At 59.5% G+C, this 56,268-nt stretch carries 53 protein-coding genes (1 of these 53 only partly in view); 22 read left to right on the top strand and 31 right to left on the bottom strand.

Annotated features, from left to right (window positions below; all coding sequences use genetic code 11):
• Both modA and KW840_RS25345 read right to left on the bottom strand, forming a co-directional pair.
• Positions 1–398 carry the 5' portion of a molybdate ABC transporter substrate-binding protein gene (gene modA, locus KW840_RS25350; RefSeq protein WP_150814103.1) on the bottom strand. It extends 370 nt beyond the left edge of the window, so the window shows 398 of its 768 coding nt (coding positions 1–398); it begins with the start codon at positions 396–398; its stop codon lies beyond the left edge, outside the window.
• Positions 399–520: 122 nt separating this feature from the next.
• On the bottom strand, positions 521–1,588 hold the full coding sequence (locus KW840_RS25345; protein WP_218498166.1) for a nitronate monooxygenase family protein: 1,068 nt from the start codon (positions 1,586–1,588) through the stop codon (positions 521–523).
• 154 nt (positions 1,589–1,742) lie between these two features.
• Here KW840_RS25345 and KW840_RS25340 point away from each other — a divergent pair, with 154 nt between their 5' ends.
• The gene (locus tag KW840_RS25340; protein ID WP_218498165.1) at positions 1,743–2,726 is read left to right on the top strand and encodes an MDR family oxidoreductase; all 984 of its coding nucleotides are present in this window, start codon (positions 1,743–1,745) and stop codon (positions 2,724–2,726) included.
• Here KW840_RS25340 and ada read toward each other — a convergent pair whose 3' ends face one another.
• The 5 genes from ada to KW840_RS25315 form a co-directional block, all read right to left on the bottom strand.
• Positions 2,727–3,791 carry a bifunctional DNA-binding transcriptional regulator/O6-methylguanine-DNA methyltransferase Ada gene (gene ada / locus KW840_RS25335; protein ID WP_218498164.1) on the bottom strand — a complete coding sequence of 355 codons (1,065 nt, stop codon included), beginning with the start codon at positions 3,789–3,791 and terminating at the stop codon, positions 2,727–2,729.
• Positions 3,792–3,878: 87 nt separating this feature from the next.
• Complete coding sequence (alkB, locus tag KW840_RS25330; RefSeq protein WP_218498163.1) at positions 3,879–4,559, bottom strand: DNA oxidative demethylase AlkB; 681 nt, start codon at positions 4,557–4,559, stop codon at positions 3,879–3,881.
• Complete coding sequence (locus KW840_RS25325) at positions 4,549–5,253, bottom strand: 2OG-Fe(II) oxygenase (protein ID WP_218498162.1); 705 nt, start codon at positions 5,251–5,253, stop codon at positions 4,549–4,551. Before KW840_RS25325 ends, alkB begins: the two co-directional genes overlap by 11 nt.
• A 117-nt stretch (positions 5,254–5,370) precedes the next feature.
• A complete protein-coding gene (locus KW840_RS25320; RefSeq protein ID WP_090455470.1) occupies positions 5,371–5,538 on the bottom strand; it encodes a hypothetical protein in 168 nt (55 codons plus the stop codon).
• A gap of 37 nt (positions 5,539–5,575) precedes the next feature.
• Positions 5,576–5,878, bottom strand: a complete 303-nt coding sequence (locus tag KW840_RS25315) for a DUF1883 domain-containing protein (protein ID WP_007912251.1) — start codon at positions 5,876–5,878, stop codon at positions 5,576–5,578.
• Positions 5,879–6,079: 201 nt separating this feature from the next.
• Here KW840_RS25315 and KW840_RS25310 point away from each other — a divergent pair, with 201 nt between their 5' ends.
• Both KW840_RS25310 and KW840_RS25305 read left to right on the top strand, forming a co-directional pair.
• Entirely contained in the window at positions 6,080–6,436 is a 357-nt protein-coding gene (locus KW840_RS25310) for a hypothetical protein (protein WP_057714660.1), read from the top strand.
• Between the two features lie 72 nt (positions 6,437–6,508).
• Positions 6,509–6,739 (top strand): hypothetical protein, encoded by a 231-nt coding sequence (locus KW840_RS25305; RefSeq protein WP_008053025.1) that lies wholly within the window; start codon positions 6,509–6,511, stop codon positions 6,737–6,739.
• A gap of 11 nt (positions 6,740–6,750) precedes the next feature.
• On the opposite strand, the gene KW840_RS25300 is transcribed toward KW840_RS25305, so the two are convergent.
• Together KW840_RS25300 and KW840_RS25295 are read right to left on the bottom strand one after the other, a co-directional pair.
• A complete protein-coding gene (locus KW840_RS25300; protein WP_057714661.1) occupies positions 6,751–7,032 on the bottom strand; it encodes a hypothetical protein in 282 nt (93 codons plus the stop codon).
• A gap of 136 nt (positions 7,033–7,168) precedes the next feature.
• Positions 7,169–7,357: a hypothetical protein gene (locus KW840_RS25295; protein WP_007985505.1), complete on the bottom strand. Its 189-nt coding sequence runs from the start codon at positions 7,355–7,357 to the stop codon at positions 7,169–7,171.
• Between the two features lie 288 nt (positions 7,358–7,645).
• On the opposite strand from KW840_RS25295, the gene galU reads away from it, so the two are divergent.
• The 3 genes from galU to gorA all read left to right on the top strand — a co-directional run bounded on the left by galU (position 7,646) and on the right by gorA (position 11,780).
• Positions 7,646–8,485 carry a UTP--glucose-1-phosphate uridylyltransferase GalU gene (gene galU / locus KW840_RS25290; protein WP_056724500.1) on the top strand — a complete coding sequence of 280 codons (840 nt, stop codon included), beginning with the start codon at positions 7,646–7,648 and terminating at the stop codon, positions 8,483–8,485.
• Positions 8,486–8,821: 336 nt separating this feature from the next.
• On the top strand, positions 8,822–10,336 hold the full coding sequence (locus KW840_RS25285) for an MFS transporter (RefSeq protein ID WP_218498161.1): 1,515 nt from the start codon (positions 8,822–8,824) through the stop codon (positions 10,334–10,336).
• 85 nt (positions 10,337–10,421) lie between these two features.
• Positions 10,422–11,780 carry a glutathione-disulfide reductase gene (gorA, locus tag KW840_RS25280; RefSeq protein ID WP_218498160.1) on the top strand — a complete coding sequence of 453 codons (1,359 nt, stop codon included), beginning with the start codon at positions 10,422–10,424 and terminating at the stop codon, positions 11,778–11,780.
• Here gorA and KW840_RS25275 read toward each other — a convergent pair.
• Positions 11,777–12,787: a DNA-binding protein gene (locus tag KW840_RS25275; protein WP_218498159.1), complete on the bottom strand. Its 1,011-nt coding sequence runs from the start codon at positions 12,785–12,787 to the stop codon at positions 11,777–11,779. The two genes, gorA and KW840_RS25275, sit on opposite strands and share 4 nt — an antisense overlap.
• A gap of 704 nt (positions 12,788–13,491) precedes the next feature.
• Between KW840_RS25275 and KW840_RS25270 the strand changes: the two genes are divergently transcribed.
• From KW840_RS25270 to ahpF, 3 genes are all read left to right on the top strand, one after another.
• Positions 13,492–14,430, top strand: coding sequence for a site-specific integrase (locus KW840_RS25270; protein WP_218498158.1), 939 nt, complete (start codon positions 13,492–13,494; stop codon positions 14,428–14,430).
• Positions 14,431–14,569: 139 nt separating this feature from the next.
• The gene (gene ahpC, locus KW840_RS25265) at positions 14,570–15,133 is read left to right on the top strand and encodes an alkyl hydroperoxide reductase subunit C (RefSeq protein WP_007975937.1); all 564 of its coding nucleotides are present in this window, start codon (positions 14,570–14,572) and stop codon (positions 15,131–15,133) included.
• Positions 15,134–15,272: 139 nt separating this feature from the next.
• Positions 15,273–16,835, top strand: a complete 1,563-nt coding sequence (gene ahpF, locus KW840_RS25260) for an alkyl hydroperoxide reductase subunit F (RefSeq protein WP_218498157.1) — start codon at positions 15,273–15,275, stop codon at positions 16,833–16,835.
• Between the two features lie 222 nt (positions 16,836–17,057).
• Here the strand turns inward: ahpF and gloA are convergent, their stop codons facing one another.
• Entirely contained in the window at positions 17,058–17,579 is a 522-nt protein-coding gene (gloA, locus tag KW840_RS25255; protein ID WP_057714666.1) for a lactoylglutathione lyase, read from the bottom strand.
• 144 nt (positions 17,580–17,723) lie between these two features.
• On the opposite strand from gloA, the gene KW840_RS25250 reads away from it, so the two are divergent.
• A complete protein-coding gene (locus tag KW840_RS25250) occupies positions 17,724–18,242 on the top strand; it encodes a DUF4946 domain-containing protein (protein ID WP_218498156.1) in 519 nt (172 codons plus the stop codon).
• A gap of 162 nt (positions 18,243–18,404) precedes the next feature.
• Here KW840_RS25250 and KW840_RS25245 read toward each other — a convergent pair whose 3' ends face one another.
• The 3 genes from KW840_RS25245 to KW840_RS25235 form a co-directional block, all read right to left on the bottom strand.
• On the bottom strand, positions 18,405–18,770 hold the full coding sequence (locus KW840_RS25245; RefSeq protein WP_008051761.1) for a histone-like nucleoid-structuring protein, MvaT/MvaU family: 366 nt from the start codon (positions 18,768–18,770) through the stop codon (positions 18,405–18,407).
• Positions 18,771–19,004: 234 nt separating this feature from the next.
• Complete coding sequence (locus KW840_RS25240) at positions 19,005–20,537, bottom strand: EAL domain-containing protein (RefSeq protein WP_218498155.1); 1,533 nt, start codon at positions 20,535–20,537, stop codon at positions 19,005–19,007.
• A gap of 112 nt (positions 20,538–20,649) precedes the next feature.
• A complete protein-coding gene (locus KW840_RS25235) occupies positions 20,650–21,522 on the bottom strand; it encodes a LysR family transcriptional regulator (protein WP_218498154.1) in 873 nt (290 codons plus the stop codon).
• A gap of 77 nt (positions 21,523–21,599) precedes the next feature.
• On the opposite strand from KW840_RS25235, the gene KW840_RS25230 reads away from it, so the two are divergent.
• A complete protein-coding gene (locus tag KW840_RS25230; RefSeq protein ID WP_218498153.1) occupies positions 21,600–22,544 on the top strand; it encodes a DMT family transporter in 945 nt (314 codons plus the stop codon).
• Between the two features lie 251 nt (positions 22,545–22,795).
• The gene (hppD, locus tag KW840_RS25225; protein ID WP_218498152.1) at positions 22,796–23,872 is read left to right on the top strand and encodes a 4-hydroxyphenylpyruvate dioxygenase; all 1,077 of its coding nucleotides are present in this window, start codon (positions 22,796–22,798) and stop codon (positions 23,870–23,872) included.
• Positions 23,873–23,999: 127 nt separating this feature from the next.
• On the opposite strand, the gene rarD is transcribed toward hppD, so the two are convergent.
• From rarD to KW840_RS25210, 3 genes are all read right to left on the bottom strand, one after another.
• Complete coding sequence (rarD, locus tag KW840_RS25220) at positions 24,000–24,881, bottom strand: EamA family transporter RarD (RefSeq protein ID WP_150814059.1); 882 nt, start codon at positions 24,879–24,881, stop codon at positions 24,000–24,002.
• A gap of 200 nt (positions 24,882–25,081) precedes the next feature.
• A complete protein-coding gene (locus tag KW840_RS25215; RefSeq protein ID WP_218498151.1) occupies positions 25,082–26,089 on the bottom strand; it encodes an aldo/keto reductase in 1,008 nt (335 codons plus the stop codon).
• A 189-nt stretch (positions 26,090–26,278) separates the two neighbouring features.
• Positions 26,279–27,589 carry an MFS transporter gene (locus tag KW840_RS25210; RefSeq protein ID WP_218498150.1) on the bottom strand — a complete coding sequence of 437 codons (1,311 nt, stop codon included), beginning with the start codon at positions 27,587–27,589 and terminating at the stop codon, positions 26,279–26,281.
• 170 nt (positions 27,590–27,759) lie between these two features.
• On the opposite strand from KW840_RS25210, the gene KW840_RS25205 reads away from it, so the two are divergent.
• Together KW840_RS25205 and KW840_RS25200 are read left to right on the top strand one after the other, a co-directional pair.
• Positions 27,760–28,881: a sugar diacid recognition domain-containing protein gene (locus KW840_RS25205; RefSeq protein ID WP_218498149.1), complete on the top strand. Its 1,122-nt coding sequence runs from the start codon at positions 27,760–27,762 to the stop codon at positions 28,879–28,881.
• Positions 28,882–29,138: 257 nt separating this feature from the next.
• Positions 29,139–30,275 (top strand): glycerate kinase, encoded by a 1,137-nt coding sequence (locus tag KW840_RS25200; RefSeq protein ID WP_218498148.1) that lies wholly within the window; start codon positions 29,139–29,141, stop codon positions 30,273–30,275.
• A 131-nt stretch (positions 30,276–30,406) separates the two neighbouring features.
• Here the strand turns inward: KW840_RS25200 and KW840_RS25195 are convergent, their stop codons facing one another.
• Positions 30,407–30,766, bottom strand: a complete 360-nt coding sequence (locus tag KW840_RS25195) for a DUF6124 family protein (RefSeq protein ID WP_218498147.1) — start codon at positions 30,764–30,766, stop codon at positions 30,407–30,409.
• 414 nt (positions 30,767–31,180) lie between these two features.
• On the opposite strand from KW840_RS25195, the gene KW840_RS25190 reads away from it, so the two are divergent.
• From KW840_RS25190 to KW840_RS25180, 5 genes are all read left to right on the top strand, one after another.
• Positions 31,181–32,368 (top strand): pyridoxal phosphate-dependent aminotransferase, encoded by a 1,188-nt coding sequence (locus KW840_RS25190; protein ID WP_218498146.1) that lies wholly within the window; start codon positions 31,181–31,183, stop codon positions 32,366–32,368.
• Positions 32,369–32,572: 204 nt separating this feature from the next.
• On the top strand, positions 32,573–33,346 hold the full coding sequence (locus KW840_RS28730) for a hypothetical protein (protein ID WP_256353631.1): 774 nt from the start codon (positions 32,573–32,575) through the stop codon (positions 33,344–33,346).
• A 6-nt stretch (positions 33,347–33,352) separates the two neighbouring features.
• The gene (locus KW840_RS28725) at positions 33,353–33,880 is read left to right on the top strand and encodes a hypothetical protein (RefSeq protein WP_256353630.1); all 528 of its coding nucleotides are present in this window, start codon (positions 33,353–33,355) and stop codon (positions 33,878–33,880) included.
• Entirely contained in the window at positions 33,853–34,536 is a 684-nt protein-coding gene (locus KW840_RS28720; RefSeq protein WP_256353629.1) for a hypothetical protein, read from the top strand. The genes KW840_RS28725 and KW840_RS28720 overlap by 28 nt, the downstream gene beginning before the upstream one ends.
• Before the next feature lie 162 nt (positions 34,537–34,698).
• Complete coding sequence (locus KW840_RS25180; RefSeq protein WP_218498145.1) at positions 34,699–36,903, top strand: autotransporter outer membrane beta-barrel domain-containing protein; 2,205 nt, start codon at positions 34,699–34,701, stop codon at positions 36,901–36,903.
• A 626-nt stretch (positions 36,904–37,529) separates the two neighbouring features.
• On the opposite strand, the gene KW840_RS25175 is transcribed toward KW840_RS25180, so the two are convergent.
• The 7 genes from KW840_RS25175 to KW840_RS25145 all read right to left on the bottom strand — a co-directional run bounded on the left by KW840_RS25175 (position 37,530) and on the right by KW840_RS25145 (position 44,528).
• Positions 37,530–38,507 (bottom strand): D-glycerate dehydrogenase, encoded by a 978-nt coding sequence (locus tag KW840_RS25175; RefSeq protein ID WP_218498144.1) that lies wholly within the window; start codon positions 38,505–38,507, stop codon positions 37,530–37,532.
• A gap of 21 nt (positions 38,508–38,528) precedes the next feature.
• Positions 38,529–39,821: an MFS transporter gene (locus tag KW840_RS25170; protein ID WP_218498143.1), complete on the bottom strand. Its 1,293-nt coding sequence runs from the start codon at positions 39,819–39,821 to the stop codon at positions 38,529–38,531.
• A gap of 103 nt (positions 39,822–39,924) precedes the next feature.
• Entirely contained in the window at positions 39,925–40,911 is a 987-nt protein-coding gene (locus KW840_RS25165) for a sugar kinase (protein WP_218498142.1), read from the bottom strand.
• Positions 40,904–41,686 carry a sugar phosphate isomerase/epimerase gene (locus KW840_RS25160; protein WP_154909135.1) on the bottom strand — a complete coding sequence of 261 codons (783 nt, stop codon included), beginning with the start codon at positions 41,684–41,686 and terminating at the stop codon, positions 40,904–40,906. The genes KW840_RS25165 and KW840_RS25160 overlap by 8 nt, the downstream gene beginning before the upstream one ends.
• Before the next feature lie 182 nt (positions 41,687–41,868).
• Positions 41,869–42,894, bottom strand: a complete 1,026-nt coding sequence (locus tag KW840_RS25155; protein WP_371318491.1) for a LacI family DNA-binding transcriptional regulator — start codon at positions 42,892–42,894, stop codon at positions 41,869–41,871.
• A gap of 132 nt (positions 42,895–43,026) precedes the next feature.
• A complete protein-coding gene (locus tag KW840_RS25150) occupies positions 43,027–43,635 on the bottom strand; it encodes a LysE family translocator (protein ID WP_218498141.1) in 609 nt (202 codons plus the stop codon).
• Positions 43,636–43,688: 53 nt separating this feature from the next.
• On the bottom strand, positions 43,689–44,528 hold the full coding sequence (locus KW840_RS25145) for an AraC family transcriptional regulator (RefSeq protein WP_218498140.1): 840 nt from the start codon (positions 44,526–44,528) through the stop codon (positions 43,689–43,691).
• Between the two features lie 214 nt (positions 44,529–44,742).
• On the opposite strand from KW840_RS25145, the gene KW840_RS25140 reads away from it, so the two are divergent.
• Positions 44,743–46,410 carry a fibronectin type III domain-containing protein gene (locus KW840_RS25140; RefSeq protein ID WP_218498139.1) on the top strand — a complete coding sequence of 556 codons (1,668 nt, stop codon included), beginning with the start codon at positions 44,743–44,745 and terminating at the stop codon, positions 46,408–46,410.
• A 34-nt stretch (positions 46,411–46,444) separates the two neighbouring features.
• On the opposite strand, the gene KW840_RS25135 is transcribed toward KW840_RS25140, so the two are convergent.
• From KW840_RS25135 to KW840_RS25125, 3 genes are all read right to left on the bottom strand, one after another.
• Positions 46,445–47,086: a DUF1345 domain-containing protein gene (locus tag KW840_RS25135; RefSeq protein ID WP_218498138.1), complete on the bottom strand. Its 642-nt coding sequence runs from the start codon at positions 47,084–47,086 to the stop codon at positions 46,445–46,447.
• 182 nt (positions 47,087–47,268) lie between these two features.
• Positions 47,269–50,367 carry an efflux RND transporter permease subunit gene (locus KW840_RS25130; RefSeq protein WP_218498137.1) on the bottom strand — a complete coding sequence of 1,033 codons (3,099 nt, stop codon included), beginning with the start codon at positions 50,365–50,367 and terminating at the stop codon, positions 47,269–47,271.
• Positions 50,368–50,382: 15 nt separating this feature from the next.
• Positions 50,383–51,540: an efflux RND transporter periplasmic adaptor subunit gene (locus KW840_RS25125; protein WP_057714692.1), complete on the bottom strand. Its 1,158-nt coding sequence runs from the start codon at positions 51,538–51,540 to the stop codon at positions 50,383–50,385.
• Between the two features lie 293 nt (positions 51,541–51,833).
• Here KW840_RS25125 and KW840_RS25120 point away from each other — a divergent pair, with 293 nt between their 5' ends.
• Together KW840_RS25120 and KW840_RS25115 are read left to right on the top strand one after the other, a co-directional pair.
• Positions 51,834–52,535, top strand: coding sequence for a response regulator transcription factor (locus tag KW840_RS25120; protein WP_007985461.1), 702 nt, complete (start codon positions 51,834–51,836; stop codon positions 52,533–52,535).
• Between the two features lie 4 nt (positions 52,536–52,539).
• On the top strand, positions 52,540–53,841 hold the full coding sequence (locus tag KW840_RS25115; RefSeq protein ID WP_218498136.1) for an ATP-binding protein: 1,302 nt from the start codon (positions 52,540–52,542) through the stop codon (positions 53,839–53,841).
• A gap of 47 nt (positions 53,842–53,888) precedes the next feature.
• Here the strand turns inward: KW840_RS25115 and KW840_RS25110 are convergent, their stop codons facing one another.
• From KW840_RS25110 to KW840_RS25100, 3 genes are all read right to left on the bottom strand, one after another.
• Positions 53,889–54,650, bottom strand: coding sequence for an anti-sigma factor (locus KW840_RS25110; RefSeq protein ID WP_218498135.1), 762 nt, complete (start codon positions 54,648–54,650; stop codon positions 53,889–53,891).
• On the bottom strand, positions 54,650–55,132 hold the full coding sequence (locus tag KW840_RS25105; protein WP_371318492.1) for an RNA polymerase sigma factor: 483 nt from the start codon (positions 55,130–55,132) through the stop codon (positions 54,650–54,652). The genes KW840_RS25110 and KW840_RS25105 overlap by 1 nt, the downstream gene beginning before the upstream one ends.
• 66 nt (positions 55,133–55,198) lie before the next feature.
• The gene (locus KW840_RS25100) at positions 55,199–55,741 is read right to left on the bottom strand and encodes a tetratricopeptide repeat protein (RefSeq protein ID WP_057714697.1); all 543 of its coding nucleotides are present in this window, start codon (positions 55,739–55,741) and stop codon (positions 55,199–55,201) included.
• Between the last annotated feature and the right edge of the window lie 527 nt (positions 55,742–56,268).

Raw genomic sequence — 56,268 nt, 5'->3', positions numbered from 1 at the left:
TGGTACTCGTTCTTTTTCAGCACATCGCCCTTGGCATCGACGTAGCCTTCCTTGGCCGACCACAGCGCCAGCGTACCGACGGCGTAGGTGAAGCGCGAACCCTTGACGGAGTCGCCTTCGGCTTCAAGCTTTTTCGGGGTGCTGTCATCTGCCGAGAGGAACACTTCGAACGGCGCGCCGTTTTTGATCTGGGTGTAGAACTGGCCGGTGGCGCCAAAGGAGGCGACCAGTTTATGCCCGGTGTCTTTTTCGAAATCAGCGGCGATGGCCTGGATGGGGGCGGTGAAGTTGGCGGCGACGGCCACCTGGACTTCGTCCGCCTGGGCTGAGCCGAAGGCGAATACGGCGAGAAGGCTCGCCAGGCAGGTCGGGGCAAAACGTGAGGCACGAATGGTCATGAAACGGCTCCGTTAAAGGCAATGGCGGAAGGTTAATCGTTATGTACAAAAATATATAGCGAATTGCCTTTAAACGGAATGTGTTGCCGCAAAATTGTATACAATTTTAATGAGAGTGATGCTCAGGGACGACCTAGCAGTCTCGCTAATCCTTCTTCAGCCAGCTTTCTAGTCAGTGCTTCGGTGGTCAATTCGACCCCGAGGGTAAATGCCTGGCCGGCCCACAGGTTGCTGAAGTCCGCTTCACCTTTGGCCCGCAACGGCATCAGCGCGCCACCGGCAAGGGGGAAGGCCGGGGCCTTGGCGCTCATGGGCCCCAGCTCACGCATCACCCGATTGAGGATGCCCCGGGCCGGGCGGCCGGTGAACACGTTGGTGACGGCCGTCTCGCTTTCCCGGGCGGTTCGCAAGGCTTTGTGATGGGAAGGGCTGACCTTGGCCTCTGGCGTGAACAGGTACGCCGTACCCACCTGCACCGCCGAAGCACCGAGCATGAAGGCCGCGGCGACGCCTCGTGCGTCAGCGATGCCGCCGGCGGCAATCACCGGCACCTTCACCGCATCGACGACTTGGGGCACCAGGGCGAAAGTCCCCACCTGACTGCTCAGGTCATCGCTGAGAAACATTCCGCGATGGCCCCCGGCTTCGTAGCCCATGGCAATGATTGCATCACAACCATGCTGTTCCAGCCACACGGCTTCTGCGACGGTGGTGGCCGAGGACAGCACCTTCGCGCCGGTGGCCTTGACCCGGTCGAGCAGGGATTTTTCCGGCAGGCCAAAGTGGAAACTCACCACTTCAGGGCGAAACGCTTCGACCACTTCGCAGGCCGCATTATCGAACGGCGCCCGGTTGGACACCGGCGTCGGCGCATCGAAGTCGGCGCCGAGTTCCTGGTAGTAAGGTTGCAAGAGGTTTTTCCAGTCCTGCGCGCGTTGCTCATCCGGAGCCGGTGGCCGATGACAGAAGAAGTTGACGTTGATCGGGCGCCGGGTGTGTTGGCGGATGGTTTTGAGCTCTTCGCGCAGTTGATCCGTGCTGAGCATCGCCGCTGGCATCGAGCCCAGGCCGCCGGCATTGCAGGTTGCAATCACCATGGAAGAGTTTGTGGCACCGGCCATCGGCCCCTGAATGATCGGCAGTTCGATCCCGAGCAGGTCAAGAATGCGGGTATCTGGCCATTGGTTCATGTGCTGTGTTCTCCGACGTTGAATCCGGGTAGGGGCGGTAGAGCAGGATTTGTAACGCAACGACTGGCGCAAGGCCAGTCGTCATTTCGGCGGGTGAGGCTTATGTGTTATTTCAATTGCACCACCCACAGACTGATTCCATTGAGAGGCCGTAATGTTCAAAGGCATTTTGATCGACAAAGACGACAGCGGTTACCGGGCCACACTGCAAGAGATCCAGGACGATCAGTTACCCGAGGGCGATGTCACGGTGCGTGTGGCCTACAGCACGCTGAACTTCAAGGATGGCCTGGCGATTACCGGCAGCAGTCCGGTGGTGCGCAAATTCCCGATGGTGCCGGGGATCGACCTGGCCGGTGTCGTCGAAGTCAGCGCGCATCCGGACTACAAGGTCGGTGACCAGGTCCTGCTCAATGGCTGGGGCGTGGGTGAAGGGCATTGGGGTGGATTGGCGCAGAAGGCTCGCCTGAACGGTGACTGGCTGATAGCGCTGCCCAAGGCGTTTACCGCGGCCCAGGCGATGGCCATCGGTACGGCGGGCTACACGGCCATGCTGTGCATCCTGGCACTGGAGCACAACGGCGTGAAGCCCGGGCAGGGCGACATTCTGGTGACTGGCGCCAACGGTGGCGTCGGCAGTTTTGCCATCGCCTTGCTGAGCAGGCTCGGCTACCGGGTGGTCGCGTCCACCGGACGGACCTCGGAGCACGACTACCTGAAGCAACTGGGCGCCAGCGAAATCATCGATCGCGCCACCTTGTCCGCGCCGGGCAAGCCGTTGGCCAAGGAGCGCTGGGCGGCCGTCATCGACTCGGTCGGCAGCCACACCCTGGCCAATGCGTGTGCCAGCACCCAGGCCAACGGCACCGTCGCGGCCTGCGGTCTGGCCCAGGGCATGGACTTTCCCGCATCCGTTGCGCCGTTCATCTTGCGCGGCGTGACCCTGGCTGGCATCAACAGCGTGACCCAGCCCAAAGCCAAGCGCGTGGAAGCCTGGAATCGCCTGGCCCGGGATCTGGACTTCAATCTGTTGCCACTGATCAGTCACGAAATCGGCTTGAGCGAAGCCATCGAGGCCGCGTCACGCTTGCTTGCCGGGCAGTTGCGCGGGCGCGTGGTGGTGGATGTGAACCGCTGATCACTGCGATTCGCGCTGCAGCAATTGACGTTTGCGCTCGACACCCCAGCGATAGCCCGACAGATTGCCATCGCTGCGCACCACGCGATGGCAAGGGATCGCCACGGCCAGGCTGTTCGCGCCGCAGGCCTGGGCCACGGCGCGAACGGCTTTTGGTTGACCGATGCGTTGGGCGACATCGGCATAGCTGGCGGTGCTGCCCACGGGAATCTCCCGCAGCGCTTGCCAGACACGCTCCTGAAACGCCGTGCCGCGTACGTCCAGCGGCAAATCAAGGCCAATGGCCGGCGCCTCGATAAAGCCGACGACCCGGGCAATCAATTGCTCGAACTCATGATCGGCACCGATCAGGTTGGCGCGGCGGAATTTGTCTTGCAGATCACAGACCAGTTGGTGCGGATCATCGCCCAGCAGGATCGCACAGACCCCACGCTCACTCTGTGCCACCAGAATCGCGCCCAGCGAACACTGGCCGACGGCAAAACGAATGTCGTTGTTTTGACCGGCCGCGCGGTAGTCTCCGGGTTTCATTCCCAGCAGTTGGTCTGCCGCTTCATAAAACCGGCTGTTGGAGTTGAAGCCGGCGTCATACAGGGCATCGGTCACCGAGCCGCCGTCCGCCAGTCGCTCGCGTACCTTGCGTGAACGATGGGCATCGGCGTAGCCCTTGGGCGTCAGGCCGGTGACGGCTTTGAACACGCGATGGAAATGGAAGCTGCTCAGGCCCGCCGCCTCGGCCAATTCGCCCAGGGCGGGTAGCGTTTGCGCGCTTTCGATCTGGCGGCACGCGGCGGCCACGGTGGCGGCATGTTGCGCGGCGAGTTCGCTCTGATCCTTCGTCGCGCGTTTGCTCGGACGATAACCCGCGGCCCGGGCCTGTTCGGCGCTATCGAAGAATTCGACATTGTGTGGTTTGGGCAAGCGCGCGAGGCTGCTGGGGTTGCAGTAGATGCCTGTGGTCTTCACGGCATAGACAAACTGCCCGTCAGCCTTGGAGTCGCGCGCAACCACGGCTGCCCAGCGCGGATCGTTTTCAGTGGCGATTTTGGTCGATCGGGTTGTCATGGCGTCACGTCCATTGAGGGGTTGCCTGCACATTAACCGTGGGGCAGTTGCCACACACTCCGGCGCTTGCGGTCAAATTCGAAGGCTTTATCCGGCGGTACGGAAGGTGAAGTTGATGCGTTGCTCGCCCAGTTTCGGATGATGGCCGTCCTTGATCGGCAACACGCCGTGATAACGCAGGCGATCCACGCCACCCCAGACCACGATGTCGCCATGGAACAGGGGAACGCGCTGACTTTTGTCGCTGCGTGCAAAACCGCCGAACAGGAACATCGCCGGCAAACCCAGGGATACCGAAACGATGGGGGCGGCGTAGGAATGTTCGTCCTTATCCTGATGCAATGACATTTTTGCCCCGGGGATATAACGGTTGATCAGGCAGGAATCCGGCGCAAAACCGGTGAACCCTGCTGCCTGCGCCGCCGCTTGCGCCAGTTGGAAAAACACCTCGGGCATCATTGGCCAGGGCTTTGCGGTGTCTGGATCGAGGCGAGTGTACCGATAACCGCTGCGGTCAGTGGTCCAGCCGAATTGGCCACAACTGCTCAGGGCGACCGACATGGTAAAACCGCCGGGTGTGACCATCTGCCGAAACGGCGCGGCCGCCAGCACTTCTTCCAGGGCAGGCAGCAAACGCGCCAGCCAGGGCAGGGCGAAGCCTCTGAGCACGTAGGACTGTTCGCCGATCTGCTCGCGCCTGGGCTGTTGCTCGGGTTCTGCATCGGCAAACAGATCGAAAGTCTGCGGATTCATGGGTTCATGACGCATCGTGAAAGATGATTCCAAGGGTATGCCGTTTACCGCTGTGCAGGCGACTCACGCCGTGACGCAGGGTAACGCGGTAGTAACCGCGAGTGCCTTTGACCGGACGCTGGTTGACCGCAAAGATAAGCCCGTCACCTTTCTTCAGGCCGATGACCATCGGGCGTGACTGCATTCGCGGGCGCTGTTCAGTCAGGACAAATTCGCCGCCGGTGAAGTCTTGATCCGGGTCTGACAGCAGGATCGCCACTTGCAGCGGGAAAACGTGCTCACCGTACAGATCCTGATGCAAACAGTTGTAGTCCTGCGGACCATATTGCAGCAACAAGGGTGTCGGACGGTTCTGACCAGCGGCATGGCAGCGATCAAGGAAGGCTGGAAGGGTTTCAGGAAAACGCTCCGGCAAGCCCATCTGTTCATGCCAGCGATTGGCGATGGGCACCAGTCGTGGGTAGAGCGCGCTACGCAAGCGGGCCACAAGTTCCGGCAAGGGGTAGTTGAAATACTTGTACTCGCCTCGGCCGAACCCGTGGCGAGCCATCACCACGTGGGAGCGAAACAGTTCGGTGCGAGGGTACCAGGCGCTGACCTGCCCGCAAGCCTTGTGACTCAGCAGTGACGGGATGACGGCGCAGCCGTCCTGATCAAGTTGCTGCTCCAGCCGGGGCCAGTCCAGTCTGTCCAGATATTGCTCGCTCATTGCCGGGCCTCTTGTGATGGAGGTGGTCAGTCTGCAAGGCAAAAATAAAACTGGCACTCCGCTGCTTGCGGTCGAACTGCGAGCGGGAGCCGACGTCCATTGTCGCTCCGGATCGTGTTACAACGCTTTGCTGACGCTGATGTCGCTGATGACGTCGTCTTGTCCATGAATGGCGTCCAGCGCCGCCTTGGCTTCTTCCTGGGTGCCGTTTTCAAGCTGGGCAAACTCGAAGCGGCGCTCACCGTTGAGTTTATATTTGATGACGTACTTGGTCGTTTGGGCCACGGTTGTCTCTGCCTGTCTTGTGTTTCGGGTTCGCTGATCAGCTCAGTTTCGTGCTGGAGCGGCGAATGATTTTGATCGAGTGCGTCAGGGTGGGTTTGCGCGTCACGCTGATAGCGCGGCGGTTGACGGTGTCGATCGTGATGTTCCAGAAACCGGTGCTCGGGGCTGTGATGCGGGCTGGAAACGTGTCGAATGCACCGCCGTGATAGGTGTGACGACCGCCATTCTTGAAGCTGCGGAAGTTGGCGTCGTTCATCAAGCGGATGTTGCACATTTGGGAGCATTGAATGACGACGATGTCGTCTTCATTGAGGTGCTCGCGCTGATGGATAAATTTCATGAGGCGCCTCCAGAAGGGCTTTTTCTACAAAATCAAAACGATAGCATGGGCGATAGGCGCAGTTTATCAGCCCGAACGCCTTATTATCCGACCGCTTCGACAATAAAAAACGCTTATTTCACATTTGATGAGCGATAAAGCAGTTTGTCTCGGAGAAAAATCGCAGTTGCGCTGTCCGAGGGTCTTTAATGGAGGTTTGGTATGAAGTGGGGTTTGTGGTTGTTGCCGATGGCATTGACGATCAGTGGTTGCGCGAACGTCTCGGACATCAACGAGTCCTTGCCGACGATGAACGTGATTTCTGGCAAGAAGCCCCATGAATACGCGCAATGCCTGAGCGAAAAACTGGCCGATAGCCGAGGCGCCTTGCAGATCCAGTCGCACAAGGATGGCTTGCGCGTGATCGTGCCGCTCAAGTTTTCCGTGGGGCCATCTGCCGTGTTTGACATCGAAGAACGCTCCGGCGGCAGCAGCATCAAGCTGCACGAGAGCATGTCCAATGTCCCGGTGCGGCCAAAGGATGTGCAGAAGGCTGCCAACGAGTGCATTTCCGGCTGATAGACTATCGACCATCAGCACCGATGCCGCCAAAGCCCTGCTTTGGCGGCATCGTTATTTCTGGAGTCGAACATGAAGCGAGAGCAGGTCCGGGAGCGGCATGCAGAGGGTTTAATCTCTGCCACCCATGTGATTCAGAATCCGGCGGAGCTGGGGGAATGGATCGTGTTTTTCAAGAAAAGCGCCGGGCGCAGCTATTTCCTGGTGGATGACAATGATGAAGTCGAGTCCTTCAGCCGCCTTGATGATCTGATCGATACCGTGCGCGGGCTTGGAATCAAATTCGCCGAAATCCATATGTAGGGCGCGGCGCGTTACCTGCAGATCACCACGACGTTACGGCTCTTGTAGTTACCGACGTCGGCGCCGAGGGTCTTTTCGCTCTCCTTGAGCGAGGGGGTGCCATCGGTTCCGACAATCTTGTAGCCGGTGCCCGCGCAGGACGCATCGGCCTTTTCGTAGCACGCCGCCCAAGAGTTGGCTTCCCCGGAGCAGTCAATCGATAGGCCTTGCTCTCCGTTAGCCAGGTAGGTTTGTTCCGACGTTGCGCAGCCGCTCAGGGCCAATACCGTCAGCAAAGGCAAAACTTTATTCATGGCTTGATCATCGTCAGGGGGGGGGCTAAGGCTGAGACAGCGCCGGATTCAAAAGGTTATAGCCAAAGGCCACTTCTTTTTCGGTATTCATAAAAAAGCCCTGCGCCATGGCAGGGCTTTTTGCATCGGGCGTCGATCAGCTCTTGTCTTTGCCGCGTCGCTTGGGTTCCGGGTGCTCAAGTTCCAGCACCGAGGCCACTTCGATTGCCAGGGCTTCGGAAGGGAACGGCCCGGCGATATTTTCACCGGCGACACTGGCCACCCACCATTGGCCGTCTTTCTCCTGATTGATCAGGAATCCGTTGACGCTTTTTACTGCCGACATCTACTTGCCTCGTTGTCTGGTTCAATCGCGCCATGATACCGCCAAACACACTCAAGGGGTGCCGATGGGCGTATGGTGATGGGTTCCGGGCGGTAGAAACCGTGCATTTGCGCAAGTCTCTGCTATGCATAAGAGGCTGCGCAGCGACCTGCGCACTCCCGCAGGGAACTATCGGCAAGAATATTTCTCTATGTTGGCATCGGTTAGCCAGCGCGGGGCATTGTAAGGTGCACGCCGCCTGATTAGACTGCGCCGAAACTCGTACACACAGCCCTTTCAAGGACTTATATGATCAAGAAATGCTTGTTCCCAGCAGCCGGTTACGGTACTCGCTTCCTGCCAGCGACTAAAGCCATGCCCAAAGAAATGCTGCCGGTGGTGAACAAGCCACTGATCCAGTACGGCGTCGAAGAAGCACTGGATGCCGGCTTGACCGAAATCTCCATCGTCACCGGTCGCGGCAAGCGCGCCCTGGAAGACCACTTCGACATCAGCTACGAGCTGGAAAACCAGATCAAGGGCACCGACAAGGAGAAATACCTGGTCGGCATCCGCAAGCTGCTCGACGAGTGCTCGTTCTCCTACACCCGCCAGACCGAAATGAAAGGCCTGGGCCACGCGATCCTCACCGGCCGTCCACTGATCGGTGATGAGCCGTTCGCCGTGGTACTGGCGGACGACCTGTGCGTCAACCTCGAAGGCGACGGCGTTCTGACCCAGATGGTCAAGCTGTACAAGCAGTTCCGCTGCTCGATCGTGGCCATCCAGGAAGTCGATCCGTCCGAGACCAACAAGTACGGCGTAATCGCCGGCGAGATGATCCGCGACGACATCTACCGCGTACACAGCATGGTTGAAAAACCAAAGCCGGAAGACGCACCGTCGAACCTGGCCATCATCGGCCGCTACATCCTGACCCCGGACATCTTCGACCTGATCGAACAGACCGAGCCAGGCAAGGGCGGCGAAATCCAGATCACCGACGCCCTGATGAAACAGGCCCAGAACGGCTGCGTGATGGCCTACAAGTTCAAGGGCAAGCGTTTCGACTGCGGCGGCGCCGAAGGCTACATCGACGCGACCAACTTCTGCTTCGAGAACTTCTACAAGACGGGCAAGGCGTACTGATAGCCTGAGTTGCTCGTGTTGGAAATCGAACTCCGCTCTGTGTAAAAAACACAGGTGAGGGATAAAGCAAACGCCCCGACTTCGTTCGGGGCGTTTGCTTTTGTGTAGGAAAATGTACGCAGGGGGGCGCAAAGGTAGGTATCGCCTGACATCCATCGGTAGGCGTTGCGAAGGAAAATCCTGATTTGTTAATTGCAGGGATAAACGATGGTTGTTGCGGCTAAAAACCTCTGTATTAAATGGGATATGCCAGAGCCGGTTTGCTCGGCGTGACTGATGTCACGTCAAGGGCGCGCTTAAAGTCGCTGGGGTTTATAAGGAAATGGAGTTTCGTGAATGGCGTTAACAGGATGCGTAACCCTAAAACGATGGTTGGCTCTAAGCGTACTGATGCTACCGGTATTGCTGGTGACAGTTGACAATACGGTGCTTGGGTTCGCGTTACCAAAGATTGCCGAGGCCCTGCGTCCGAGTGCTAGTCAGCAGTTGTGGATGATCGACGCTTATTCGCTGGTATTGGCGGGGTTGCTGGTGTCGATGGGGAGTCTGGGAGATCGAGTCGGTCATCGTAAGTTGTTGCTGGCCGGATCTTTGGGTTTTGCGATTGTGTCGGTGCTAACCGCGTATTCCGATACCGCTACGCAACTGATTGCCGGGCGGGCTTGTATGGGCGTTTTCGGTGCAATGCTGATGCCCTCAACGTTGGCGTTGATACGTTCGGTGTTCGAGGACCGAGAAGAGCGCAGACTGGCAGTCGCGATCTGGGCAACGACGTTGACGGTCGGCTCGGCACTGGGTCCGTTGGTGGGCGGGGTGTTGCTGGAATATTTCAGTTGGGGGGCGATTTTCCTGTTGGCGGTGCCCGTGTTGGTGCCGCTGCTGATATTGGGCCCAATGTTGTTGCCCGAATCCGAGCGAGATGCTTCAGGACCGCTGGATCCGCTTAGCATCCTGCAATCGATGGTTGCCCTTGGTGCCATCGTTTATGGCGTTAAACACAGCGCCAGTAATGGTATCGATTGGATGACGCTGACGGTGTTTGCAGTAGGCGCAGTTGCGGGCTGGATGTTTGTGCGTCGACAGTTACGTCTGCCAGTGCCGCTGATGGACCTGAGTCTGTTCCGTAGTGGCACCTTTAGCGGCTCTGTCGCGATCAATTTAATGAGTCTCGCGTTTCTCGTCGGCTTCGTATTCTTTACCACTCAGTTTCTGCAGATCGTTCTTCAGATGTCGCCCTTGAGTGCTAGCCTCGCGTTGATTCCTGGTCAGGTCATGGCGATTGTAGTGGGGATGGCGGTCGTGCCTGTTGCACAGCGATTACAGGTGCATGTGCTAATACCGATTCTGATGGCGTTTGCTGGAGCGGCGTTTTTGCTGGTCGCCAGCATGGGCAGTAACCTGACCGTTCTAGTGGTGGCTTTTGCCTTGCTGAACATTGGCGTGGGCGCGATCGCGACGGTATCCAATGATGTGATTTTGTCGGCCGCACCTCCGGCAAAGGCGGGCGCCGCGTCTGCCATTAGCGAAACGGCCTATGAAGTGGGTGTAGTTTTGGGGACGACAGTGCTCGGCGGTGTCGTCACTGCCTACTATCGCGGTGTATTGCAGCTTCCGGGGTTCCTGAGCGAATTGCAGATGATGCTGGCGAGAGAGACGCTGTCTGACGCCTATCATGTGGCGGCAGACTTGTCGGGTGATCAAGCAAGGGAATTGATGGCGCAGGCGGGAAGGGCATTCGAAGGTGGAATCGGTTTGGTTTCGTGGGTGACGTTCGGCTTGGCACTCATGGCTATTTTGATTGCTTGGCGCACTCTGCGGACATCGAAAACGCAATCTGCAGAGGGGCATTGATCGAAGATTGGGCCGCGCATTTCAGCACAATGCTTGCTCGGCGGCCGTCCGCAGGTATGCTGTTGGCCTGCCGAGGAGATTGAAAATGGCCTACGATTTTGACCTATATGTGATTGGCGCCGGTTCCGGTGGTGTGCGGGCTGCGCGGTTTGCCGCCGGGTTCGGTGCGAAAGTGGCCGTGGCCGAAAGCCGCTATCTGGGCGGGACCTGCGTGAACGTCGGCTGTGTGCCGAAAAAATTGCTGGTCTACGGTGCGCACTTCGCCGAAGACTTCGAGCAGGCTTCCGGTTTTGGCTGGGGCCTGGATGAGGCGCAGTTCGACTGGCCGACGTTGATCGCCAACAAGGACCGCGAGATCAATCGCCTCAATGGCATTTATCGCAACCTGCTGGTCAACAGCGGCGTGACCTTGCATGAGGGCCACGCGAAGATCGTCGACCCGCATCAGGTCGAGATCAATGGCGAGCGTTTTACCGCCAGGAACATCCTGATCGCCACCGGCGGCTGGCCGCAGATTCCGGAGATTCCGGGGCATGAGCATGCCATCAGTTCCAACCAGGCGTTCTTCCTCAAAGAGCTGCCCAAGCGGGTGCTGGTGGTGGGCGGTGGCTACATTGCGGTCGAGTTCGCCGGGATCTTCCACGGCTTGGGCGCCGAGACCACGCTGTTGTATCGCGGTGAACTGTTCCTGCGCGGCTTCGACACTTCGGTGCGCAAGCACCTGCAGGAAGAGTTGACCAAGCGCGGCATGGACCTGCAATTCAACGCGGACATCGAGCGCATCGACAAGCTGTCCGATGGCAGCCTGAAAGTCACACTCAAGGATGGTCGCCAACTGGAAGCCGATTGCGTGTTCTACGCCACGGGGCGTCGTCCGATGCTGGACAATCTGGGCCTGGAAAACACCGGGGTCAAACTCGACAGGAAAGGCTTTGTCGAGGTCGATGAGCTGTATCAAACCGCCGAGCCGTCGATCCTGGCGCTGGGCGATGTGATCGGTCGTGTTCAGCTGACGCCGGTGGCCCTGGCTGAAGGCATGGCGGTGGCGCGACGCCTGTTCAAGCCAGAGCAGTATCGTCCGGTGGATTACAAGATGATCCCGACGGCGGTGTTCAGCCTGCCGAACATCGGCACCGTCGGTTTGACCGAGGAAGAGGCTCGCGAAGCCGGTCACGAGGTGCAGATCTTCGAAAGCCGCTTCCGGCCGATGAAGCTGACCCTGACCGAATGCCAGGAGCGCACGCTGATGAAACTGGTGGTGGACGCCAACACCGACAAGGTCCTGGGTTGCCACATGGTCGGCCCGGAAGCCGGTGAAATCGTCCAGGGCCTGGCGATTGCCTTGAAGGCCGGCGCCACCAAGCGCGACTTCGACGAAACCATCGGGGTGCACCCGACGGCCGCCGAAGAGTTCGTCACCATGCGTACGCCGGTCGCCGGTTAAGCGTCCTTCGCTGCGTCTGCCGCTGCCGCAAGGGTCGCGGCAAGACGTACGCGTTCTTCCAGATCCGTCCGGGTCTTGGCCAGATCCATTTCCAGTGACCTGTTGAGCTGCGACTGCTCATCGACGTTCTGCTTGAGTGCCTGGCTTTCCAGCAGGGCGACGCGCAGGCGTTCCTGGAGGAGGGTGCGCTCACCGTCGACGCGGGTGGCCTGTTCCAGCAACTGATCCTGACGGGTATTGCTTTGCTTGAGCTGTTCTTGCAGCAGGCTCAGTTCGCGCAGCGTGCCGCGGTTTTCAGTCAGCAAGCGTTCGTTGTCGCGGTGCAACTGGGTGATTTCATCCTGGCGTACCAGTGCGCTTTGTTGCGCCTGACGCAGTTCCATCTGTATCTGTTGCACCTGGCCTTCGTGGCGACTCATTTCCTGTTCGCGCTGTTCCTTGACCGCATTGCGGTAGTGCTCCAGTGCGTCGCGAGTGTGCAGGTGCTTTTCTTCAAGGGAGCGGATCTGCTCGTCCTTGTCTTTCAAGCGCAATTCGAAATCGGCCAGCGCCTGATTCAACCCGGCGTTGCGGGTTTGCTCCGTTTGCAGCATGGCTCGGGTTTCTTGCAGGGCCTCGGATTCCTGAGTCAGCGCCAGGCTTTGAAACTCGTATTGCTGGTGCAGTTCGCTGTTGTCCTCTTGCGCTTCGCCGAGCTGGTTTTCCAGCGCCTTGCGTTGTTCTTCGTACTGCGCGCGCGCCTGGTCGATGGGCTCTTGCGCCTGCTCCTTGAGTCTTTGCGCGAGCCGCGCCACGAGCGCCATCAGTTCGTCGTCGATTGGTTCTGTCGGCACCTCGACAGGTTCGACCCGGTCATCGAGCTCCTTGAGGTAGCGATGAATCGTGGTTTTTGAGCCGGTATTGCCCATTTCGATGCGTACGGCATCGATGCTGGGGTTTTCGCCGCGGGCGAGGATCGCCAACCGAGCGGCTTGAACCACCGCTTTATTTACACCGCCGCGTGCCATGAGATCTCCCGGGTTTTGATAATGTGGTACGTACCACGTAAATACACATTGTACCATTCAATAGAAAAAGTTAAATGCTGAATGTGATTAACACGGGATATACTGGTATTACCCCGTGTGATCGAAGTTTCTAGGTATTCCTCGCACTGTTTCCGTACACCAACCCTTGTAGGAGCGAGCTTGCTCGCGAAAAACCCGAGAACGCCCCGGGGGCACCTGCCAACCAGCGTTATCGTTGACGACCATCGCGAGCGGGCTCGCTCCTACAGCGTTTTGTGTTTTTAACGCCAGCGGCCGATGCCCCTTGTAGGAGCGAGCCTGCTCGCGAAAAACCCGAGAACGCCGCGGGGCACGTGGCAGCCAGCGTTATCGTTGACGATCATCGCGAGCGAGCTCGCTCCTACAGCGTTTTGTGTTTTTAACGCCGGCGGCCGATGCCCCTTGTAGGAGCGAGCTTGCTCGCGAAAAACCCGAGAACGCCGCGGGGCACCTGGCAGCCAGCGTTATCGTTGACGATCATCGCGAGCGAGCTCGCTCCTACAGCGTTTTGTGTTTTTCGCGCCAGCGGCCGATGCCCCTTGTAGGAGCGAGCTTGCTCGCGAAAAACCCGAGAGCGCCGCGGGGCACCTGGCAGCCAGCGTTATCGTTGACGATCATCGCGAGCGAGCTCGCTCCTACAGTCGGTTAAAACAGGTTCATTTCCTATGAGCGATCTGGATCGCTATCTGCAAGCCGCGACTCGCGACAACACCCGTCGCAGCTATCGGGCGGCCATCGAACACTTCGAAGTCACGTGGGGCGGTTTTCTGCCGGCAACCGGCGACAGCGTGGCGCGCTACCTGGTGGCCCATGCCGGCATGTTGTCGATCAACACGCTGAAACTGCGTTTGTCGGCATTGGCGCAGTGGCACAACAGCCAGGGCTTTGCCGATCCCACCAAGGCGCCGGTGGTGCGCAAAGTTTTCAAGGGCATTCGCGCGCTGCACCCGGCCCAGGAAAAACAGGCAGAACCCTTGCAGCTTCAGCACCTGGAGCAGGTGGTCAGTTGTCTGGAGCAAGAAGTGCAGACCGCCAGGGCCACAGGCGACCGACCGGGTTTGCTGCGGGCCAGGCGCGACATGGCCCTGATCCTGTTGGGCTTCTGGCGTGGCTTTCGCAGTGATGAGTTGTGCCGGCTTCAGGTGGAACACGTGCAGGCCAGCGCCGGTTCCGGCATCAGTCTCTATCTGCCGCGTAGCAAGAGTGATCGCGATAACCTTGGCAAGACCTATCAGACACCGGCCTTGCAACGGTTGTGTCCGGTGCAGGCTTATATCGACTGGATTACCGAGGCGGCACTGGTGCGTGGGCCGGTGTTCCGTGGCATCGACCGCTGGGGGCATCTGGGCGAGGGGGGCTTGCACGCCAACAGCGTGATTCCGTTACTGCGTCAGGCGTTGGCGCGAGCAGGTATCGCCGGTGAGCTTTATACCAGTCATTCCTTGCGTCGCGGCTTTGCCACCTGGGCGCATCAAAGTGGTTGGGATCTGAAGTCGCTGATGAGCTATGTGGGCTGGAATGACATGAAGTCGGCCATGCGCTACATCGAAGCCAGTCCGTTTCTCGGCATGGCGCGTATCACGGAAAAGCCCGTCTCACCCTAGATACCGTTTTCTTCTATTAATACAGCTGGCTAATAGCGAAAGCCAATCAGCAGCATCAGGTTTGCCAATGAGCCTTCCGTTCGTCGAGTGGGTAAAGTTCTTTCCATCAACTTCTTAACCCCCTGACGGAGAGTCAACGATGCCTATCATCAACAGCCAAGTTAAACCGTTCAAAGCTGACGCATTCAAAAATGGCGACTTCGTAAAAGTCTCGGACGCAGACCTGAAAGGCAAGTGGTCTGTAGTGTTCTTCTACCCGGCCGACTTCACCTTCGTCTGCCCGACCGAGCTGGAAGACCTGGCTGACAACTACGACGCGTTCCAGAAACTGGGCGTCGAGATCTACAGCGTTTCCACCGACACCCATTTCGCCCACGCTGCCTGGCACAACACTTCGCCAGCCATCGGCAAGATCCAGTACACCATGATCGGCGACCCGACCCACGCCATCTCCCGCAACTTCGACGTGCTGATCGAAGAAGCAGGCCTGGCTGACCGTGGCACCTTCGTGATCAACCCTGAAGGCCAGATCAAGATCGTTGAACTCAACGACGGCGGTGTAGGCCGTGACGCTTCCGAGCTGCTGCGCAAGATCAAGGCTGCCCAGTACGTCGCAGCTCACCCAGGTCAGGTTTGCCCAGCCAAGTGGAAAGAAGGCGAGGCCACTCTGGCACCGTCCCTGGACCTGGTCGGCAAGATCTAAGTCTGTGATCGCACCATCAGGGCGGAACTCCGCACCTACTCGGTAAGCTGCACCGCCCAATAAAAACGCCCGGGCGAGATTCGCTCGGGCGTTTTTTTATGCCTGCTCTAAATGAATCAGTCAAAAGGAAATCGCCCGTATGTTGGACGCCAATCTTAAAGCCCAGTTGAAATCGTACCTGGAACGGGTCACCCAGCCGATCGAGATCGTTGCCTCCCTCGACGACGGTGCGAAATCCCAGGAAATGCTTGAATTGCTGAAAGACGTTGCCAGTCTTTCCAGCCAGATTACTTTGCTCGACAACGGTGACGATGCACGCAAACCATCGTTCTCGATCAATCGCCCGGGTGCCGATATCAGCCTGCGTTTCGCCGGCATTCCGATGGGCCACGAATTCACTTCGCTGGTGCTGGCCTTGCTGCAAGTCGGCGGCCACCCTTCGAAGGCCAGTGTCGATGTGATCGAACAGATCCGGTCGCTCAAAGGCGAGTTCAACTTCGAGACTTACTTCTCGCTGTCCTGCCAGAACTGCCCGGACGTGGTCCAGGCGCTGAACCTGATGGCGGTACTGAACCCGAACATTCGCCATGTCGCCATCGACGGCGCGCTGTTCCAGGCTGAAGTCGATGAGCGCCAGATCATGGCGGTCCCCAGCATCTACCTTAACGGTGTGAACTTCGGCCAGGGTCGCATGGGTCTGGAAGAAATCCTCGCCAAGATCGACACCAGCGGCATCGAACGCCAGGCCGAGAAGATCAGCGCCAAAGAAGCCTTTGACGTGCTGGTGGTCGGCGGTGGCCCGGCCGGTGCTTCGGCGGCAATCTACGCGGCCCGTAAAGGCATTCGCACCGGTGTCGCGGCCGAACGTTTTGGTGGCCAGGTGCTGGACACCATGGCCATTGAGAACTTTATCTCGGTGCAGGAAACCGAAGGCCCGAAACTGGCCGTGGCCCTGGAAGAACACGTCAAGCAGTACGACGTGGACATCATGAACCTGCAGCGTGCCGACAAACTGGTACCCGGCAAGAATGGCGAGCTGCACCAGATTCACTTCGCCAGCGGCGCCTCGTTGAAGGCCAGGACCGTGATTCTGGCGACCGGTGCGCGGTGGCGTGAAATGAATGTTCCCGGTGAGCAGCAATACCGCAACAAGGGCGTGGCGTACTGCCCGCATTGCGACGGTCCGTTGTTCAAGGGCAAGCGCGTGGCGGTGATTGGCGGCGGCAACTCCGGCGTCGAAGCGGCCATCGACCTGGCCGGTATCGTGTCCCATGTCACGCTACTGGAGTTCGATGTGCAGTTGCGAGCCGATGCGGTATTGCAGCGCAAGTTGCACAGCCTGCCGAACGTCACCGTGATCACCAGTGCGCAAACCACTGAGGTCACCGGTGATGGCCAGAAGGTCAACGGCCTGCGCTACAAGGATCGTCAGAGCGACGAATTGCGCAGCGTGGAACTGGAAGGGATCTTTGTGCAGATCGGTCTGTTGCCCAACACCGATTGGCTCAAAGGCACCATCGAATTGTCGCCCCGTGGCGAGATCATCGTCGACGCTCGCGGTGAAACGTCGGTGCCGGGTGTGTTCGCTGCCGGTGACGTGACCACGGTGCCGTACAAGCAGATCGTGATCGCAGTGGGCGAGGGTGCCAAGGCTTCCCTGAGCGCTTTCGATCACTTGATCCGGACCTCGGCTCCGGCATAAATCGGACGCTGAAAACAAAAAACCTTGTAGGAGCGAGCTCGCTCGCGATGGTCGTCAACGATAACGCTGGTTGGCAGGTGCCCCGCGGCGTTCTCGGGTTTATCGCGAGCAGGCTCACTCCTACAGAGGGGTATCGGCGCCGGCTCTGAAAACACAAAACCCCATGATTGATCATGGGGTTTTGTGTTTCACACATTCCAAATGTTGGATTTGTTGTGCGGGTTACAGCGGTGCTGGCTGAATGATCTCTACCCAATAGGCGTCCGGATCCTTGATGAACGCCAGGCTCTTCATGCGGCCATCGCTCAAGCGTTTCTGGAAATCGCAGCCCAGTGCTTCAAAGCGCTCGCAGGCGGCGACGATGTCCGGCACCGAGATGCAGATGTGGCCAAAACCGCGCGGGTCGGTGTTGCCATTGTGGTAGGCGAAATCCGCATCGTTCTCGGTGCCGTGGTTGTGGGTCAGTTCCAGGATGCCTGGGATCGATTTCATCCACTCGGTGCGCGCGGTGGCGTCGGCCGGGATCTGGTTCTTGTCCACCAGCGCCAGGAAATACAGGCTGAACTCGGCTTCCGGGAAATCGCGTTTTTCCACCAGGGTAAAACCCAGGATGCGTGTGTAGAAATCCAGGGACTTGGTGATGTCCTTGACCCGCAGCATGGTGTGGTTGAAGACAAATTTCTGTGTAGCGGCGTCCGGTTGGGCGGTGACGCCGGGGAAGGTGTTCAATTCGTGCAGGCTCATGGGCCCTCCGGGAAATATGTGGGCTAACGAATGGCGACAATGATACGCAAGGGTTCGGACATCACCAAACCCAAACAGTCGGCTATTGCCTGACAGCCGGCCTGGGCCCAGACTTTACGGCTTGAACCTTGAGTGCTCATTGCAATGATTCGATTCCGTAACGTGCTGTTCATCCTGCTAAGCGTGCTTTCGCTGGCTGGCGCTGCTTGCGCCGATGCGCCAGTGGTGACCTGGCCGCAAGGCTGGCAGGTCGAAGACGTGCCTGAATCGGCGTCGGGGGGCAGTCGCCAGCGGGCGGTGAAAAATGATCAGGATGGATCGCCGCTCATGGTGATGGAACTGACCATGAGCCCGGTGCAAAGCGGTCACCAGGTAAACCTCGAAGGCGTACTGCTGGAGATGCGCAAGTCGGTTCAAAAAGACTTCTTTCAGGGCGGATATCAAAGTGTCTGCACGCGCATTCATTCGACTACGTTGAGTCGATTGGCCGCGCTGGAAACAACCTGCACCATCACGCAAAACGGCAGGCATGTGCTTTCTCAAACATTGGTGGCCGCGGTGGATGCCGATAAGGCCTATGTTCTTTCCTACGCAGGGCAGGCCGAGGCTTATAAGGCGAGCCGGGATGAAATAGACGCTGCCCGTAACAGCTTGAAACTTTAGTAAGCGGCAGTGCTTTTTCGATGCATGAAAAATATTTTAGATATCCAAATGGATTAAGCACAAAGTTGATGGCAGTTAGTAATTGTCGGGTGCCGGCCCCAGGCATTTAGATAGCCCATGAAAAAGCCCTGCATAAGCAGGGCTTTTTTGTCGCCGCGAGAGTTAGCCGCGCAACCAGGAATCAACGGTGGCTGCACCGTACTGTTCTTTCCAGGCTTTCAGGCCGCGGTGGTTGCCGCCCTTGGTTTCAATCAGCTCGCCGGTGTGCGGGTTCTGATAAACCTTGACCACACGGGCGCGGCGGGTTTTAGGGGCGGCTGCCTGCAGCAGGCCGGATTTTGCCGGGTTAGGATCGAGAATGGCGATGATGTCGCGCAGGCTCTTGCCATAGGTTTTCATCAAGCCCTGGAGCTTCTCTTCGAATTCGATTTCTTTCTTGAGCCCGGCATCGTTCTTCAGGGATTCCAACTGCTTGAGCTGTTCTTGAAGGGCCTTTTCGGCTGCACGAAATTCAGCGAGTCTGGACAATATCTTTACTCCAATAGTGTGTTTGGTTGATGCCAACCGCAAACAAAGCTATAAGCCAAGAGCCTTGAAGCGACTCGGTGATAGTGGCTCACCTGCCAATTTAGCGCAGGCATCAAAAATTGTAGTAGTTAATTGGCCAAGAGTAAATCCTGTCTTTTTCTTCATGTAACGTCAGAAGTGTTTTGATTCAAATTGGTGCGGCTAATCGTTTGTTTTGGCGATTGAATTCGCGAGTTAATGGTCGCTTAATGCACTAATGAATTCCGCGCCGGGCATGGGTTTGCCGAACAGATAACCTTGCAGAAAGTTGACCTGGTGAACGCTCAGGTAATCACTCTGTTCGCGGGTTTCGACACCTTCGGCCACCAGGGCAAGGTCGAGTTTGACCGCCAGTTCGATGATGCTGTCGAGGATGTGGCTCGACAGTGTGTCGATGCCGATCATGGCGACAAAACTCTGGTCGATTTTCAGAAAATCGACATTGAACTGCCGCAGGTAGCCAAGGCTTGAATGGCCGGTGCCGAAGTCGTCGATGGCGATTTTCACGCCCAGTTCGCGAAGTTGTTCGAACAGTTGCAGGGTGATGGCCGTGGGCTCGATCAATTCACGTTCGGTCAGTTCCAGTACCAGATGGATCGAGCCTGGCTCGAACGCATCGAGAAACTCGCGGCAATCCTTGACCAGTTCCAGGTCCTGGCAATGGCTGGCGGTGATGTTGATGTCAATGTGAAACGGCTTGTTGAAGCTGGCCGATTGCGGTGCGAGCAGGGCGGCGGTTTGTCGCATCAGTGAGCGGGTCATCGGCACGATCAGCCCGGAGTGCTCGGCAAACGGAATGAACAGATCCGGACGCACCAGGCCTTCCTTTGGGTGTTGCCAGCGCATCAGCACTTCAGCGCCGGACCAGCTTTTACTGTCGCCATGCACCACGGGCTGGAAATACGGAATGAACTCTGAAGCTTCCAGTGCCCGCTGCATTTCCTGGGTAGGTGCCGAGGAGCGCTTTTGCAGGACGTGACCAATAGCCCCGGCAATCACACCGAAGAAAATCAGCAGACTGAGCAGCGGCGGATATTCGCTGCGTATGTATCGCCAGATTTCGCCTTTGGGAAAACCGGCTTCCACGGCAAAAGCATAGTGCCCGGAGGTCAAGTGACTTTGCGCAACGGGCAGGTCAGGCGCAGTGCCGGTATGAACCTTGCCATCGGCGGATATCCAGTCCGGGCCAACTTGCAGCACCAGTAAGGTATTGCGACCGATCAGGCGCAGGGTATTAATCAAGTGATAACCATCGAGGGTCGACAGTGCGCCTTTTTTTCCTTCGCTCACCCGGTACACCAGCACGGCGGTGTTGGGCGTTACCGGATTGCCGCTCAAGAGCCATAAGGCGCCCTGGGTGTAGTCACCGGGGTTGACCTTCTCCTGGTAGTCGCCGAACAGAGAGCTGCAATAGAGGTTGTTGTCCCACACCAGATTGGTTGAACGCACGAAGGGGCGGCGAGTGACCTGCTCGCGCAGCGCCAGTGTGACTTCACCGCAACTTTGGCCTGCCAGCGGCAGCAATTCACGAGCAGCCTGGGCGTTGTTGTCGAGCATCAGGTCGAACTGACGAATCGCTTCTTCGGCGGTTTGTTCGGCGTCTTGTTTGAGCGCACGCCCTGCTTGCATGTAAAGAATGGCGGCCCCCAGCAGCACCGGGAGCAAGCCACTGATCAGAGTAACGGCAATTCTTGTGCTGCGACTGCGGGTCTTGGCTTTCAGCGGCATTCGCGAGTCCTGTCACGAAGATGTAAGGCTCTCAATTGATGGCGGGGCAAAACGCCTCCCATGAAGAGTTCGGGTATGGGCCATGATAGTTGGCCGTTGGCGGTTATGCCGCTCAACGCAAATCAAGGCTTTCGGCCAGCCTGATAAAGGCCAGCGTCGCGGGTGATGCCTGGCGTCGATCGAGCACCGCCAGGCCGACCTGGCGCAACACCGCCGGCGACAGAGGTTTTTTCACGCAGCGGCGGTCAATCTGATTAGGCAATGAACCTTCGGCAACCAGCGTCACCCCGTCGCCACGAGCGACGACATCCAGGGTGCTGATCAACTGCGAGCAGCGATAACGGATATTGGGCGTCAGGCGGGCCACTGTGAACAGACGTGAAACCAGCTCCGAAGAACCGGCCTCGGTCAGCACGAACGGGAAGTCGCACAGATCCTTCAGGCTCAGGCTGTCGTGAACCGCCAGCGGGTGGTCGGCGGGCAGCAGCGCGACCATCTGGTCTTCGATCAGCGCGACCGTGTCGAAACGCTCCTCGGGCAATACCACAAAGCCAATGTCGATCCGCCGTTCCTCCAGCCACTGGAGTACCTGACGGTCGGGGCCTTCGTCGATATGCACCTCGATGCCGGGATGGGCGGCGCGGTACTGCTGCAGAATCAACGGCAGCAATTTGATCGATGAAGTCGGGCCGAAGGAGCCGATTCGCAGCGTGCCGCGTTTCATGCCCCTGGCATCGGCCGCTTCCTGGCGCAGGGTGTTGGCCAGGCCGAGCATCGCCCGGGCGCGCAGCAACAACTGCTGGCCAATGTCGCTCAGTTCGACCTGGGTTTGATGCCGGCGCAGCAGTTCGACACCCAACTCCAACTCCAGGGACTTCAAGGCATGGGACACCGCCGATTGGGAAATACCCAGGCGATTGGCCGCTGCCGTGAAGCCGTGGAGTTCGGCCACGAGGGAGAAAATCTCCAGTTGAGTGAGGGTCATGAGTGTTTGCTCATTTTACGATGACTGGGTATTAACCGAATGATACGGCATCTCTCCAACATCCGGTCCTGGAATCTATGACGATCTGCGAGCAAAGCCTGTCAAAACCATCGGATCTTCCGGTGTATCTGAAACTGGCGGCGGTCACCATGGTGTGGGGTGGCACCTTCGTTGCCGGACGCTATCTGGCCGCTGACCTCAGCCCGCTACTGGCTGCCAGCCTGCGGTTTCTGCTGGCCAGCGTGGTCTTGCTGCTGTTTATACGCATGGCACGCACACCGCTGGTCCGGCCCAGCCCCCGGCAATGGCTGCAATTGTCATTGCTTGGCTTTTTCGGGATATTTTTTTACAACCTGTGCTTCTTTTATGGCCTGCATTACATCAACGCTTCACGGGCATCCTTGATCGTGGCGCTGAATCCGGCGGTGATCGGCCTGGCTTCCTGGTTGCTGTTCAAGGAGCGTTTGAATCGGGCGAAAGTCGTCGGCATTGCGATCTGCGTGGCGGGCGCGAGCATGGTGATCGTCAGTCGCGACCCGCAACTACTGGCCGGCGGCGCCGATGTCTGGCTCGGCGATTTGCTGATTTTCGGCTGTGTCCTCGGCTGGGGTGTCTACTCGCTGTTCTCCAAAGAGCTGAATCACACCCTGGGCCCGGTGCAAACGGTGACCTATTCGATCCTGCTGGGCACCGTCATGCTCTGGATGACCTGCATCGTGCGCGGCGAGGTGAGTGTCGCCGCGATCGCCCAGCTGGGTGCGCAGCAATGGTTGAGCCTTTTGTACCTGGGCGTGCTGGGGTCGGCGCTGGCGTACATCGGCTACTACGACGGTATTCGCAAAATCGGCGCGACCCGTTCCGGGGTGTTCATTGCCTTGAACCCGTTGACGGCGGTGATCCTTGGCGCGCTGCTGCTGGATGAGCCGCTGACGCTGGCCATGTGCCTGGGTGGCGGGCTGATACTGGCGGGGATTTTCCTCTGCAACAAACCCCTTGCGCGGGCATGGAAAAAGGGGATTTGATACAGAAGGCGGACAAACTGATTTACGCTGTGTAGAATCGGGTTACGCATACAATAATAATCGTCTTCTGGCAGCAGAAGCCTCGCCCGCAAGAGCCTTGGGTCGAAAATGAAGATATTCGGGTTTCAACTGATCTACGGTGACTTTCTCGCCCGCAGTGTGCGGGGCATCTCCTGTGCGCCACCCACCGGTCTCAGCATTGCTTACAACTAACCTTTGTTAATTGATAAAAAAATGATGAGGCGCCGACCATGGCAGATTTATACGAAAACCCAATGGGCCTGATGGGCTTTGAATTCATCGAGCTCGCATCGCCGACCCCGAACACCCTGGAGCCGATCTTCGAGATCATGGGCTTCACCAAGGTGGCGACCCACCGTTCCAAGGACGTGCACCTGTATCGCCAGGGCGCGATCAACCTGATCCTCAACAACGAACCCCACAGCGTGGCTTCGTATTTCGCGGCCGAGCACGGTCCGTCGGTGTGCGGCATGGCGTTTCGTGTCAAGGATTCGCAAAAAGCCTACAAGCGTGCCCTGGAACTCGGCGCCCAGCCGATCCACATCGAAACCGGCCCGATGGAACTGAACCTGCCGGCAATCAAAGGCATCGGCGGCGCACCGTTGTACCTGATCGATCGTTTCGGCGAAGGCAGCTCGATCTATGACATCGACTTCGTGTTCATCGAAGGCGTCGACCGCCATCCGGTCGGTGCCGGCCTGAAGATCATCGATCACCTGACCCACAACGTGTATCGCGGTCGCATGGCCTACTGGGCCAACTTCTACGAGAAGCTGTTCAACTTCCGCGAAATCCGCTACTTCGACATCAAGGGCGAATACACCGGCCTGACCTCCAAGGCCATGACCGCACCCGATGGCATGATCCGCATCCCGTTGAACGAAGAGTCGTCCAAGGGCGCCGGGCAGATCGAAGAGTTCCTGATGCAGTTCAACGGCGAGGGCATCCAGCACGTTGCGTTCCTGTCCGATGACCTGATCAAGACCTGGGACCACCTGAAAAACATCGGCATGCGCTTCATGACCGCTCCGCCGGAGACCTACTACGAAATGCTCGAAGGCCGTTTGCCGAACCATGGCGAGCCAGTGGACCAACTGCAGGCGCGGGGCATTTTGCTGGACGGTTCGTCCGAGTCGGGCGACAAGCGTCTGCTGCTGCAGATCTTCTCGGAAACCCTGATGGGGCCGGTGTTCTTCGAGTTCATCCAGCGCAAGGGCGACGACGGTTTCGGCGAAGGCAACTTCAAGGCGCTGTTCGAATCCATCGAGCGTGACCAGGTTCGTCGTGGTGTTCTCTCCACTGACTAATCCGTTACACCGATAAAAACTGTGGGAGCGGGCTTGCTCGCGATAGCGGTAGTTCATTCAACATTAATGTTGAATGACACACTGCAATCGCGAGCAAGCTCGCTCCCACATTTTGTTTTGCGTGTGCTTAAGGTCTGCGCTGCCGGACCAGATGCTTGAACCCTTCAAACACCAGCACCAGCACGGCCATCCAGATCGGGATGTAGGTCAGCCATTCCCCGGCCTTGATGCTTTCTCCCAGCAGCAACGCCACGCCCAGCAACAACACCGGTTCGACATAGCTCAACAAACCGAACAGGCTGAACGGCAGCAGGCGGCTGGCAATGATGTAGACCACCAGTGCCGATGCGCTGATCACGCCGAGCATCGGGATCAGCAGCGATAACCAAGGATGCTGTTCAAACACACCAAAACCTTGCGCGCCGCTCTGGACGAACCAGATCGCCACCGGCAGCGTCAACGCCATGTCCAGCCACAAGCCACCGAGGTTGTCCGCCGCCAGTCGTTTACGCAGGACGAAGTAGGCCGGATAACCCACGCAGACCAGCAAGGTTGCCCAGGAAAAACCACCGACCTGATACACCTCGTTGACCACCCCCAGGCAGGCGAACACCACCGCGACTTTTTGCAGATAGGACAGGCGTTCGCCGTAGGCCAGGCGACCGGTCAAGACCATGGTCAGCGGCAGCAGGAAATAGCCGAGTGATACGTCGAGGCTGTAACCGTTCAACGGTGCCCACATGAACAGCCACAATTGCACGCCGAGCAGGGCAGAGGAGGCGATCAGCGCGCCCATCAGTTTCGGATTGGCCATGGCGCGCCGAACGATCTCCAGCACGCGCTTCCACTCCCCGGACACCACCATGAACACGGTCATGCACGGGACGGTCAGCAGCATGCGCCAACCGAAGATTTCCACGCCGCTCAAGGGGCTGAGCAGCGATGTGTAGTAGTACATGACGGCAAACAGCACCGAGGCTGAAACCGATAGAGCGATACCTTTAGACAAGCTGTCCTCGCGAGGTAGAAGGTGAAACGGGGGGCGGAGGATACGTGGTTTTTGTGCTGAATATTGTCCGGATGATCAATATTTCCAACATCCCCTGTAGGAGCGAGCCTGCTCGCGATGAACGACCAGACACCGCGGGCAGGCAGGCTCCCCGCGTTATCGTTGATCACCATCGTGAGCAAGCTCGCTCCTACAGTGGTTTAAAGCGATCTGCGGCCGGACACAAAGTGGCTCACATCATTGAACCCCGGTGTCGACGCATGCCCCGGTGTCACCAGCGAATCGATGAACGCCTCATCCTCTGCCGTGATCTTCACTGCCTGCGCCTTAGTGTAGGCGTCCCACTGCGCTTCGGTACGCGGCCCGACAATGGCCGAGGTCACGGCGCTGTTGTTCAGCACCCAGGCGATCGCGAACTCGACGATGCCGACGCCGCGTTCCTGAGTGTATTGCTGGATTTGCTGGGCGATGCGCAGGGATTCGACGCGCCATTCGGTTTCCAGGATGCGTTTGTCCTGGCGTCCGGCACGACTGTTGGCATCAGGTTTCACATCCGGTGCGTATTTGCCGCTGAGCACCCCGCGCGCCAGCGGGCTGTAGGGCACCACGCCAAGGCCGTAGCTTTGAGCCGCTGTGAACTGCTCGGTTTCTGCCTGGCGGTTGACGATGTTGTACAGCGGCTGGCTGATCACCGGCCGGTCAACGCTCAGTTTGTCGGCGACGCGAATGACTTCGGCGATGCGCCAGCCACGGTAGTTGGACAGGCCCCAGTAACGGATTTTCCCTTGGCGAATCAAGTCACCGATGGCCGATACCGTGACCTCCAGCGGCGTATTGTGGTCTTCGCGGTGCAGGTAATAGATGTCGAGATAGTCGGTGCCCAGGCGTGTCAGGCTGGCATCGATGCCGTTGAACAGGTGCTTGCGGCTCAGGCCGCTGCGGTTGGGAACGCCGTCCACGGGACCGTAGCCGACCTTGGTGGCCAGCACCCATTCATGGCGGCGGCTGGCGATGGCCTCACCGACGATTTCCTCGGAACGACCGTTGGTGTAGACGTCGGCGGTGTCGATGAAATTGATGCCCTGGTCCCAGGCCTTGTCGATGATCCGCAGGGAATCTTCGGTGCTGGTCTGTTCGCCGAACATCATGGTGCCCAGGGTCAGGGTGGACACCTGCAGACCCGAATGACCCAGCGTGCGGTAGCTCATGAGCAAATCCTTTTACCAGTGGGAAAGGCTCAATCAGATACCAGAACCATTGCCGGGAGCAAACGCAAATCTCAAACACACACACAAACCAACTGTAGGAGCGAGCTTGCTCGCGATGGAGTGTCAGCTACATGGGCGTGTCTGACACTCCTTCGCGAGCAAGCTCGCTCCTACAGGGATTTGTGTTGATCAGGTGCGCAAGGTTCGGGTCATGCGCAACGCCAGCAAACTGCCGCAGACAATCACACCCGCCAGCAGGTACAGCGCCGCATCGGTCGAGCCGGTGCTGTCCTTGACCCAACCCACCAGGTACGGGCTGAGGAAACCGGCCATCTGCCCCATCGAGTTGATCAGCGCCAGGCCACCGGCGGCAGCGCCCGCACTGAGCAGAGAGGTCGGCACCGGCCAGAACATCGGCAGGCCGGTGAGGGCGCCCATGGTGGCGATGGTCAGACCAAGAATCGCGATGGCCGGGTTGGCGGCGAAATTCACCGCGATCAGCAGCCCCAGCGCCCCCATCAGCATCGGCACCACCAAATGCCAGCGGCGTTCTTTGCGCAGGTCGGCTGAACGGCCAACCATTAGCATGAATACGGCGGCGAGCAGATACGGAATCGCGCTCAACCAGCCGATCACCAGGTTATCGCTGAAGCCCAGGTTCTTGATGATCGACGGCAGCCAGAAGTTGATCGCATAGACGCCACTCTGGATGCAGAAATAGATCAGGCCGAAAGCCCAGATCGCCGGGTTCTTGAACACCGCCAGCAGCGAATCGGTCGTGGTTTTCGGCTTGTTCGCCAGATCTTCGGCGTGGTCGGCTTCCAGCACCGAACGCTCAAACGGAGTCAGCCACTTGGCATTGGCGTAGCTGTCGCTGAGCAGGAAGTAAGCTAGCGCACCCAGGATGACGGTGGGAATGCCTTGCAGCAGGAACATCCACTGCCAGCCGGCGAGACCGCCCTGGCCGGCGGCGAAGTGGTTGAGAATCCACCCGGAGAACGGGCTGCCGAGCAGGCCCGACACCGGGATCGCCGACATGAACAAGGCCATGATGCGGCCACGGCGGAAGGTCGGGAACCACTGCGAGAGGTACAGCACCACGCCCGGGAAGAACCCGGCTTCGGCCGCGCCGGTGAACAGGCGCAGGGTATAGAACTCGGTCGGCGTGGTGACGAACAGCAGGCAGGTTGACAGGGTGCCCCAGGCAATCATCATCAGCGCAATCCAGCGCCGCGGGCCGAATTTGGTCAGGGCCAGGTTGCTTGGCACGCCGCACAGCACGTAACCGATAAAGAAGATACCGGCGCCGAGGCCGTACACGGTTTCGCTGAACTTCAGCGCGTCGAGCATCTGCAGTTTGGCAAATCCAACGTTTACCCGGTCGAGGTAGTTGAACAGGTAGCAGATGAAAATGAAGGGGATCAAACGCAGGGTGATGCGCTTGTAGACGGCGTTTTTATCGTCAGCGATGGCCTGGGACGCTACGGCGCTCTGTGTCATGGCGGCTCTCTCTTTATTATGATTTTTTGCGATGCAAAGGGTAACGTTGATCGCCCAGAGAGTCTCGACCACCCTCAGGGTGGCTGTCTTTGTGCCTGAGCACAGGGTTTGCAACCAAGGCCTGTGCGGGTGAACAACCCGTTCCATCACTGTCTTCAAGGATCACTTGCATGTTCGAACTCGATCACGACCTGGCCCAGGACATCGTCGACCGGGCGATGGCTATCCTGCCGTACAACGTCAACGTCATGGACAGCCAGGGTTTGATCCTGGGCAGCGGCGAACCGGAGCGGGTCAATACCCGGCATGAGGGCGCGCAACTGGTATTGGCCAATGGCCGGGTGGTGGAGATCGATGCGCAGACGGCGATTCACCTCAAGGGCGTACAACCGGGGATCAACCTGCCATTGATGCTCGACCAGCGCTTGATCGGCGTGCTGGGCATCACCGGCGAACCCGAGCAACTGCGCACCTACGCCGAGCTGGTGCGCATGACCGCCGAAATGCTGGTGGGCCAGCGCAATCAGCAGGCCGAACAGCAATGGCGGCGCCAGCGCTGCGATGACTTGCTGGCGCTGCTTCTGAGCGAAGCCGGGGATTCTCCACGACTGGTCGATGAAGCGCAGCAGTTGGGCCTCAAACCACAAATGACTCGTGTGCCGTACTTGTTCGAACTGGGCCTGGAGCACGCACCAGGACAAACCGTCGAGGCACTGAGTGCCTGGTTGACGAGCCGTCATCCGGACAGTTGGTGCGTGAGTTCGGCCAAAACCTCATTGCTCTGGTGCCGACCGGCCAGCCAGACGGTCGAGAACGAGCGCTTGCTGGACAAGCTCGACGGCCTGGGCTGGAACATCCTGCGCATTGCCGTGGGTGGGCAGGCCGATGGACTTTCCGGATTGCGTCGCTGCTATCGCCGGGTCGGTGACTTGCTGGCCTACGGGCGCGAAGTGCTGCCGCGCTCCCGATTGCTGACGCTCAACCGCTATCGGCTTCCGGTTATGCTCTGGCGCCACCGCAACGACGACGCCCTCGACGAATTGCTCAATCCGCTGCGCAAGGTCATTGCCAAAGACAGCAACGGCCAGTTGCTGGCCACCCTGCGCAGTTGGTGCGAACACGACGGCCAGAGCCAGGCCTGCGCCGATGCACTGGGCATCCATCGCAACAGCCTGCGGTATCGCATGGAGCGGATTGCCGAGCTGAGTGGGGTTGATCCATTGCGACTGGACGGCATGCTCGCACTCTACCTTGGCGTGCAACTGCTGCCCGAGTCAGACATCCATCCATGAATCACGCAATTGCCCTGTGGGAGCGAGCTTGCTCGCGATAGCGGTGTGTCAGCGACATTAATGCTGACTGATGCGCCGCCATCGCGAGCAAGCTCGCTCCCACAGTTATTTGTGGTGGTGCACAGACTTGTGGACGATGCCGCTCCCGCCGGGTTTTGTGGAAATGAACAATAATCCTCAACACCGCTTGTGCAGCGGCCCGGCGTTATTGTTCATGGCGGCTGGCAGCATGTGGGCATTGGAACTGGAGAATTCCCATGAAAATCGTGATCGCCCCCGATTCGTTCAAGGACAGCCTCAGCGCCCAAGGCGTGGCCGATGCCATTGCATTGGGATTGGCGCAGGTCTGGCCTGATGCCCAACTGATCAAATGCCCGATGGCCGACGGCGGGGAAGGGACTGTCGAGTCGATCCTGGCCGCGTGCGAAGGCCAGCAGCGCCGCACCCTGGTTCGCGGGCCGCTGGGGGCCATGGTGGATGCCGCCTGGGGCTGGTTGCCCCAGAGCCACACCGCAATCATCGAAATGGCCGAAGCCAGCGGTTTGCAGTTGGTCCCGGTGGCGCAACGGGATGCGTGCATCAGCAGCACTTTCGGGACCGGGCAATTGATCCGCGCCGCGCTGGATGCCGGTGCACAACGGGTGATCCTGGCGATTGGCGGCAGTGCGACCAATGACGGTGGTGCCGGCGCCATGCAGGCCCTGGGTGTGAAGTTGCTCGACACTCAGGGGCAGACGCTGTCACCGGGCGGTCTGGCCCTTGGGCAATTGGCCCGCGTCGACCTGAGCGAGATTGATCCGCGCCTGGCCCAGGTGCGCTTCGATATCGCCGCCGACGTCAACAACCCGCTGTGCGGCCCCCACGGTGCCTCGGCGATTTTCGGCCCGCAAAAAGGCGCCTCGCCCGCGCAGGTCGAGCAACTGGACCGCGCCCTGGGGCACTTTGCCGACCACTGCGCGCAAGCCTTGAACAACGACGTGCGCGACGAGCCGGGCAGTGGCGCGGCGGGCGGCCTGGGGTTTGCCGCCAAGGCGTTCTTCGGTGCGCAATTTACGGCCGGGGTCGAGGTGGTTGCCGAACTGGTGGGTCTGGCCGACGCCGTTGCAGGCGCCGATCTGGTGATCACCGGTGAAGGGCGTTTCGATGCGCAAACCCTGCGCGGCAAGACGCCGTTTGGCGTGGCGCGGGTCGCCCGGGAACACGGCGTGCCGGTCATTGTCATCGCTGGCACGTTGGGCGAGGGCTATCAGGCACTGTACGAGCACGGTATCGACGCTGCGTTTGCCCTGGCGAGCGGGCCGATGACCCTGGAGCAGGCTTGTGCCGAAGCGCCGCGCTTGTTGCGTGAGCGGGCGACCGATGTGGCGCGGGTTTGGCGGCTGGCCAGTCGCTGACCTTTCGAACACCCCAATCCCTGTGGGAGCGAGCTTGCTCGCGATGACGGTATGTCAGCGACATCAATGCTGACTGACATACCGCTATCGCGAGCAAGCTCGCTCCCACAGGTTTTTTTAGTGTTGGCGGACTATTCAGGCGGATCAATCTGATCCAGCACCCGGTTCGCCGCGATCTCCGCCAGCATCACGCTGTTGGAAATCCCCAGCAGCGCATTGCGCGATCCGCCGTCCAGATGATCCACCAACTGGTGAACCATCACGTCGACTGAGGCCAGCGTTTCCACCAGGTAAACCACCAGGGTTTCGGTCGTGGCTTCTGGGTTCACGGTGAACAGTGTGCCGGGAGTACGTGGCGTGGCTTTGATATCGGCGATCGAGGGGAAGTGAAAGGCGAGGGCGCGTTCGGCGGCTTCGTTGAGCTTTTTTGAATCGGGTTCGTACGGGGAAACCGGATCGGTGTCCGGCGGGTTGGGTGTGACTTTGAACATAGATGCTTCCCTTTTCAGTAGGGCTGCAACCATCTCGCGACTAAACGAAGGGGTGGCAGCTGTGCGCAAGTTAGTCGACCAGCAAGGGAAAGCAAAACCGGCGCGCCCGAGGGCGCCAAGCGCACAGCTACCATCAAGTGCAGGTAGAAACCTGACTGACGATGCTCGTGCGACCGCTTTTCCTTAGCCGGGCGACTAAACCCGATCACTGATGAGCAGTGACACGAATCAAGTTACCGATGGCCCCCCAGGCGCACAAGCCGGCGGATTCTGGCGCAAGCGTAGGCAACGGCGCAAGGTCCTGTGGCTTTCATGAAGTAACCTTAAACACCATTAAACGCGCGCTCGCGAGGTGCCGTGTTGCGCGATTTGAGATAGGGTTGTGGCCAGGAATACGCGCGACAGGAGAACGCCATGCGCTACTCAGCCTTGACCCAACGAATCGCCGGTGACGGAGCGGCAGCCTGGCGGATTCACGATCGAGCGCTGGCGCTGCGCGAGCAGGGTGTCGATGTCTTGCTGCTATCGATCGGCGACCCGGATTTCGACACCCCACAACCCATCGTCCAGGCCGCGATTGGCAGTTTGCTGGCCGGCGACACGCACTACCCGGCGGTGCGCGGCAGCCAAGGCTTGCGCGACAGCATCGCCCGCCATCATCGCCGGCGCAGCGGCCAGGCCGTGGATGCGCAGCACGTGATCGTATTCCCCGGGGCGCAATGCGCGGTGTATTCGGTTGCGCAATGCCTGCTCGACCCGGGGGACGAAGTGCTCGTCGCCGAGCCGATGTACGTGACCTACGAAGGCGTGTTCGGTGCCTGCGGGGCGAAAGTGGTGCCGGTGCCGGTGCGCTCGCAGAACGGCTTTCGGGTCGATCCGGCCGATGTCGCGGCACTGATCACACCGAACACCCGCGCGATGTTGCTCAACAGCCCGAACAACCCCTCCGGTGCCAGCCTGCCGCTGACGGCCTGGAAAGCGCTGGCCGCATTGTGCATTCGCCATGACCTGTGGTTGATCAGCGACGAGGTGTACAGCGAGCTGCTGTTCGAGGGCGAACACATCAGCCCCGCGAGTTTGCCGGGCATGGCCGAACGCACGGCGACGATCAATAGCCTGTCGAAATCCCACGCCATGAGTGGCTGGCGGGTGGGTTGGGTGATCGGGCCGCAATCGCTGTGTGAGCATTTGGTGAATCTGTCGTTGTGCATGCTGTTCGGCATTCCGGACTTCATCCAGAACGCCGCGCAATTGGCGCTGGATGAAAACCTGCCGCACGTGGCGCAGATGCGTGAGGAATATCGCCAGCGTCGCGACCTGGTGTGCGCCAGTTTGAATCTGTGCCCTGGCATCCAGGCGATTCGCCCCGATGGCGGCATGTTCGTGATGGTCGACGTGCGCCAGATCGGGTTGTCCGCCCAGCATTTTGCCGAGCGGCTGCTGGACGGTTATGGCGTGTCGGTGCTGGCCGGCGAAGCCTTCGGGCCCAGTGCGGCGGGGCACATTCGCATCGGCCTGGTGGTGGACCGGGCGAAACTGGCGGATGCCTGCCGACGGATTGCGCTGTGCGCCACGGACTTGCTTGAGGGGCGGCGGGCTTGAGTTGCACCGCCTCCAGCATGCAAAAAAAAGTGGCGCTACCTGTCAACTTTGATAGTTACGCACTTTTCTAAAACACGGTTTACTGCTCCAAAGCGCAGAACGACGGGATGCGTTTGGTAGTGCCCGGTAACATTCGGTCTGCTTTTCCGGCCTGACGTCATGGCAAGCCCATGGCGCGAGGTTATGAATATGGAGAGCGACAACATGGCAGGTTCAGATAAAAAAGAGCAACAGCTTGCGGCACGCGAAGCCACCTCTGGCGGGGCAGCACCGCTGGCGGTCCAGTCCCCGGATGTATCGCACATTGTGATGGCCGGGAACCCGGAGGGGCTTATTCCCAGGGCAAGTTTGGATGCCGATCAAACCATCACCATTCAGGTGTGGGGCGGGCCACTTCCAACCCGACCCACACAAACTGACAGGTTCAAACTGGAAATCGCCCGCAGAGGCAGCAACGAATGGACGTTGATTTCTCCTGAACTCACGTATAAGGGCGGTGATACATGGGTGCCGCTGGTATTTACCTTGCCCAGTGCGTTCATGCTGAACCCGGACAATGAGGGCGCGTTCGACCTCAGGTATTGGCATATGAGCTATTTGGATGTGCCGGACCAATCCCTACCCGTGCCCATTCATATCGACAAAGTCCCGCCCAATGGCTCGATACCGCCGGCCAAGATGGGATACACGTTCACAACACCCATTACCGATTTAACGTTTGGCACTGATGATTTTCTTGAGTTTACGATTCCTGGCTGGACGGGCGATTCGGCTGACGTGCGGGTAGCGTTCGGTTGGCTCAAAGGTGAATTACCGGACGATCCAGCGGACATTGATCTCATTGGCCCGCAAGCCATTGTTGCGAACGGCAAGGTAAGAATTCCCAAAGACAAGTTCATCACGGCGGGGGACGGTGCATGCTGTGGCGGCTATGTTTTGATCGACAAGGCCGGCAACATCAGCCCACTGTCATTGTAGGAGCTGATGTCCGTGGCGCTTGGGCCAACGCCGACGCCAGTGCCATTACAGGCGCCGATTGTCACAGACGCCACAGGTGGTGAATTACTGCGCTCGGACATCGTCAATGGCGGTGTCATTGTCAGGTTTCCCAAGATCCCCAATGGCAAACCCACCGATGAAATTGCCATGAAATGGGGCGGCGTCGAAGTTGCAAACAGAATTCCCGTTGGCGATAACCCGCCAACTCACAGTTTCTTTGTGCCCTGGGAACACATCAAGACGCGGTATGGTGCAGCCAAAGGTCCGGTGGCGACCGACGTCCAGTACATCGTGTACCGAGGTCTGGAATCTTTCGTATCTATCATCGTCCCCAAGACTTGCAACCTTTCCAATGCCGGGCCGGATAACCCAAACCCCGAGCCCGGTAACCCCAACCTTGAACCCGTCACGATTGTTGGCGAGTCAGGCGTTGACAACGAACTGGTCGACACGGATGAGGACAAAGAGGTTCTCGCCAAGATCGAATGGCTGACGGCGACACCTATCAGGTGATGTGGAATGGAACACCCATCGGCGCGCCTTATGTCGTAGACGTCACGAATGACACGGCGGGTGACATCATTGAGATTGAACTCGATTGGGACGTGATCCGCGGCGAAGGCGCCAGTCCCGCCATGCCCGTCTCGTACAGACTGACACACGCTGACCACAAAAACCCGCAAGAACCGCAAACCCCAACGATGGTCAAGATCGACTTCCTGGTGTTCCGTCTGCCGGAAGCATTACCGCAGCATGTGAATCCCAACGGCGTCCTTACGTGTAATTCGCTGCGCTGGAATGCCGCGGGCACTCTCTTTGGCATGGAGTTCCTGATCCCGCCGAGCAGTTTCCTGAAGGCTGGCGACACCGTTGTAGTGGGATGGAAGGCCTTTACGGACTTTGACAGCCCGGTTGAAGTGCCAACCGCCGCCAAAACACACACGTTTACCAACATCACCGAACAACAGGCTACCAACGGCATTGTCTGGCTCATCGAGCCCTATGCCACGCATCTTCTGCCCATCTGGAGCAAACCCGTGCCGTCAGGAATGTGCGAGGTGACGTACACCATCACCGGCAAACCTGTTTCGCCGACACCCACCGAAACCGAGATCGCGTTGTCGCAGGGTGAGGGGAGCTGCAACCTTCCGCCCAAGCCCAACCCTTGAGTCTGAAGTAAGTCGTTTTGGCAAAGGGGGCGGATGTGATGTCTGCATCCGCTCACTGAGCTGTGCTGTGTGGGTGACTCCTTCAGATAAGTCCTACATACCGATTAACTCCGGTTCTATAGCCTGCGCCGCTTTCGATCCTCACTCACTCATGGTGCCGAAATGACCAAGGTTCAATTGTTCAAACTTCATCCGCTCTCCAAGGCCCTGAAGCTGCTGTCCATCACTCCTTTTTTACTGGTCGGTGAAGTGGCGCATGCCCTGGTGCTGAATCCGGGTCAAGTCCTGACGATTGATGGCACCACTGCACCCGACAATTACGTGTTGAACGGCGCATCGACGCTCAATGCCAATGGCGCGCAGACCCGTGAAATCGCCGTCAACAATTCCACGCTCAACCTCAATGGCACTAACGTGCAGGCTACCGGGAGCGCCAATGGCGTAATGATGAATGCCGGCAGGGCGAACATTGCCGGCAGCACTATTTCCAGCAGTCAAACAGGTCTTTCGGTTGCCCGTAACGCGTCGGCCACCCAAGGTTCGACCGCGATCGTCAGTGACAGCATCATCAGCGGGGCATCGACGGGCGTTTCGATTACCGGCTTGAGCACGCTGACGTTGTCACGTACCACAGTCACCGGGACCGGTGCCATCGCACCGGGCATGCGAGTATTTGGCGGGGCGGTGAGCGCCACTGGCAGCACCATTACCGGTAATCAGAACGGCATCGAGATAATGTCCGACCCGGTGGTGAGCGGCCCGGCCACGCTCGAACTGAACAACAGTCATGTTTCCGGCTTGAACGGTGCGGCGATTGTCGTCGATAACATCGGTACTGGCCCGTCTCAGGCCAATATTGCGGTCCTCAATGGTTCGACGCTGACGGCCAGCAACGGCATTCTGATGGACGTGGTGGCCGGCGCTGAAGGTAATTTGCGGGTTGGCAACAGCACACTCACGGGCGATATCGTCGCGGACGGCGGTAGCACGGCCAATGTGCTGCTCGAAGATTCCGCGACCCTGACCGGTCGTTTGCAAAACGTGCAGAACCTGGGCGTCAACAGCAACGCGCGTTGGGTGATGGTCCAAGATGGCTCAGTGCAAAACCTGGACATGAACGGCGGTGCCATCCAGTTCGGCAACCCCGGTGAATACTTCAAGCTGAGCGTGGGAACGTTGTCGGGTACGGGTGGTACGTTCTTCATGCACACCGACTTCAAGACCGGTCAGGTCGATACCTTGACCGTGGCCGGCAATGCCACCGGCAACCACACCATAGCCATTGATTCCAGTGGTTCGGAGCCTGTGGGTGTCGGCGCTATTCCGGTGGTGCACATTGGTGGCGGTGATGCCACTTTCAGCCTGGCCGGTGGCGCCGTGGACCTCGGGGCTTTTTCCTACGATCTGGTCCAGCAGAGCCCCACCGACTGGCACCTCAATACCCTTACGCGCAGCATCAGCCCGGGCACTCAATCGGTGATCGCGCTGTTCAACGCGGCACCGACCGCCTGGTATGGCGAACTCAGCACCCTGCGCAGCCGCATGGGCGAAGTACGCATGGACCACGGCAAGGCCGGTGGCTGGATTCGTGCCTATGGCAACAAATTCAACGTTGATGCCAGCTCCGGTGTCGCTTACCAGCAAGTCCAGCAAGGCCTGTCGTTTGGTGCCGATGCGCCATTGCCGGTCGGTGACGGACAGTGGTTGGTGGGTGTGCTGGGTGGCTACAGCAAGTCCGACCTGGACATGAGCCGTGGTACCAGCGGCACCATCGACAGCTACTACCTGGGCGCCTATACCACGTGGCTGGATGAGGCGAGCGGCTACTACTTCGACGGCGTGCTCAAGTTCAACCGGTTCCAGAACGAGTCCGATGTGCACCTGAGCGACGGCAAAAAGACCAAGGGCAATTACGACAGCCATGGCGTCGGTGCCTCCCTGGAGTTCGGTCGACACATCAAGCTGGCTGACGATTATTTTGTTGAGCCCTTCACTCAACTGTCGGGCGTGATCATTCAGGGCAAGGACTACGACCTGGATAACGGCCTGTCCGCCGAAGGCGATCGCACTCATTCTTTGCTGGCCAAGGCCGGGGCAACCGCCGGGCGAAACTTCCAGTGGGATGACAAGATTGTGCAGCCATACATTCGTGCCGCGTATGTACACGAGTTCGCCAATAACAATGAAGTGAAGGTCAACGACAACACCTTCAACAACGACCTCTCGGGATCCCGTGGGGAGTTGGGGGCCGGTGTGGCGGTGTCGCTGAGCGACAAAGTGTCGATTCATGCCGACTTCGATTACAGCAATGGCAACAAAATCGAACAGCCGTGGGGAGCCAACGTGGGCCTGCGCTATCTCTGGTAAACGCACCGTCCCATGAAGCGAATGGCACCGGTTCGAATCCGGTGCCTGTCGTAAACGGCGTTGATGTTCTGTTCATCAGGATTGGCGGACGCCCGGGCTCCTTGTTTCGGCGCGTCCGATTTTCAGCAAGGAGAACGTGAAATGTCAGCATCCGAATCCATCATTCAAATTGACCCTACGATGACGGCGCCGTGGACACGGCCGACTCCGTTATTCCCATTTCGATCAATGAGGCGGGCGCGGCGGTTCCTTCCTGACGGGGCGTGGTTCCAGCGTCCAGCGTGTAGCTCCAGCCCCGTTATAGCGTGGTTCCCGCGCGTTGAAACCTGTAAGAACTACCAGTTTTGCGATTTTTGATCGGCACTCGGGCAGGTGGCCGCGAGTGGCTTTTTTTGACGGATGTCATTGTTTTGGCTGGACTAACATCGAGGGCAGGGTGCAATGGGAAGCGGATTCCGTTCGTCGCTTTTGCGCATGAGATTGACGAGGGCGGACTTGATGAGGTGTGTTGCTTGCACTGGCGACATCGCGAGCAGTGGTCGGTGGTGAACGTATGAATTGTGAACACCACTGAACCTGTAGGAGCGAGCCTGCTCGCGATGGCTGCCTTAAGGACAACGAATGTCTCAAGCCTTCCACACCCCGGGATTCACCAGATTCACCGGCCGCTCACCCGCCAGCGCCGCCAGCAGGTTGTCCACCGCACACCTGGCCATCGCTTCCCGTGTTTCATGGGTTGCCGAGCCCATGTGCGGCGTCGCCACCACGTTGTTCAATTGCAGTAACGGCGAATCAAGGTTTAACGGTTCGCGCTCAAACACATCCAGCCCCGCCGCGCGAATCTGTCCACTGCGCAACGCCTCGACCAACGCCGCTTCATGCACGACTTTTCCTCGGGAAATGTTGATGAAGATGCTTTCCGGGCGCATCAGTGCAAATTCCTCGGCACCGATTAACCCTTCGGTTTCGGCCGTCAGCGGCAAGGTCAGGCAAATGAAATCCGCTTGTTGCAACAGTTCGGCCAGGCTGCGGTATTGCGCGTTGAACCGTTTTTCGACCGCCGGTTTCGGCGAGTGGCTGTGATAGATCACCGGCATGCCGAAGCCGAAATGCCCGCGCTGGGCCAAGGCCTCGCCGATGCGGCCCATGCCGATGATGCCCAGGGTCTTGCCGTGTACGTCACTGCCGAAATGTGCGGGGCCGATGTTGCGGGTCCACTGGCCGTCGCGAACCATGTTCGCCAATTCCACCACGCGCCGCGCAGTGGCCAGGATCAGTGCGAAACCGGTGTCGGCGGTGGTTTCGGTGAGCACGTCCGGCGTGTTGCTGAGCAGGATGCGCCGCTCGGTAAGGTAATCGATGTCGTAGTTGTCCACGCCCACCGAAACGCTGGCGATGGCTTCAAGGTTGGGCGCCAGATCCAGCAGTTCGGCATCGAGTTTCAGGCTGGCACCGAGCAGACCGTGGGCATGGGGCAGGGCGTCGCGCAGTTTGCCGAGACCTTCGGCATCGAGGCTGTCGATCAGCGTCACATCGGTGTGCTCATGCAGGCGAGCCATGAGCAGCGGCGAGAGTTTCTTGTACAGGACGACCTGCTTTTTCATCTTCGTGATCTCAACGTCAATTCAGGAATGAGCCGTGAGGGGGCGCGCTACCGTGGGCCGCTCCCGGTCGCTGGCGCCGGGCTTGAGGAACACCGTGAGCACCACCGAAAGCATCAGCGCACCGCTCATCAACAGATAGGATGCGCCGGGCGAACCGGTGGTGCTGTTCAGGTAACCGACCAGATAAGAGCCGCCAAACGAACCGAGCGCGCCCATGCTGTTAATCAATGCCATGGCGCCGCCCGCGACGTTGGCCGGGAGGATTTCCGGGATGATCGCGAAGAACGGACCGTACGGCGCATACATGCACGCACCGGCAATCACCAGCAGGGTGTACGACCACCAGAAGTGTTCGGCGCCCAGCGCGTAGGAACCGTAGAAAGCAATCGAGGCAATCAGCAGCGGCGGCCAGACGAAGCGTTTGCGCTTTTGCAGTTTGTCCGAACCCCAGGACACCAGCAGCATGCCGATCACCGCCGCCAGATAAGGCAGCGCCGATAGCCAGCCGGCCTCGACCATGTCCATCTGCGCGCCGGCCTTGAGGATCGACGGCAGCCACAATACGAAACCGTAGACACCGATGCTCCAGCAGAAAAACTGCAGCGCGAGGATGATCACTTTGGGTGAGCGAAACGCTTCGGCGTAGTTTTTCACCGCCTTGATGCCGACCTGTTCGGCCGCCAGTGCGCTTTCCAGATCCTGTTTTTCCTGATCGTTGAGCCACTTGGCCTGGGACGGACGATCATCGGCCAGACGCCACCAGATGAAGGCCCAGAGCACTGCCGGCAAACCTTCGACAATGAACATCCAGCGCCAGCTGTAATGCTGCACCAGATACCCCGAGACTACCGACATCCACAGCATGGTCACCGGGTTGCCGAGGATCAGGAAGGTGTTGGCCCGTGAGCGTTCGGCACGGGTGAACCAGTGGCACAGGTAGATCAACATCGCCGGCATCACCGCGGCTTCGACCACGCCGAGCATGAAGCGGATGACGATCAGCCAATAGGCGTTGGAGACAATCCCGGTCAACGTCGCCAGGCTGCCCCAGAGGATCAGGCTGACGAAAATCAGTTTCTTCACGCTGTGTTTCTGGGCGTAGATCGCCCCTGGCACCTGGAAGAAAAAGTAACCGAGGAAGAACAGCGCGCCGAGCATCGACGACAGGCCCGGCGTGATCATCAGGTCGGCGGCCATCCCGGAGGCGGCGGCAAAACCGTAGTTGGCGCGATCGAGGTACGCCAGGCTGTAGGTGATGAACACGATGGGCATGATGTACCACCAGCGGCGGGTGGCGAGTGTTGCGGTTTTCATGGGTGATGCTCCTGAGCTTGTTGTTTTTGTCGCAGCAGGTAACGGTTTGTTCTTCAGTGCCTGTATTGGCCTCATCGCGAGCAAGCTCGCTCCCACAGGGGAATTACATTGGAATACGATCCAGTGTGGGAGCGAGCCTGCTCGCGATGACGGCCTCAAATTCGCTGACCATTTCGGATCGGGTCGGCAACCCCTCCATATCCCCCCGACTCTGCACCGCACGGCTGCCAATCCAGTTGGCCCGCCGCACGGCGTCGGCAAAGCTTTGGTTTTCCAGGAGTGCGCTGATCATGCCGACGGCAAATCCATCGCCGGCACCCACGGTGTCGACCACCGTTTGCACCGGTACACCGGCGACGAAACCTTGATCAAGATGAGTACGGTAGTAAGCACCGTGCGGCCCCAGCTTGATCGCCACGGCTTCGGCGCCCTGGTCGAGGTAGAACGCGGCGATGTCGGCAGGGTCTTCGAAGCCGGTGAGCAGGCGACCTTCGCTCAGCCCTGGCAACACCCAATGAGCGAGGGCGGCGAGGCGGTTGATTTCCGTGATCATCAGTCGCTCGCTGGCCCACAGGCTCGGGCGCAGGTTGGGGTCGAACGACACGCTGCGCCCGGCATCGCGCATGCGGGTCATCAATTCGAAGGACATCTGCCGCGCCGTTTCCGACAACGCCGCAGGAATGCCGGTGGCGTGCAGATGCCGGGCCTTGAGCAAGTCGGGCACGATCGAATGCGACGACAAGTGACTGGCCGCCGAGCCACGGCGAAAGTACTCGACGACAGGATCGCTGCCATCGTCGGTGCGCGATTTGAGTTGGAAACCGGTGGGGTGCGCGGGGTCGATGTCGACGTGGCGGCAATCCAGGCCTTCCTTTTCCAGGCTGTCGATCACGAATCGGCCCAGGGAATCGGCGCCGACGCGGCTCAGCCATGCCACGTTGAATCCCAGGCGCGACAGGCCGATGGCGACGTTGCTGTCGGCGCCGGCAATGCGTTTGTGGAACGCGTTGACGCTGGCCAGGTCGCCGGTCTGCTCGGCAACGAACATCGCCATGGTTTCGCCGAACGAGAGGATATCGATCTCAGACATGAGCATTCTCCAGCGACGATTGGCCGAGGTGGGCGAGGGCGGCGACATGCTCGGTTGTCAGCTGCACCAGGTCTTCGCCTTGCAGCGGATATTCCGCGGCTCGCATAACGCCTTGGTCCATGTGCCGCAGCAGGTGTTCCCACTGTTGCAAGTCGCTGGCGGCGGGTGGGATGGCAACCAGTTTGCCGTCGGCACGGCGCGTCACCGCTTTACAGTGCACATAACCGACGTGCCGACCGAGCAACCGCGCGGCGCTGGCGGCGGACTGGTCCTGCCACTGCCAGTTGCCGATATCGAAGGTCATTTTGATCGGCAGGTTGTGTTGCTCGACTTCATTGAAGAAACGCTGGAACGGTTCGATGCGGCCACCGTGCAGGGTCTGGTCGTTCTCCACCAGCAATTGCACCGCACTTTCGCCGAGCATGCGGGCGAGGCGTTGCAGGTCGCTGTTGTCGGTGAAGTAACCCAGCGATACTTTCAGCCATTTGGCGCCGAACATTTGGGCGCGTTGCAGTGCTGTCAGCAATTCGGGATTGGGTCTGGATTGACCGGCCAGCCACAGCTCCATCGGTGATGAGTACACGCTTTCCAGACCCTCGGCCTGAGTCGCGTCGGCCAGGTGCTCGGGGTTCTCAAAGGTCAGCAGCTCTTCGCGCCATTCGATGCGCGTGGCCCCGGCGGCGGCCAGTACTGCGATGAAACTTCCCTGGCCGCGCTGGCGCACCAGGTCGGCGCCGTAGCTGGACAGGCTGATGGAAACGGCTGGTTTATTCATTGTTTTTCTACCTCTGAAACCGGTTTCATTTTTGTTCAAAAAAATATTAGTGAGTGACGTGTTGTTCTTTCGGGCCTCATCGCGGGCAAGCCCGCTCCCACAGTGTTTTGTGTCGTACAAAAATGTTGTGTACCCCAGAGACTCCTGTGGGAGCGAGCTTGCTCGCGATGGGGCCGGCCCAGTCATCTAAAAACGCCAAGGGTCGACCCCCGCACAACCAGCTGCGGCGAAAAATCCAGCGTCCGCAACGCCCCGTCATCCCCCCGCAACCGCTTGAGCAGACACTCAAATGCACTCGCGCCAATCTCGGTGGTCGGCTGGGCCAAAGCGGTGATGCCACTGCCCACCAACGGGTACCAATCCAGATCGTCGAGGGCTATCAGCCCCACGTCTTCAAACAGATTGCACTTGAGCTCACGCAAGGCATGAGTGCTGGCCAGCGCCGCGATCCCGTTCGAGCAAAACAGCGCTTTCGGACCGGGGCCTGGCGTGTCGAGGAAGTTTTTCAGGTGCGCAGTCAGTTCGTTGCCGGTCTCAATCATCGTGCCGCGCAGGGCCGGGCGCTGTGCGATCTGCGCCTTGAAACTGCTGACCCGCTCGATCCGTGAACTGGTGCCGTCAAACGGCTCTGTCACCAACAGCACGTCGCGATAGCCGCGTTCTTCAAGGTGGGCAAGGGCCATCTCGACAGCCGCCGGGTTATCCAGGCCGACCATGTCACTCTCAAGATGCTCGACTTTGCGGTCCACCAGCACCAGAGGCATTTCCCGGTGCAGTTCATGCAACTCGTCACGGTGATGGCCGAGGGTGTTCACGATCAGGCCTTCGATGTTGTACGAGCGCAGCAGGGCCAGGTGCTGGCGTTCCTGCTCGTCGTCGCGATCGGTGTTGCACACCACCAGGCTGTAGCCGTGTTGACGGCAGGCGGTTTCCACCCCGTGCATCACGGCAATCGAATATGGGTTGCGGATATCGGCCACCAGCATGCCGATCAGGCGGGTGCGCCCGCGTTTCAGGCCACGGGCCATCTGGTTCGGGCGATAACCCAGTTCGGCAATGGACTGTTCGATGCGCTGGGCAATGGCATCGGAGAGCAGGGCGCGGTCTTCGCCGATGAACCGCGAAACGCTGGCCTTGGAGACCTTGGCGTGTTCGGCCACGTCGAGCATGGTCACGCGGCTACGCTGGGCGGCGGAGAAATCGTTCACGGTCTGAAACCTTCTTATTGGATTTATAAGGCAGAGCGCATGGCGCTGAAACCGGTTTCAGGAAACACCAGAAATGAATCCGTCGTCAAGTGTTCGATGAATCACAGGCCGACAAAAAACGACCAATGGAACTCAGGCGAGCACGCTCAACCACGCCGAACCCAGCAACAACAGGCCCATGCAGCGGTTGAAGCGCTGCATCGCACGAGGTGAACGCAGCCAGCGACTGGAGCCGGCGCCGAGCACTGCCCAAGCTCCAAGACACGGCAGCGAGATCAGGAAAAACGCCAACGACAAATACATCACATGCACAAACCGGTCTTCACCCACCCCGGCAAACACGCTGACCACCGCCAGTGCCATCATCCAGGTTTTCGGGTTGATCCATTGCAGGCTCGCCGCGCCCAGCAAGCCGAGGCGCTTCTCGGCATTGTCGGCGGCAATGGCGGCAGCCGGGGCGCGGAAGATTTGCCAGGCCAGATAACTCAGCCATGCCACGCCGGCCCACTGCATGAGCGTTTGCAGCGCAGGCCATTCGATCAGCGAAGTCCCGGCACCGGTGCCCACCAACAACACCAATATCGCAGCACTGGCACAGGCGCCAAAAATGATCGGAACGGCAGCCATCAAGCCGAATCGGGCACTGTTGCTCAGCACCAGAATGTTGGTCGGGCCGGGGGTGATCGAGGCCACAAAGGCGAACAGCAGAAAGGGCAGCAACGTCGGAAAAGAGGACAGCATCGCAGGCAAACTCCGGTGAAGATCATTGAAGTTGATCTTCACAAGCCGGGCGCTTAGCTGTCTGGAAGATTTGAGCAACGCTTGCGGTACAGCGCTGGTGTCAGACCGTAGGCGCGCACGAACCAGCGACCCAGGTGACTCTGATCGGCAAAGCCCAAGGTCATGGCCACGGTTGCAGGTTGCTCACCACGGGCCAGCATTCGACGTGCCGTAGCCAGACGCAATTGCACCAGATATGCATGGGGCGCCATACCGTATGCAGCCTTGAACGCACGGGTCAGGCGAAAGCGGTCGACACCGGTGACGGCGGCCAGTTGGTCGAGGCCAATGTCGTATTGTGCGTTGGCGTGCAGATAGTCCCGGGCCTTTTGCGCAACCAGGGGCAGGCGCGGATCTTCGCCATAGCGAGTGCGCCAGTGCAGATGGCTGGTGAGGCGTTCGAGCAAGCCATCGAGCGCGGTCTGGCGAACGATCTTCATTTCACCACCGTGCAGCGTCTCAAACGCAAGGCTGGTGGCGTGGGTCAGGCGCGAATCGCTGGCCAGGGTGTTGGTGAAACTCAACTCGCTGTTGTCCGGCGCGTTGTCAAACACCGCGCCTAACTCACGCTGCAACCACTGTGGGTCGAGGTACAGCATGCGATAGGTAAAACCATCCGCGGTCGGCGCCTCACCGTCGTGGATGTCGCCCGGTTCCAGCAAAAACACCTTCCCCGGCGTGCTTTGGTGTCTGGCTCGTCGACAATTGAATTGCTGCACCCCTTGCTCGGTGACACCCACCAGATAGCTGTCATGCCAGTGCGGGTCGTAGGCATGGCCCTCGAAATGCGCACGCAGGGTCTCGATGCCGGTATCGGCGTCCTGGGCCAGATCGAGCCAGTTTTGAGACGTCATGCTGAACCTGTGGGATCGTTTTTCCTGCTCATTTAACGCCCGTCTCGAGGGTAATGGTTAGAACATTTGTGCACTGGAGGGACGTTGTTACCATGCACAAGCCGGCCAGACTTAGCACAAATACACCGTCTTGCCACTCACAGTTCTGATAGTGGTGCAGTCGACGCAAATGTTTTTTACTGCGGCGACATTACTTGTGCAGAGTACCCATGACATGAAGCCGTTTGATTCCCGTTCATCCACTGTTGCCACAGGAGCGGTTGAGGTACAGATCTGTGCTCCAGGTCATCTGATTGGCGGACGAAACGGTCCGACAAGCGCCTTGTTGAGTTGGGACGAGCCCTATTCAACCTGCAACTTGTGTCCGAATGCAATTGGTTATGAAGTGTTCGGAGAAGGCATTCAAACAAGAAGTGTGACCCGACCGCCTTTTGAATTGACGGGGTTGAACGCAGATACCGAGCACTTGCTTTACGTCAGGGCAATAGCTGCCAGCAATAATGTTTCGCAGCCCAGTCCGTTACGCTTGTTCAAATTCAAATTACTCGCGCCCTCCAGACCGGGCCCTCTGGAGTTGAGCGAGTTAACCAGTACCTCTGTAAAAGTGAGCTGGACCCCGTCCACTGACAATGGCGGGGACATTCGCTATAGAGTTTTCCTGAACGACTTTCTCATCAAACAGACCGCCCAGCCATATGTCCTGATTACGCACCTGCAAAATCATAGCGACTATCACGTCAAGGTACTGGCGATCAATGCTGCAGGCAGTTCCGAACCTGTTGCCACTGCTTTTAAAACCAGTCTGCGCCCGCCAACCAATCTGAGGTTCAGCCACCTTAACGGGATCTGTAGGCTGGCATGGGATCCGCTCTTCAAAAAACGCCCGGCACATGAAATATCCATCAATGGCGAAAATTTTACGGCTGCCCCTGGCCGCTGGGGCTACAACTTCAAGTTGTCGGATCTTTCTCCGGGACCTGCTCCGCATCACTTCAAGTTTGCGGTCCACGCACAACTTGACGGGGACACCTCGGCAGTGGTGACTCTGGAGGCGACGCTTGCTGACACGACCCCTCCAAGCCGGCCTGGAGCCCCCGTCGTCACTGAAATTACAGACACTTCCGCGAATTTGACCTGGCAGCCCTCGAACGACAATGCAGGCGTCACCGACTATCGGGTTACCCTGAACGGATTTGTATTGTTCAACACTCCGGACACTCACATGAACTTCAGTGGGCTGGCTCCTGGTGCCTATCACTATGTTTTCGTGCGCGGCCGCGACAAGGATGGAAATATCTCTCAACGCAGCCCGATGAGCGTCTTCAAAACGACAGGGCAGGCGCCAGCGCCTAGACCCAATGCACCGACCGTCAGTATCAGTGCACTGAGCTCCAGCTCAGCCAAGTTGGAGTGGACTTTCGCGCACGGTGATGCGGCTACGGGTGTAAGGATCATGAAGGATGACGAGCACCTGCAAGACGTACTGTTCATTCAAGGCATTCACCTCAATAACTTGATCCCGGACACGGAGTACAGAATCAGCGTCAGTGCTTTTGATATCTACGGACAGTTGTCCGAACCCACTGTCGTTGTTTATGAACCCCAGGATCTTATCCCGCCCAGCGCTCCTGGAAACTTGCGCAAGATGGGATCGACCCTTGATTCCGTCACGCTCGCGTGGGATGAATCCACCGACGACGTCGGTATCTGTGATTACGTTATTTACAATAATCAGCAGTATTTCGATCGCACACCATTGACCCATTACACTGCCGTTGACTTGCCTTCCGGTACATACTCATTTGAGGTGTGTGCGCTGGATCTCAGCGGTAATCACTCCGCGCCTGCGTCAGTAAGTGTTGAAATCGAGGGCGAACTCTAGTTCGCCAAGCCCTGAAGTAACCACTCATGCCGATTTACTCAAATAACCCGGCGGCGATGTTGATCGAGAACCCGAGAATGGCTGTGTTGAACAGAAAACCGATCAACGACTGCGCCAGCACGATCTTGCGCAATTCCCGTGTCGCCACGCCGACATCCGAGGTCTGCACCGCCACGCCGACGGTGAACGAGAAGTACAAAAAGTCCCAGTAGTTGGGTGTCGTCAGACCTTCGGCAAAACGCAACGCCGGCTCCTTGCCTTCCCAGGTGTAAAACAGGCGCGCGTAGTGCACGCTGAAAATCACCCCGATCAGCAACCAGGAGCCGATCACCGTCAAAGCGGTGAAGCCGTAGTGCAGCAGTTTGCGGGTGGTTTCCAGATCTTTGCCGCCGGCCAGTTCGAGGGTGATGGCTGCCAGGCTGGCAATTGCCGCAATGCACACCACGAACAGCACCAGCCCGGCGTTCTCGTCCTCGATTTCGGCAATGCGTTTCACATCAGTCGCTTTCGAACGCACGACGAGCCAGGACATCAGGATCAGGTAAGTCCAGACCCCGGCATTCCAGCCGATGAGTATTTTGCCGATGACCGAATCGGCCGGAACCAGGATACCCGCCGCGATACCGAGCGTCGTGGCGGCGGACAGGCGAGGGTGGGTGTGGCTGAGGTAGGGCATGAGCGCTCGATGGGTCGGAGTATTGCAAACACCTTAGCCCAGGTAAGCACAATCTTGAAATCACCGGGATCCCCTGTGGGAGCGAGCTTGCTCGCGATAGCGGTGTAACAGTCAACATGGATGTTGAATGTGACGGCCTCATCGCGAGCAAGCTCGCTCCCACAGGTAATCGGTGGTGTTGTTTAGATGTTTTTATGGCGCTTGCGCACCAGTTTCATCACCACCACAAAAAACACCGGCACGAACACCACGGCCAGCGTCGCCGTGATCATCCCGCCGATCACCCCGGTGCCGATGGCCTGCTGGCTCGCCGAACTGGCGCCGGTCGCGATCGCCAGAGGCACCACGCCAAGGATGAACGCCAGGGAGGTCATGACAATCGGCCGCAACCGCAGGCGTGCCGCTTGCAGGGTCGCGTCGATCAGGTCGTGGCCGTCGTCGTACAGGCTCTTGGCGAACTCGATGATCAGGATCGCGTTCTTCGCCGACAGGCCGATGATGGTGATCAGCCCGACCTTGAAGAACACGTCGTTGGGCATCCCGCGCAAGGTCACGGCCAGCACCGCGCCGAGCACGCCCAGCGGCACCACCAGCAGCACCGAGGTGGGGATCGACCAGCTTTCGTACAACGCCGCCAGGCACAGGAACACGATCAACAGCGACAGCCCCAGCAGGATCGGCGCCTGGCTGCCGGACAACCGTTCCTGCAACGACAACCCGGTCCATTCCTGGCCCAGTCCCGCCGGGCCTTGCGCCACCAGCCGCTCGATCTCGGCCATGGCCTCGCCGGTGCTGTGGCCCGGGGTCGGTTCACCGGAAATGCTGATCGCCGGATAGCCGTTGTAGCGGGTCAACTGCGCCGGGCCCTGAGTCCACCTGGCCTGTACGAAGGCTGACAAGGGCACCATTTTTTCGTGGGTGTTACGCACGTGAATCTTCAGCAGGTCTTCCACCTGACTGCGCTGGTCGCCCTCGGCCTGCACCACGACGCGCTGCATCCGCCCCTGATTGGGGAAGTCGTTGATATAGGCTGAGCCTACGGCCGTGGACAGCACATTGCCGACGTCGGCAAATGACACCCCCAGTGCGTTGGCCTGCTTGCGGTCGACGACCAGTTGCACCTGCGGTGCCTCGGCCAGGGCACTTTCGCGCACGTTCATCAGGATCGGGCTTTTTTCGGCTGCCGCGAGTAACTCGGTGCGCGCTTGCATCAACTTCTCATGGCCGAGACCCCCGCGATCCTGCAGGCGGAACTCGAATCCGCTGGACGTACCCAGGCCATCCACCGGCGGCGGCAGTACGGCAAACGTCACCGCGTCCTTGATCTGGCTGAGGGCGACGTTGGCCCGGTCGGCAATCGAAGCCGCCGAGTCGTCGCTGCCTCGCTCGGACCAGTCTTTGAGCGTGCTGAACGCCAGCGCCGCATTCTGCCCGCTGCCAGAGAAGCTGAATCCGAGAATCACCACGCTGTCCCGAATGCCTGGTTCCCCGGCGTTGTGCGCTTCAACTTGCTCGGCCACCTGCACCGTGCGGTTCTTGCTTGCACCCGGTGGCAACTGGATGTCGGTGATGGTGTAACCCTGGTCTTCCACCGGCAGGAACGAGGAGGGCAAGCGACTGAAGGCCAAGCCCAGGCCGATCAGCAGCACGCCGTAGATCAGCAGGTAGCGCCCGGTACGTTTCAACGCATAGGCGACCCAGCCCTGATAGCGCTCCGTCAGTTGTTCGAAGCGACGGTTGAACCAGCCGAAGAACCCGGTTTTTTCGTGGTGCTCGCCTTTGGCAATCGGCTTGAGCAGTGTCGCGCACAGGGCCGGGGTCAAGGTCAGGGCGAGGAAGGCCGAGAACAGGATCGAGGTGGCCATTGACAGCGAGAACTGCTGGTAAATCACCCCGACCGAGCCTTGCATGAACGCCATCGGAATGAACACCGCGACCAGCACCAGAGTGATGCCGATGATGGCCCCGGTGATCTGCTGCATGGCCTTGCGCGTGGCTTCCTTGGGCGACAAGCCCTCGGTGGCCATGATGCGCTCGACGTTTTCCACCACCACGATGGCGTCGTCCACCAGAATGCCGATGGCCAGCACCATGCCGAACATGGTCAGCACGTTGATCGAAAATCCGAGCGCCAGCATTGTCGCAAAGGTGCCCATCAGCGCCACCGGCACCACCAGCGTCGGAATCAGCGTGTAGCGGATGTTCTGCAGGAACAGGAACATTACCGCGAACACCAGCAGCATCGCCTCGAAGAGGGTGTAGACCACTTTGGTGATCGAGACCTTGACGAAGGGTGAGGTGTCGTACGGTATCGAGTACTCGACGTTCGCCGGGAAATAGCGCTTGAGTTCGTCCATCTTCGCCCGCACCAGGGTTGCGGTGTTCAGGGCGTTGGCGCCGGGCGACAGTTGCACGGCGACGGCGGTGGACGGTTTGCCGTTCAGGCGCGTGGAAAACTGGTATTCCTGGCTACCGATCTCGACCCGCGCCACATCGCTGATGCGCACGGTCGAGCCGTCCGGGTTGGCCTTGAGGACGATGTCGGCAAACTCTTCGGGGGTCGACAACTGGCCCTTGACCAGAATGGTCGCGGTGATTTCCTGGGTGGTGCGGGTTGGCAGGTCACCGATGCTGCCGGCCGACACCTGGGCGTTTTGCGCGACGATGGCGGTGTTGACGTCCGCCGGCGTCAGGTTGAAGGCGAGCAGCTTCTGCGGGTCGATCCAGATCCGCATCGCCCGTTCGGCGCCGTACAGTTGCGCCTTGCCGACGCCGTCCAGACGCTTGACCTCGTTCATCACGTTGCGCGCCAGGTAATCGCTGAGCGCCACGTCGTCGAGTTTGCCGTCGCTGGAGGTCAGGGTGATCAGCAGCAGGAAGCCGGATGAGACTTTCTCCACCTGCAAACCTTGCTGGATGACCGCTTGTGGCAGGCGAGACTCCACGGCTTTCAGGCGGTTCTGCACATCCACCTGAGCCAGTTCCGGGTTAGTGCCCGGCTGGAAGGTGGCCTTGATGGTGGCGCTGCCCAGGCTGCTCTGGGATTCGAAATACAACAGGTGATCGGTGCCGTTGAGCTCTTCCTCGATCAGGCTGACCACGCTCTCGTCCACGGTTTGCGCCGAAGCGCCGGGGTACACGGCGTAGATTTCGATTTGTGGCGGTGCAACATCGGGGTATTGCGCCACCGGTAATTGCGGAATGGCCAGCGCACCGGCCAACAGGATGAACAGGGCAACCACCCAGGCGAACACCGGGCGGTCGATAAAGAACTGCGGCATAAAAAAGCGTCCTGCTTACTGACCAGTCGCCTGGGCAAGTGGAAGAGGGGTGTCGTCGATCTGCACTTTCTCGCCGGGGCGGGCGTGCTGCAGCCCTTCGATGACGATGCGGTCGCCTGCCTTCAGGCCGCCGGTGACGATCCAGCGATCGTTCTGCACGGCACCCAGTTCGACCGGTCGCTGCCCGACCCGCTGTTCGGCGTCGAGCAGCAGCACCTGGGCGATGCCGGCGCTGTCGCGCTGGATGGCCCGTTGCGGCACGCTGATGCCCTGCTGGTTGATCGCTTGTTCCAGGCGTACGCGCACGAAACTGCCGGGCAGCAAGTCGAGGTCGGGGTTGGGGAACTCGCTGCGCAGGATGATCTGGCCGGTGCCCGGGTCGACGGTGATATCGCTGAACAGCATTTTGCCCGGCAGCGGGTAGAGGCTGCCGTCATCCTGAATCAACGTGGCCTTGGCCTGGTCCTGGCCGACCTGCTGCAACTGACCTGAGCGGAAGGCTCGGCGCAGTTCGTTGAGTTCGCGGGTGGACTGGGTCAGGTCGGCATGAATCGGGTTCAGTTGCTGAATCAGCGCCAGGGGCGTGGTTTCGTTTTGTCCGACCAGTGCGCCTTCGGTGACCAGTGCGCGACCGATACGCCCGGAAATCGGCGCGGTGACCGTGGCGTAACCTAGGTTCAACCGGGCGCGTTCCACCGCCGCCTTGTTGCCGGCGACGTCGGCAGCGGTCTGCCTGGCGTTGGCCCGGGCGTTGTCGTAGTCCTGGCCGCTGATGGCCTTGTCGTCGATCAACCGGGCGTAGCGCTGTTCCTGCAATCTGGCCTGGAACGCGTTGGCTTCAGCCTTGCGCAACGCGGCTTCGGCGCTGTCCAGGTCAGCCTTGAACGGCGCCGGGTCGATGCGGAACAACACTTCGCCCTGTTTCACGTCACTGCCTTCACGGAAGGTGCGCTGCAAGACTACGCCAGCCACCCGGGCACGCACTTCGGCCATGCGCGGTGCGGCAATCCGCCCGCTCAGTTCACTGCTGATGGTCAGTGGCCGCGCTTCGATGGTCTCGATGCGAACTGTGGCCAGCGGCGCCTGTTCCTCGGCATTCGAGGACTTGTCACACGCGCCCAGTGTCAACGCCAGTGCAATCAGGCTGAGCCTGGCAAGCAGATTCTTCGACATGTAATACCCCAATAAAGACCCCCAGCATCCTACTGGGCGAAGGCGAGGGTAGCGGTGAAGCTTTGTTGGTGCTGTGTGAAATTGTGTAAGGGTTTTACTCAGGTGTGCGTGAGGGCGTATATCCTGCAGTCCTTGATTTCTATTGCGCCAGATAGATTGCCATCGCGAGCAAGCTCGCTCCCACCGGGATTTGATGTGAACACGAATGTTGTGAACAACACCGACCACTGTGGGAGCGAGCTTGCTCGCGATGGCGGCATATCTGGCGCCACGGCTCTTTCTGGAAACACCCCATGCCCAACATCCTCCTGGTCGAAGACGACACCGCCCTCGCCGAACTGATTGCCAGTTACCTGGAACGCAACGGTTATTCCGTCAGCGTGATCGGCCGCGGTGACCATGTGCGCGAACGTGCGCGGCTCAATCCGCCGGACCTGGTGATCCTCGACCTGATGCTGCCCGGCCTCGACGGCTTGCAAGTCTGTCGCCTGCTGCGCGCCGATTCGGCGACCCTGCCGATCCTGATGCTCACCGCCCGCGACGACAGCCACGACCAGGTCCTGGGCCTGGAAATGGGGGCCGACGACTACGTCACCAAACCCTGCGAGCCGCGGGTGCTGCTGGCCCGGGTGCGGACCTTGTTGCGCCGCAGCAGCCTCAGCGAGCCGCAGACTGCCAACGACCGCATTCTGATGGGCAACCTGTGCATCGACTTGTCCGAGCGTACCGTCACCTGGCGCGAGCAATTGGTGGAATTGTCCAGCGGCGAGTACAACCTGCTGGTGGTGCTGGCCCGGCATGCCGGAGAGGTGTTGAGCCGCGACCAGATCCTGCAACGCTTGCGCGGCATCGAATTCAATGGCACCGACCGTTCGGTGGACGTGGCGATTTCCAAGCTGCGACGCAAGTTCGACGACCACGCCGGCGAGGCGCGCAAGATCAAGACCGTGTGGGGCAAGGGTTACCTGTTCAGCCGATCCGAGTGGGAATGCTGAGCCGATGTTCAGAATCCTCTTTCGTTTGTACCTGGTGACCATCGTCTCGTTCAGCGCGGCGATCTATCTGGTGCCGGATCTGGTGGTCAAGGTGTTCCAGGAACGCTTTGTCACCTACAACCTCGATTACTCGCGAGGGCTGCAAACGCTGATCGTCAAACAGTTCCAGGGGGTCCCGGCCGAACAGTGGCCGACCCTGGCCGCTGAAATGGACAAGGACTTCTCTCCTCTGCACATCGTGCTCAGTAGCAATGACGACAGCAGCCTGACGCCCGATGAACAGCAGCGCTTGCGCCGCGGCGAGAACGTCGTGCGCGTGGGCGACTGGGGCTGGCGCACGCTGGCGGTCGCGCCGCTGAATGAGCGCACCGTGGTGCAAATGGTCGTGCCACCGGATCCGCTGGACGTCAATCTGTTGTACTGGAGCATCAACGTCCTGATCGGCGCGACCATGCTCGCGTGCCTGTTGTTGTGGCTGCGCCCGCACTGGCGTGATCTGGAGCGCCTCAAGGGCGCCGCCGAACGCTTTGGCAAGGGCCACTTGGGCGAGCGTACGCAAATTTCCCCGAGTTCCAACATCGGCAGCCTGGCCAGTGTGTTCGACACCATGGCCGGTGACATCGAGAACCTGCTCAACCAGCAGCGAGACCTGCTCAATGCGGTGTCCCACGAGTTGCGCACGCCGCTGACGCGCCTGGATTTCGGCCTGGCGCTGGCCCTGTCCGACGACTTGCCGGCGGCCAGCCGCGAGCGCTTGCAAAGCCTGGTGGCGCACATTCGGGAACTCGATGAATTGGTGCTGGAGCTGCTGTCCTACAGTCGCCTGCAAAACCCGGCGCGGCTGCCGGAGCAGGTCGAAGTTTCGATGGATGAATTCATCGACAGCATTCTCGGCAGTGTCGACGAAGAAATGGAGTCTCCGCAAATCGTCATCGACGTGTTGCTCCACGGCCAGCTCGAACGCTTCAGCCTGGACCCGCGCCTGACCGCCCGAGCCCTGCAAAACCTGCTGCGCAACGCCATGCGCTATTGCGAGAAGCGTATTCAGATCGGTGTGCAGGTCTATGCCAGTGGCTGTGAAATCTGGGTGGACGATGATGGCATCGGCATTCCGGATGACGAACGCGAGCGGATCTTCGAACCTTTCTACCGCCTCGACCGCAGCCGCGACCGCGCCACGGGTGGTTTCGGACTGGGACTGGCGATCAGCCGCCGAGCACTGGAAGCCCAGGGCGGCACGTTGACGGTGGAAGCCTCGCCGCTGGGCGGGGCTCGGTTTCGTTTGTGGTTGCCGGCTTCGGCCTGACGCGCTTCGCAGGCGCTGCCGCAGCGCCTGCGTTGTGCCAGGGATTCTCAGGTGCTCAGGCGACTACGCAGCAGTTTCGCCATCTCTTCCAGGTCCGCCATCGGCTGATGCCCGATCAGCATCCAGGCGTGTTCCATGTCAGCCCAATACACGATGTTCAGCTCGCGCCGCTGTTCCCGGGCGAAATGGCGGCTGCCGCTGTTGGAGCGGGTAACACACAGCGCCATGGGGCCGTGGGCCGGATCGAGGTAGGTGATCTGGGCGATGGGTGCACCGTCGTACTCGAGTATTTGCGCGCGCTTGAACTCGGCACGGGGCAGGGTCAGTTTTGCCGGCGCGAGGTTGAGGCCCAGACGCGCATCGATCGTACGCAGTTGTGCCCGTTGGGCAGCTTCATCGCCGGGCAGGTGATCCAGGGTTTCCGGCACATAGAGCGCCATGTAATCGGCCACCAGGCCGCGCCAGCTATGTGACTGTCGGCTCGCTTGCCAGCCGAGGAACAAACGGTCCGCCAGCACGCCGCCGGCCAACAGCCCGGCCGCGGCGGCCAGGAACCAGCGTCGATTGAGCCCGGGGCGGGCGGGTGAGGGCAGTGTGGCGAGCATGGTTTGCAGGCGATCGACCGGCGCCTGTCGGGCCAGCTCATCGTAGGCGTCCTTGAACGGCAGGCTGCTGCGATCCAGCCATTGCAGGCGCAGGCCGAGCATCGGGTCGGCGCTGATGGCCGCGTCGATGCGCGAGCGCTGCTCGGCATCGAGTTGGTTGTCGAGGTAAGCCACCAGTTGTTCGTCCGAGGGTATCGCGTTCATCAATGTTCTCCTCGGTTAGGGGTGGGCACCGTGTGCAACGGTGGATATTCGGCCAGTTTCGCCCGAGCGGCGGCCAGGCGACTCATGACGGTGCCGATGGGCACTTGCAGCACCTCGGCGACTTCGCGGTAGGACAAGCCTTCGACATAGGCGAGAAACACCGTTTCGCGCTGGGCCTCGGGCAAGGCATCGACGCGGCGGATGACCTGTGCTGCCAACACGTGGGTTTGCGCCACGGATTCTCCATCGAACGACAAGGCCTGATCGGCGTCTACCTGACCCTGCCCCTGGCGCACCCGCCGGGCGCGGACTTCGTTGAGCCAGATCGAATGCAGAATGCTCAGCAGCCAGTGGTCCATGCGCGTCCCCTGCACGTATTGCCCGGCCCGTTCCAGTGCCCGCAGGCAAGTGGCTTGCACCAGGTCATCGGCGACATGCCGTTGCCGGGACAGCAGCAGTCCGTAGCGCCATAAACGCGCCAGATGCTGGTTCAGTTCCGTTCGTATTGCCTGATCGCTGGCGATGGCGACCTCCGTCCGCTCGGGTTGTCAGGTTTTCGATGAACCGTTGATGGCTTCGGCCAGGTCCTGGTACTCCTCGCATTGAGTACTGCCACAGATGGATTCGATCTGCCGCAGTTGCTCCTGTGCAAGATCCAGCCGGCCTTTGACCACATAGGCTTCGCCGAGGTATTCGCGGACCTGCGCATATTGCGGGTCTAGTTTCACCGATTGCAGGTAATAGCCGATGCCTTCGTCGGTACGTCCCAGTTTACGCGTGGCGTAGCCGCGATAGTTCAACGCTTTTGCGGTATTTGGCTGTTTCAGCGTGTCGAGCAGGGCCAGGGCTTCTTCATAACGCCCGTCCTTGGCCAGTCGATAGGCATAGTTGGTTCGGTCTTCGTCCGGCACCAGGCTACTGGTCTGCCGGACGCAACGTTTCGATTTGCTGTCGAACACCTGACCTTTCGGGCAGTTGGGTCTGATGGGCGCGTCGTCGTCCCCGCCACCGCCGTTGGCCAGGGCGAGGGAACCGGACAACGCAACGGCCAGCAACAGAGGGGGCGTCAGAACAGCAAAACGAATATTCATGGGCTTTGCTCCAGAGCTTCATGGGTTCAGATCGGGGCGCGTCCCGCTAGACGCAGTGCAAGGTTGATGTGACGAGAACACCGCAGCATGAACAATTATTCGTTACGCCCTGATGGTGTTTTCAAGGAAAATTCATATCGGGGCGGATGCATGGTTTTTGTGCCTTGTGCAGCGTTGTGTGCGCTGAAGAGTCCCTGTGGGAGCGGGCGTGCTCGCGACGCGGAGTGTCATTCAACTTTGATTTCGACTGATACACCGCTATCGCGAGCAAGCTCGCTCCCACAGAGGGTTTGTGCCGGGCAAAATTACTGCGTCCGCCGATGTAGCCCTGTGGGAGCGAGCTTGCTCGCGATGCGGAGTGTCATTCGACGTTGATGGCGACTGAGCCTCCGCTATCGCAAGCAAGCTGAACTGGCCTAATAATTCCGGACACCTCTTAAGGGCGATATGATTTCGCCAACTTGGAGGTTCCATGAACGAAAGAAAGGTCTATACACGCGAGTTCAAGCTGCATGCTGCCAGCATGG

The organism is Pseudomonas sp. PDM30, from assembly GCF_019218985.1.
GTDB lineage: Bacteria > Pseudomonadota > Gammaproteobacteria > Pseudomonadales > Pseudomonadaceae > Aquipseudomonas > Aquipseudomonas jessenii.
This window is presented reverse-complemented; position numbering and strand designations above follow the sequence as displayed.

What these genes read in the sequence shown, in the direction of transcription:
- ahpC (WP_007975937.1), top strand. Translation starts at nt 14,570, where the DNA reads ATGCCTATCATCAACAGCCAAGTTAAACCGTTCAAAGCTGACGCATTC.
- KW840_RS28730 (WP_256353631.1), top strand. Translation starts at nt 32,573, where the DNA reads ATGGCAGGTTCAGATAAAAAAGAGCAACAGCTTGCGGCACGCGAAGCC.
- KW840_RS25300 (WP_057714661.1), bottom strand. Translation starts at nt 7,032, where the DNA reads ATGAATAAAGTTTTGCCTTTGCTGACGGTATTGGCCCTGAGCGGCTGC.
- KW840_RS25235 (WP_218498154.1), bottom strand. Translation starts at nt 21,522, where the DNA reads ATGACCCTCACTCAACTGGAGATTTTCTCCCTCGTGGCCGAACTCCAC.
- galU (WP_056724500.1), top strand. Translation starts at nt 7,646, where the DNA reads ATGATCAAGAAATGCTTGTTCCCAGCAGCCGGTTACGGTACTCGCTTC.
- KW840_RS25110 (WP_218498135.1), bottom strand. Translation starts at nt 54,650, where the DNA reads ATGAACGCGATACCCTCGGACGAACAACTGGTGGCTTACCTCGACAAC.
- KW840_RS25285 (WP_218498161.1), top strand. Translation starts at nt 8,822, where the DNA reads ATGGCGTTAACAGGATGCGTAACCCTAAAACGATGGTTGGCTCTAAGC.
- KW840_RS25175 (WP_218498144.1), bottom strand. Translation starts at nt 38,507, where the DNA reads ATGAAAAAGCAGGTCGTCCTGTACAAGAAACTCTCGCCGCTGCTCATG.
- KW840_RS25240 (WP_218498155.1), bottom strand. Translation starts at nt 20,537, where the DNA reads ATGCCGCTGAAAGCCAAGACCCGCAGTCGCAGCACAAGAATTGCCGTT.
- KW840_RS25210 (WP_218498150.1), bottom strand. Translation starts at nt 27,589, where the DNA reads ATGACACAGAGCGCCGTAGCGTCCCAGGCCATCGCTGACGATAAAAAC.
- KW840_RS28725 (WP_256353630.1), top strand. Translation starts at nt 33,353, where the DNA reads ATGTCCGTGGCGCTTGGGCCAACGCCGACGCCAGTGCCATTACAGGCG.
- KW840_RS25120 (WP_007985461.1), top strand. Translation starts at nt 51,834, where the DNA reads ATGCCCAACATCCTCCTGGTCGAAGACGACACCGCCCTCGCCGAACTG.
- KW840_RS25115 (WP_218498136.1), top strand. Translation starts at nt 52,540, where the DNA reads ATGTTCAGAATCCTCTTTCGTTTGTACCTGGTGACCATCGTCTCGTTC.
- gorA (WP_218498160.1), top strand. Translation starts at nt 10,422, where the DNA reads ATGGCCTACGATTTTGACCTATATGTGATTGGCGCCGGTTCCGGTGGT.
- KW840_RS25325 (WP_218498162.1), bottom strand. Translation starts at nt 5,253, where the DNA reads ATGAGCGAGCAATATCTGGACAGACTGGACTGGCCCCGGCTGGAGCAG.
- KW840_RS25340 (WP_218498165.1), top strand. Translation starts at nt 1,743, where the DNA reads ATGTTCAAAGGCATTTTGATCGACAAAGACGACAGCGGTTACCGGGCC.
- KW840_RS25345 (WP_218498166.1), bottom strand. Translation starts at nt 1,588, where the DNA reads ATGAACCAATGGCCAGATACCCGCATTCTTGACCTGCTCGGGATCGAA.
- KW840_RS25140 (WP_218498139.1), top strand. Translation starts at nt 44,743, where the DNA reads ATGAAGCCGTTTGATTCCCGTTCATCCACTGTTGCCACAGGAGCGGTT.
- KW840_RS25125 (WP_057714692.1), bottom strand. Translation starts at nt 51,540, where the DNA reads ATGTCGAAGAATCTGCTTGCCAGGCTCAGCCTGATTGCACTGGCGTTG.
- alkB (WP_218498163.1), bottom strand. Translation starts at nt 4,559, where the DNA reads ATGCGTCATGAACCCATGAATCCGCAGACTTTCGATCTGTTTGCCGAT.
- hppD (WP_218498152.1), top strand. Translation starts at nt 22,796, where the DNA reads ATGGCAGATTTATACGAAAACCCAATGGGCCTGATGGGCTTTGAATTC.
- KW840_RS25170 (WP_218498143.1), bottom strand. Translation starts at nt 39,821, where the DNA reads ATGAAAACCGCAACACTCGCCACCCGCCGCTGGTGGTACATCATGCCC.
- KW840_RS25100 (WP_057714697.1), bottom strand. Translation starts at nt 55,741, where the DNA reads ATGAATATTCGTTTTGCTGTTCTGACGCCCCCTCTGTTGCTGGCCGTT.
- KW840_RS25165 (WP_218498142.1), bottom strand. Translation starts at nt 40,911, where the DNA reads ATGTCTGAGATCGATATCCTCTCGTTCGGCGAAACCATGGCGATGTTC.
- KW840_RS25250 (WP_218498156.1), top strand. Translation starts at nt 17,724, where the DNA reads ATGATTCGATTCCGTAACGTGCTGTTCATCCTGCTAAGCGTGCTTTCG.
- ada (WP_218498164.1), bottom strand. Translation starts at nt 3,791, where the DNA reads ATGACAACCCGATCGACCAAAATCGCCACTGAAAACGATCCGCGCTGG.
- KW840_RS25145 (WP_218498140.1), bottom strand. Translation starts at nt 44,528, where the DNA reads ATGACGTCTCAAAACTGGCTCGATCTGGCCCAGGACGCCGATACCGGC.
- ahpF (WP_218498157.1), top strand. Translation starts at nt 15,273, where the DNA reads ATGTTGGACGCCAATCTTAAAGCCCAGTTGAAATCGTACCTGGAACGG.
- KW840_RS25215 (WP_218498151.1), bottom strand. Translation starts at nt 26,089, where the DNA reads ATGAGCTACCGCACGCTGGGTCATTCGGGTCTGCAGGTGTCCACCCTG.
- KW840_RS25295 (WP_007985505.1), bottom strand. Translation starts at nt 7,357, where the DNA reads ATGTCGGCAGTAAAAAGCGTCAACGGATTCCTGATCAATCAGGAGAAA.
- KW840_RS25270 (WP_218498158.1), top strand. Translation starts at nt 13,492, where the DNA reads ATGAGCGATCTGGATCGCTATCTGCAAGCCGCGACTCGCGACAACACC.
- gloA (WP_057714666.1), bottom strand. Translation starts at nt 17,579, where the DNA reads ATGAGCCTGCACGAATTGAACACCTTCCCCGGCGTCACCGCCCAACCG.
- KW840_RS25160 (WP_154909135.1), bottom strand. Translation starts at nt 41,686, where the DNA reads ATGAATAAACCAGCCGTTTCCATCAGCCTGTCCAGCTACGGCGCCGAC.
- KW840_RS25315 (WP_007912251.1), bottom strand. Translation starts at nt 5,878, where the DNA reads ATGAAATTTATCCATCAGCGCGAGCACCTCAATGAAGACGACATCGTC.
- KW840_RS25150 (WP_218498141.1), bottom strand. Translation starts at nt 43,635, where the DNA reads ATGCTGTCCTCTTTTCCGACGTTGCTGCCCTTTCTGCTGTTCGCCTTT.
- KW840_RS25275 (WP_218498159.1), bottom strand. Translation starts at nt 12,787, where the DNA reads ATGGCACGCGGCGGTGTAAATAAAGCGGTGGTTCAAGCCGCTCGGTTG.
- KW840_RS25180 (WP_218498145.1), top strand. Translation starts at nt 34,699, where the DNA reads ATGACCAAGGTTCAATTGTTCAAACTTCATCCGCTCTCCAAGGCCCTG.
- KW840_RS25205 (WP_218498149.1), top strand. Translation starts at nt 27,760, where the DNA reads ATGTTCGAACTCGATCACGACCTGGCCCAGGACATCGTCGACCGGGCG.
- KW840_RS25135 (WP_218498138.1), bottom strand. Translation starts at nt 47,086, where the DNA reads ATGCCCTACCTCAGCCACACCCACCCTCGCCTGTCCGCCGCCACGACG.
- KW840_RS25190 (WP_218498146.1), top strand. Translation starts at nt 31,181, where the DNA reads ATGCGCTACTCAGCCTTGACCCAACGAATCGCCGGTGACGGAGCGGCA.
- KW840_RS25130 (WP_218498137.1), bottom strand. Translation starts at nt 50,367, where the DNA reads ATGCCGCAGTTCTTTATCGACCGCCCGGTGTTCGCCTGGGTGGTTGCC.
- KW840_RS25305 (WP_008053025.1), top strand. Translation starts at nt 6,509, where the DNA reads ATGAAGCGAGAGCAGGTCCGGGAGCGGCATGCAGAGGGTTTAATCTCT.
- KW840_RS25230 (WP_218498153.1), top strand. Translation starts at nt 21,600, where the DNA reads ATGACGATCTGCGAGCAAAGCCTGTCAAAACCATCGGATCTTCCGGTG.
- KW840_RS28720 (WP_256353629.1), top strand. Translation starts at nt 33,853, where the DNA reads ATGGCTGACGGCGACACCTATCAGGTGATGTGGAATGGAACACCCATC.
- KW840_RS25310 (WP_057714660.1), top strand. Translation starts at nt 6,080, where the DNA reads ATGAAGTGGGGTTTGTGGTTGTTGCCGATGGCATTGACGATCAGTGGT.
- KW840_RS25195 (WP_218498147.1), bottom strand. Translation starts at nt 30,766, where the DNA reads ATGTTCAAAGTCACACCCAACCCGCCGGACACCGATCCGGTTTCCCCG.
- KW840_RS25200 (WP_218498148.1), top strand. Translation starts at nt 29,139, where the DNA reads ATGAAAATCGTGATCGCCCCCGATTCGTTCAAGGACAGCCTCAGCGCC.